Raw genomic sequence first — 56364 nt, 5'->3', positions numbered from 1 at the left:
AGTCATGCAAAAAGCAAATGTAGAAACATCACAAATTGATTTCTTTTTAGCGGGTGATTTATTAAATCAAACAGTAACAGCAAATTACGTTGCGCGTAAGTGGGGAATTCCCTTTTTAGGCATGTTTAGTGCTTGTGCAACCTCGATGGAGACTTTAGCGGTCGGATCAGCCTTTATAGACGGTGGATTCGCAAATCGTGTTTTAGCGACGGTAAGTAGTCATAATGCAACAGCTGAAAGACAGTTTCGTTATCCAACAGAGTATGGGGGACAAAAACCAGGAACAGCAAATTCCACTGTTACAGGTGCGGGATCCATATTAATTAGTAAAGAAAAAAGTGCCATTAAAATTACGTCGGCTACGATTGGAAAAGTGCAAGATTTAGGAATTGCGAACCCTTTAGATATGGGATCGGCGATGGCACCGGCTGCGGCTCATACAATTCAGCAGCATTTTGAAGATTTGAAGAGAAGTGCCAATGATTATGATGTGATTGTTACCGGTGATTTATCAGCTATTGGGACACCAATTGCGAAACAACTGTTACTGGAAGAAGGTTATGATATTGGGCATATATATAATGATTGCGGATTAATGATTTATGATTCGGGTCAAGAAGAAGTATTTGCAGGTGGTAGTGGTTGTGCTTGTTCAGCTGTTGTCACATATGGTCATTTATTAAGCGAGATGCAAAAAGGGAATTTACAACGAATTTTTGTCGTTGCTACTGGCGCGTTATTAAGCCCGATGATGATGCAGCAGAAAGAAACAATTCCAACAATTGCACATGGTGTCGTATTTGAGAGAGTGAAGGGAGAGTGAATTGTGGATTTTATATATGCATTTCTTGTAGGAGGCGCTATTTGTCTAGTTGGACAAGTATTGTTAGATTTTGCAAAGTTAACACCAGCTCATTTAATGGCTACCTTTGTAGTGATAGGAGCAGTTTTAGATGGATTTGGATTGTACGATAAGCTTATAAAGTTTGCTGGTGCTGGGGCAACAGTTCCTATTACAAGTTTTGGACATTCCTTATTACACGGGGCAATGCATGCTGCAGAGAAACACGGATATATAGGGATTGGTATGGGTATGTTTAGTTTAACGTCTGCAGGCATTTCTGCAGCGATATTATTTTCATTTTTTATAGCACTTATATGTAAACCGAAAGGATAAATCAAATGAGACGAAGGGTTGTTTTGGTCACAGATGGAGATGAATATGCAAAGCGAACAATTGAGCTTTTAACGAAGGAATTTGGGGGAAGGTGTATTTCAGCATCACAAAGCAATCCAACCAAATTGACAGGGAAGAAAGTTGTTGAGCTTATTATGCAAACGCCATATGACCCTGTATTTGTCATGTTTGATGACAGTGGATTTATTGGAGAAGGATCTGGTGAAAAAGCTTTAAAATATGTAGCCACGCATAAACAAATTGATGTACTTGGGATTTTGGCGGTAGCGTCTAATACACATCATTGGGAATGGGCACGTGTAGATGTAAGCGTGGATCGAAACGGGAATTTAACGGAATATGGCGTTGATAAGTTTGGACTCCCAGATGGTGAAATTGGCAGAATTAGCGGAGATACAATTTATTGTCTAGATGATCTGAATGTTCCTGTCATTGTTGGAATTGGTGATATTGGTAAGATGTGTGGAAATGATGAATGGGAGAGAGGCTCACCAATTACTAAAAAAGCAATTCAGTTAATTTTGGAAAGGAGTGGGTTTTATGACGAAGCCTAAAAAAATAGATATCCCTATTTCAACTTTCATAAGTGACAATGAAAATTATTTAAAACAAACGGTTGGATTAGGCGTTACATTTGATGTTGGTATTCGTAAATTTCAAATTTTGAATAAAGAAATTGCTGTGTTATTCGTAAATGGACTTTGTGATACGAATTATATTATTCCTATTTTAGAAGAAGCTGTGGATACGAATGAAATAAGGGATGTTGAAGAAGATACAGTAAAGCTTTTAGAGAATCGTTTAATTCATCAGCAAGTGAGTAAAGTGAAAACGATGGATGAAGTAATGGTTCAAGCGTTATCAGGGCTTATTATTATATTTGTGGAAGGCGAAACAGAAGCGTTCGCGATAGATGTTCGAAGCTATCCAGGAAGAACACCGACAGAGCCGGATACCGAAAAAGTAGTACGCGGTGCGAGAGATGGATTTGTTGAAAATATCGTTGTAAATACAGCGTTAATTCGTAGGAGAATTCGAGATCCGCGTCTTCGAAACGAAATTATTCGAGTAGGGGATAGATCGCAAACGGATATTTGTATTACATATGTACAAGATGTTGCAAATCAAGATTTAGTAAAGATTATAAAACAAGAATTAAATAACATTGATGTTGATGGCATTACGATGGCGGATAAAACAGTGGAAGAATTTGTTGTAAAGCAAAGCTATAACCCATTCCCGCTTATTCGATATACAGAAAGACCGGATGTAGCAGCCAATCATTTATTAGAAGGACATGTTCTAGTACTTGTTGATACATCACCGAGTGCTATGATTACGCCAACAACATATTTCCATCATTTACAGCATGCAGAAGAGTTTAGACAAAACCCAGCTGTCGGTACATTTTTACGTTGGGTACGTTTTTTAGGTGTTTTATTCTCCTTGTTTTTACTACCATTTTGGTTAGTGTTTGTATTTGATCCAACTCTTTTACCAGAAAATCTTGCTTTTATTGGACCGACTAAGATGACACATTTACCAATTTTATTACAAGTATTAATGGCAGAGGTCGGGCTTGAGTTTTTAAGGATGGCTGCCATTCATACTCCAACGCCGTTATCGTCTGCAGCAGGATTAATTTCCGCTATATTAATTGGTCAAATAGCAATCGATGTAGGTTTGTTTGTACCAGAAGTTATTTTGTATGTAGCAGTTTCTATGATCGGTGCTTATGCAACACCGAGTTATGAATTAGGGCTAGGGAATAAGGTTGGAAAATTATTTGTTATTATTTTAACAGGTCTCTTCCATGAGATGGGCTTTGTAATTGGTATGACGATATTGATTTTATTTTTAACGTCTATAAAAAGTTTGCAAACACCTTATTTATGGCCGTTTTTACCATTTGATTGGGGCGCATTAACAAAAATTCTACTCCGTCCGACGATGTCTAGTTTAAAAGTACGACCAAGTATTGTAAGACCTCAAAATGTAAAAAGACAAAAATAAACGGGATTATACACCCGTTTATTTTTTTAGCAAAAATTTATTGTTTTTTAACAAAAATCAAACATTTTTTGTGTACACTTAGAGTAGATATTGTGTATGGAAGGGGAAGAGGACATGATTAAATTATTTGTAAGTGATTTAGATGACACGCTCGTTTACAATGTGAATGATATGCAAAAAGAAGATGAACGTGCAATTTGTTGGTTAGCTGAAAAAGGGACAAATATTTGTTTTGCCTCAGGCCGCTTTACTCATCGAATTGATGAAGTTGTAAATAGGTTTGCATTCCCGTATTACACAACGAGTTTAAATGGAGCGACGATGTTACTACCGGATGGGAAAATATTTCATGAATCAAGTTTTGAAGATGGGATTGCCCAGGAAATATATCGATATATCCATAAAAAGGGACTAGCAGATATTGTTTGTGCAAATGAGCAACGGTATACAAAAAGAAAAAATGAACATCATCATAATTTTGAAACGTATATGGGCGTGCATATTGCTGAAATAGAAGCATTAGAAGAGGAGTTTGGTAAAACTGTACATCCTGCGAAATTGTTTGTTTTTGGGGAAGAAGAGACAATTGAAGCATTAGATCAAGAATTACGAGATACCTTTCAGAACGAAGCGGAAGTTTTTATGTCTGGTAAACGCTATGTTGACATTATGCCAAGGGGAGTAAGTAAAGGGAGTGCTTTAAGACGACTAATGGAACATTTGCAAATTGAAGCAAATGAAGTTGCATGCATTGGAGATTCTTTCAATGATATTTCTATGTTTGAAGTAACCCCGCATTCATTCACTCTGCATCATGCTCATCCATATGTGAAGGAGAAGGCAAATCATATAGTTCGTTCGGTTGAAGAAGCTATTATGAAATTGCCGTTACTTGTATAAAAAAAGAAGCTCGCTACTAGCGAGCTTCTTTTTACTTGAATAAAGATTTAACAAAATCAATGATACTTGAGAAGAAATCTTTCACTTTATCTAGGAAACTTTGCCCTTCTTCAGATCCTAAAAAGGCAGAAACATGTTCTTTTGCTTTATTTAACTGACTGCCAACTTGATTCCAATCGATGTTAAGATTTTTCATTTTATCAAATAGCGCAACTAAGTTATCTAACTGTTCATCCGTTAATGTAATACCAAGTTGATCCGCAATTTTTTTAATTAATGAACGTAAATCTTCAGTTGTTTTTGGCTGCTCTTTGGCAATTTCTTCTTTAATTTTCGCAACAAGTTGAACCGCTTTTTCTTCACCAATTTTATCGCCGAGCTGGGATGTTTGCACCATTTCTTCATTGGCTACTTTTTTTACTTCCTCAGGAATTGCTTTGTTTGATGTCGTTTCATAGGCTTTCATTAAGCCAGTTAAAGCAGCAGTTCCAGAAACTTTAAATGGTGCAGTAATTTGAATTTCAGCATCTTTCACACCTGCTGTAATAAGTGCGTTTGTGTACATTGCATCTGTTATTGAATTAATGTTTTTTGAACGTACAATGAGACCAGAACCTGGCTTTGTGTATGTGATCATAGAAGAGGAAATTGCTCTCGTACCAATTTGAGCTTTTGGAACAATCCCTTCTAGAAATTTATGTTCTTCCGCATTAGACACAGTAATAATTGTAGCATCTTTTGGTGCTTTCATTTCTTTTAACAGATCTTGTTTTTGTTGTTCAGACAAGTTTTCTCCTAGTGTAACAATTGATTCTCCTTCGATGATGTCTGCAAACGAAGCTGTTGGCATAATAAATACTGCTACAGCTAATAGCAGAGCTAGTAATTTCGTTTTCACGAAAAATCGCTCCCTTTCTCTTTCTAAAATTTTCGGGCAACACAGTTATTATAGTATATATTTCTTATTTGTCACCTAGCTTTTTCCACATTTCAAAAAAGAAGTATGTAGATTGTCGGATTCTTTTTGTTTCTAGTGATGAATGTGGTAATATAGTGCTGAGATAGTTGAAAGGAGACATATACGTATGAAAACTTTAGGATACATAGTAATGGAAAATGGTGAAAAAATCGATTTGGAATTTTTCCCAGAAGAGGCGCCAAAAACAGTAGAAAACTTTAAAAAACTAGCAGAGCAAGGATTTTATGATGGTGTGACATTCCACCGCGTTATTCCTGGCTTCGTAAGCCAAGGTGGAGATCCAACAGGAACAGGTGCGGGTGGCCCAGGTTACTCTATCCCATGTGAAACTGATGGAAATCCTCATAGACACCTTGTAGGATCACTTTCTATGGCTCATGCTGGCCGTAACACAGGCGGTAGCCAATTCTTTATCGTTCATGAGCCACAGCCACACTTAGATGGTGTACATACTGTATTCGGTAAAGTAACAAGCGGTATTGAAACAGTATTAAACATGCGTCAAGGTGATGTAATGAAAGAAGTTAAAGTTTGGGAAGAATAAGTGAATGAGAAAAGAGAGCTATTGCTCTCTTTTTTTTAATAGGAATGGGTATTTCGTTTACGGTACATGATACAAGTAGTAATGTGATTGTAGTGAGAATATGTCGCTTATGAGAACAAAATTTTAACAAATCACATAGAATACATTATTAGATTACACATTTCAATAAAAGTTGTTTATTACATTCATTTTGCTAGAATTCATCTGCTCTAAGGTGATGAATAGTGAAGTGATAATGAGCGGTGGATGTTTCTTTTCACTTTCATATAACAGCGTTTCTTCTTTTATCTACTTAGAAAAAATAGTAATGAAACGTATATTTGACTTTCTTCTTTTCGCTTTGTATGATTATCAAGTTGTTTTAAGCTCTTCTCACTCTGTTGAAAATATTGTAAAATGAATGTGATATGAAAAGAGTGATTGAGGGGATTTAATAGTTTGTAACTTTTGTAAGAAGGGATAAGGGTTATGTTAATTCGTTTTAAAAAAAGTTATGAAAAGATTGCAATGGGGCTTCTTTCATTTATGCCAACTGAAAAAGATGTGAAAACATTACAATTGACTATGAAAGATTATGAAGCAAAGGATGATTGGCAATTGTATTTGTGGAAACAAAACGAAGATTTTGTTGGGATAATGGGGATTGTAAAAAAAGAGAATCAAGTTTTGGAAATTCAGCATTTGAGTGTGAACCCATCTCACCGTCATATGGGTATTGGGACGAAGATGGTTCAAGAGTTAAAGAGTAAATTTCTTGAATTTACAATTTGCGGAAATGAGCAAACAGCAAGTTTTTGCGAAAAGTGTAAAGGGCTTGAACAAAATATACATTCGTGAAAGCAGAGATAAGTAGTTTATTATCTCTGCTTTCTTTTTTGTAATTGTTCGTTTCGTTCAGCGATGACTTCTGTTCGATCACGTAATGTGTGCTTATGTATTATAAATTCATTAGAAGTAGCATTCACGTCTTTCCAAGGAAGGTTTTGTTTCTGACATAATTCTATGCAGTACTTTTCTAATGTTGTATCCGACAATGGTAAAAATAACGGTGTAAAACTTTCTTCTTTCTGGATAGATTGCAATTTATCTTTGAGTAAGAACAGGAGTTGTGCCTCATTTATTCCTAAACGAAGTAAATGCGCACTGTTTTTTTCTAAAATCGTTATGGCGCTTTTCATCATCTTCTCTGCGCCATTCCAGTTAGAGCGTCTGTGATGGTATAAAGAAACTGCAATTTGAATGAGGCCGACTAAATAATGATCCCGATTTCCTCTCGGTTTTGTTTTCCAATACTCTTCCAGTATTTCGTGGCATTCAAAATAATCATAATCTCCGTGAAAATGAATTAAAAACTGTATGTATTCGGTAGGATACATTTTCTTCGCCCCTATCTAACGGTTATAAGTATAAGTTTATCATAGAAATATGAACAATAAACGACTAGGGAATTTCTCCCTAGTCGTTTATTGTTCATATTAGCAGAAGCAAGCTGCCCCTACAATAATTAGCAAAATAAACAATACAACAAGTAATGCGAACCCACCGCTAAAACCACAATCAACGTGACCCATAGTTTTTTGACCTCCTACATTGTTCTTACTACACTGTTATCATATGAAGTGGTGGGCATGATGCCATAGGCATAGGTCTATTTTTAATTAAATTTCTTAAAAAGGTTGGATAGAACATGAGTATGCTCTATACTTATGTTGTTATAGAAAAAATGTGGTGGGATGCTTTGTGCAGTATAATTTTAAAGTAGAGGCTTTTGAAGGGCCTTTAGATTTATTGTTACATTTAATACATCGTTATGAAATTGATATATATAATATTCCTGTAGCGGAAATTACAGAGCAATATTTATCTTATGTTCATACGATGAAAGAACTACAATTAGATGTTGCAAGTGAGTATTTAGTAATGGCTGCAACGTTATTACAAATTAAAAGTAAAATGTTGTTGCCGAAACATGAAGAAGATGTACTTGATAACGGTGATGACTTTATAGATGATCCTCGTCAAGAATTGATGGAGAGGTTAATTGAATATAAGAAATATAAGCAAGTTGCTACTGAACTAAAAGAAAGAGAACAAGAAAGAGCACAGCTATATACACGTCCGCCAATTGATTTTACATCATTGCAACAAGAGGAGGAGACAAGCTTGCCTCTTGATGTTACGTTATATGATATGCTAGCGGCATTTCAAAAATTAATGCGCCGTAAAAAAGCAAAGAAACCTGTGACAACACGTATTACTCGTCAAGAAATACCAATTGAACAGCGTATGACGGATATTTTAAAGCAGTTAGAAATACAAGGTGGCCGTCAAAGTTTTTATGATTTGTTTGTTGATGATGAACGGGAAATAATGGTTGTAACATTTTTAGCGGTTCTTGAGCTTATGAAAAATCAACAAATCGTAATTGAACAAGAACATAATTTTGATGAAATTTTCGTATCAAGCTATACTAAATCTGCATAGAGTTAGTATGGAAAATGGGATAGAAATAGTATATCTCATGCTAGGTTTGAATGTATCGTTTGGAACAAGAGAAAAAATATTGAACCGAACGCATTGATTGTGATTCGGTTTTTTGATGTGTATTTTTATGGAGAAAATAGGAGGAAGGAGCTCGTAAGATGGATAGAACAGAACAGAAATCAATCATTGAAGGGCTTTTATTTGTTTCTGGTGATGAAGGGATTTCTCCTGAACAAATAGCAAAAGTCCTTGAAATTGAAGGAAACGAAGTAATCGATATTTTAGAAGAAATGCAAAAAGAATGTGAAGGTGCACACCGAGGTTTGCAAATTGTACAGTATGCAAAAGTATATCGTTTTGCTACAAAGAAAGAACATGCGTCGTACTATCAAAAACTAATAGATATCCCAACAGCTGCTTCACTCTCTCAGGCTGCGCTAGAAACGTTAGCAATTGTTGCATATCGTCAACCCATTACAAGAACTGAAATGGAAGAGATTAGAGGGGTAAAAACCGATAAGGCGTTACAAACGTTAGTATCACACTTACTTATAAAAGAAATGGGAAGAGCAGAAGGACCTGGGCGTCCGATTTTATATGGAACGACGAAAGAATTTTTAGACACATTTGGATTAAAAACATTAGATGATTTACCTCCGCTTTCTGAAGAAAACGAACAAATGAATGAAGCGGATTTATTCTTCGGTTCTTTACAAGAGATATCGAAATAAAAGCTTAGCATTTTGCTAAGCTTTTTTGTATATCAATTATATACCGTGCCATACTAATTGAAAAAAGGAGACGAGTTATGAGAGGTATACGAAGTGTTTTATTATTAGTTTCTGTTTTGTTATGCTTTTCTTTAAATAGTGCATCTGCCAAAAGGTATATGATGTCTATTCATACCGCGTCTCCTTTACATATGCAGCGGCAACATTTTGGTAAAATGAAAGTGAGTTTCTTAAAAGTTGGACAAGGTGATGCAACACTTATTATATTGCCAAATGGACAAACGATGTTAATTGATGGAGGACCTTATGAAGCTGGTGAGGTTGTTATCCAAAAACTAATTGAAAAAGGAATTAACCATTTAGATGCTATCGTCAGTACTCATCCAGATATGGATCACATTGGAGGACTCATTCCGATTGTAGAGCAGATGCCGGTATCACTTATATTAGATAGTGGAAAAACATATAGTTCTCTTACTTATCATACGTATCGAAATCATATAAAGAAAAGGGGAATCCCTTTCATTTCAGTAAAAGAGGGACAATACATACCGTTAGATCCGCATGTTTCCATACAAGTATTAAACAACGGGAAGTCCAAAGATGAAAATAATGAATCTTCAATTGTATTAAAGATTCGGTATGGTAAGGCAGATTTTTTACTAATGGGTGATGCTGATGTGCGAACGGAAACTGAAATATTAAAGCAATTTGATGTACATGCAGATGTGTTAAAGGTGGGACATCATGGCTCATATACTTCAACAAGTGAAAGGTTTATAAAGAAGGTAGAACCACAGTTCGCGATTCTTTCTTATGGTAGCAGAAATCCGTATGGACATCCGCATCAAAGTGTAGTGAGACGATTAAAACAGCGTGGTATAATGATGTATGGAACAAATAAGCGTACAGTAGAAATGGAAACAGACGGCGAACATATTACAATTGGGTCTAGCGGATTAATGCCATTACTTAAGTGATTCATACGATAGATGATATTGTTCCTTTTTGGAAAAAATGAATAACATATATTATAATTGCGAGAGACGTACTAAGCTTCCTTTTTGTTAAACAAAGAGGAAATTTCATTAGAATGTATAGACAACTACTCGTGCATATATTAAGATGGAATTAGGCGAATAAGGTAATAATAACAAGTAGGTATTTCATGGGAAAGGATCGATGAAAATGAAAACGCAAGTTGTCATCAATGCCAAAATTTATACAGGTCAAGAAGTAGTGGAAAACGGATTTATTCGTTACACAGAAACAATTAAAGAAATTGGTTTGATGGCTCAATATGTATCACAAGAAAATGAAGCGGTTTTAGATGCGGCAGGGAAAATTGTGATTCCAGGTATGATTGATGTTCATATTCATGGTGGATACGATATTGATGCGATGGATGCAAATAGCGATGGGTTAGTAACTCTAGGTAAAGAAATGTTAAAAGAAGGAGTTACAACTTACTTTCCAACAACAATGACACAAGCTCCAGAAGCAATCGAAGCAGCACTACATGCTGCGAAGGAAGCGAAAGAAAAAGGAGCACATTTCGAATATATTCACTTAGAAGGACCGTATGTTTCAAAGAAACGTGCAGGTGCACAACCACTTGAACATATTGTTCCTGCGAATATTGAACAATTTAAACAATGGCAGGAAGCAAGCGGAAATTTAATTAAATTAGTAACATATGCACCTGAAGAAGAAGGTGCGTTAGAGTTCGAGCAATATCTTGCTGAAACTGGTGTTGTTGGCACAATGGGACATACCGATGCAATTGATGCGCAACTAAAAAATAGAAACATTACACATGCAACGCATTTATACAATCAAATGCGTGGATTACATCACCGTGAACCAGGAGTTGTTGGTCATGTGTTATTAAATCCAGATGTAATGGTTGAAGTAATTACAGATGGTATTCACATTCACCCGGATATGGTGAAATTAGCATATAAATTAAAAGGACCGAAAAAAGTAAGTGTTATTACTGATGCAATGCGTGCAAAAGGTCTTGAAGATGGATTATATGAGCTTGGCGGACAGCCAGTACATGTAAAAGATGGTAGTGCTCGATTAGAAGATGGAACGTTAGCTGGTAGTATTCTAAAAATGGATCAAGCTTTCCGAAATGTAATTGAATTTACAGGTTGTTCAATCGAAGATGCAGTACTAATGACATCAGTGAACCAAGCAGAAGAGTTTGGATTAAATAATAAAGGTGCATTAGCGGTAGGAAAAGATGCAGACTTTGTTGTGATGAATGAAGATTTACATGTATATGATACGGTTCGTTTAGGAATTCATATGAAGGAAGGGAAGTAATGAAATGAATATTCTTGTTGTAAAAACTCCAGAAGAACTAGCAGAAGCAGGTTATAAATTAATTGAAGAAGTTGTAAAAACAAAAGAAAATCCAACATTAGGAATGGCTACAGGAAGCTCTCCATTAGGTATTTATGCAGAAATGCGAAAAAATAAACTTGATACAAGCCGTGTAACCACTGTAAACTTAGATGAGTACGTAAATTTACCACATGAAGATAAAAACAGCTATCACTATTTCATGCAAGAACAGTTGTTTGATCATCTTCCATTTAAACAAACTTATGTACCAAACGGGATGGCAAGTGATTTAGAGGAAGAGTGCAAACGTTACGAGGGCATTCTAGCTGCTAACCCAGTTGACCTACAGATTCTTGGAATCGGTGAAAACGGTCACATCGGATTTAACGAACCAGGAACACCGTTTAATTCTCCAACAAATATTGTTGAATTAACAGAATCTACACGCCAAGCAAACCTTCGCTTCTTCGAAAAAGAAGAAGATGTGCCAACTCATGCAATTACAATGGGAATTGGAAGCATTATGAAAGCGAAACAAATTCTACTTGTTGCTATGGGTTCTAAAAAGGCAGAAGCTGTTAAAGAATTATTGCAAGGTGCATATAGTGAAGCGTGTCCTGCTACAGTTTTACAACGTCATCCGAATGTAACCGTAATCGCTGATCAAGAAGCTCTATCTTTATGCAGTGAGGCGATTGCTGATGAACATCGACAAGTATTCACCATTTCCGATCTATTATCAGATTCAAGAGTGGGTGAAACAGCTAATTGAGGACGGCGAATGGAAGCCGGGAGATAAAATCCCATCTGAGAATGAACTTTGCGATAAGTTCGAAGTGAGTCGTATGACAATCAGACAGGCGATTAATAATTTAGTGGAACAAGGTTATTTATATCGGAAACGTGGAATCGGTACGTTTGTCCAACTTCCGAAAGTGGAACAAAAATTGCAAGGAATGACAGGATTCACAGAAGATATGATTTCTCGTGGGATGAATCCAAGTAGTCAATTATTAAGTTTCCGCCTCGTTCCAGCTACTGCGAAAATAGCAGACCGGCTGAGAATACAGGAGGGAGAGTCGGTTTATGAAGTGAGGCGTATTCGCTTAGCTGACGATGAACCGATTGCTTTTGAGACGACATATTTGTCGCCAGCTCTTGTAAAAGATATTAACGAAGAAATATTGCAACAATCTTTATATGAACATTTAGAGAAAAAACTGGGCTTCAAACTTGTTAGCGCTACTCAATCAATTGAAGCTTCAATTGCAACGGATAATGAAGCGGAACATCTGCATATTCCTAAAAAGGCGCCAGTGCTTGTCATGCGTCAATGGTCATATTCAGAAGGTGAAGTACCGTTAGAGTATGTGAAATGTATTTATCGTGGAGATCGTTATAAGTTTATTACAAACATCGCACGTAACAAATAATATATTTCAGTTTGTGAAGTACAGTAAATGTCAAATTGTTTAACATGTAAAGAAAAAATACGACTCATCCTTACAAGGAGTGAGTCGTATTTTTATTATGAGCAATTACGTGGTTAACAGCATCTTTAACTGTATTTACTACATAGTGAGCGTGTTCTTTTACTGCGTCATCTGCTTGAGCCATAGCAAAACTGTGAGGAGTTAAAGCAAACATTGGAATATCATTATAAGAATCTCCTATGCAAGCAACTTCCTCTGGTTGTAATTGAAACTCCTTTAATAAAACAGAAATAGCAGAACCTTTACTAATATTAGGTGGCATTACATCTAAGCATTGTTCTGCTGAAATGAACGTACTAACTTTTCCATGAAATTTTTCATCAATTTTTTTCTGAAGAAGTTGTAAGCTCTCCTTTGTTCCACCGACAGAAATTTTATTCGGGAAAATTGTATCATCTATTTTCTGTAATAAATTTGGTTCTTCGACAGAAGTCATCGTTACTTGTTGCTCAAGTTCATGAATAAACGGTGTTTTTTCTTCAATGTAGTAATGATGTTCATCACTAACATAACGGAAATAAGGATCTTCATTCGTCATGTGTAACAACTCAGGAAGAATGCTGGAATCAAAAGTGGCAGATAATAGCTGCTTATTTTCATTTGTATATACAAAAACACCATTAACACTAATGCGGTGGAAATTTGTATTTACAGCTTTCATTAAGTCTGCAATTTCATTATCAAGTCGGCCAGAAGCGAAACAAAGAATCACATTTTGTTCAGCAAGACTACGAAGTGCTACAATATCCTGTTCGTCAATTAAACCTCCGTGTTGCATCATTGTACCGTCGATATCACTTACAAACATTTTAATCATGTTGCTATCTCCTTTCTATGTACAGTTGCTCTTACATTATACGCATCATATATAAACATGTCTAAAAAATGAATTTTTATGAAATGGTAGATGTTTTACATTGACGACAAAGAAGAATGTTCTGTAACATAAAAGCAGGCTATTTAAGTACGAGGGTGGTGTTATATGAGTAATTATCTAGAAATTAAAAAAGTTTTAAATAATAATGTCATCATTGCTAGCCATCCTGAACATGAGGAAGTAGTAGTGATTGGTAAAGGAATTGGATTTGGGAAAAAAGCGAAAGATGTATTGGAGCAAGAACAAATTGAAAAAATGTTTGTTCTAAAAAATGAACGTGATCGTGAACAATACAAACTGCTAGTTCCACATGTGAGTGAAAAATTAATTGAATTAATGAATGATATTATGTTCTATATTCAAGAAAAAGCAAAATCGCCATTGAATGAACATATTCATATCGCTTTAACAGATCATATTTCTTTTGCGATTAAGCGTTTAAAACAAGGGTTTACAATTGATAATCCTTTTTTAGTTGAAACGAAAATGCTCTATCCAGAGGAATATAAAATTGCTGAAGGTGTTGTAAACCTTTTAAATTCTCGTTTGCAAATTACATTGCCAGAAGGAGAAATTGGATTTATTGCACTCCATATTTACAGTTCACTTACAAATTCAGATTTATCTTCAGTTAATCAAAACTCCCGTCTCATTGCACAGCTTGTATCTTTAATTGAGACGAACTTACAAATTACATTAGACCAAGAAAGTATTCACTATTTACGCCTTATTCGTCATCTTCAATATGCTATTGAGAGGGTGAAAAAAGGAGAAAAAGTAGAGGAATCGCAAAGTTTTGCTGATTTATTAAAGGCGGAATATCCTGTTTGTTATAATTTAGCTTGGAAGCTAGTTAAGGTTATGCAAAAAGAATTGCAACTTCCTGTTTATGAAGCAGAGAGTATATATTTAACGATGCACCTGCAGCGCTTAGTGAAGGCAGAGCATGTGTAAAAAGACATATATTTTTGTCGAAAATGAAAACGTTAAAAAAAATCATTGAATCGCTTACAATAGTTATGTATAATAACTATTGCAAAGTTATACAAATTTCGACAAACACATTAAGGTATAAAACGAAAACGTTTGCCTTAATTATAGTGAACTTATACGTAAACCTATTTTTGACACGTGTTACTGATTCGATCAGGCATGAGTGGAGAAAAGTAAGGAATGTAAGCTAGAGAAAGGGATATACTACCCTTTGTATAGCTATCGTTCTATCTTTTTTTCCTCATGCCTTTTTGGCGTTTGTCGGAAGGTATCAATATAGATAAGAGAGGAAGGGTTTCCATGTTTAAGAAGATCTTTGGTGTTCTTCAAAAAGTCGGAAAAGCGCTTATGCTTCCAGTAGCGATTTTACCGGCAGCAGGTATTTTACTTGGATTTGGTAATGCATTTCAAAATCCACAGTTAACAAATGTTATTCCTGCTTTAAAAGCAGATTGGTTCGTAATGGTAGCAAAAATTATGGAACAATCTGGTGATATTATTTTCGCTAACCTTGCATTACTATTCGCAGTTGGGGTAGCAATTGGCTTAGCTGGTGGAGACGGAGTAGCTGGTTTAGCAGCATTCGTTGGCTACTTAATTATGAACAAAACGATGAGTGTGTTCTTAGAAGTAGATAAGCTAGTGAAAGTAACAAGTTCTGGAGCAGACCCAGTAAAAATTGGATTTGCAGATCCAGCGTATGCAAACGTATTAGGAATTCCAACGCTACAAACTGGAGTGTTTGGTGGTATTATCGTCGGGATAGTAGCGGCATATTGCTATAATAAATACTTCAACATTGAATTACCATCATACTTAGGTTTCTTTGCAGGTAAGCGTTTCGTACCGATCGCAACTGCAACATTCTCTTTAATAGTAGGTATTATCATGTGCTTCGTTTGGCCATACATTCAAGGTGGCTTAAACACGTTCTCACATCAAATGATTGATGCAAATAGAACGTTAGCAGCATTTATTTTCGGTTTAATTGAACGTTCATTAATTCCATTTGGATTACATCACATTTTCTATTCACCGTTCTGGTTCGAATTCGGTCAGTATACAAATGCGGCTGGCGAATTAATTCGTGGTGACCAAAAAATCTTTATGGCACAGTTAAAAGACGGTGTAGAATTAACAGCAGGTACATTTACAACTGGTAAGTATCCGTTCATGATGTTCGGTCTTCCAGCAGCAGCTTTAGCAATGTACCATGAAGCACGTCCAGAAAACAAAAAATTAGCAGCTGGTATTTTAGGTTCTGCTGCATTAACATCTTTCTTAACAGGTATTACAGAGCCACTTGAATTTTCATTCTTATTCGTAGCACCAGTATTATTTGGAATTCACGCTGTATTCGCTGGTCTATCATTTATGACAATGCAAATTTTAGGTGTTAAAATTGGTATGACATTCTCTGGTGGTTTAATCGACTTCCTATTATTCGGTGTACTACCAGGCCGTACGGCATGGTGGTGGGTAATTATTGTTGGTCTTGTACTAGCGGTTATTTACTACTTCGGATTCCGATTTGCAATCCGTAAATGGGATTTAAAAACACCTGGTCGTGAAGTTGCAAATGCGAATGAAGGTGCAGGAAAAGCAGAAGCTGGTGAACTTCCTCGTGAAGTATTAGTAGCACTTGGTGGTAAAGAAAACATTGCTTCTTTAGATGCTTGTATTACTCGTTTACGTGTTCAAGTTAACGAACAAAAGAATGTAAATAAAGATCGCTTGAAAGAACTTGGAGCAGCTGGTGTACTTGAAGTTGGAAATAACATTCAAGCTATTTTTGGACCGAAATCTGACACATTAAAATCACAAATTCATGATATTATGTCAGGTCGTACACCTCATGTTGAAAAAGAAGAGCCTGTAAAAGTAGAAGAAGCTCCTCAAAAAGTTGATGAAAACGAAACAATCGTTTCACCAATTGAAGGGAAAATCCTACCAATTACAGAAGTGCCGGATCAAGTATTTTCAGGAAAAATGATGGGAGATGGATTTGCAATTGAGCCAACAGAAGGAACAGTAGTTTCTCCAGTTAACGGTGAAATTGTCAACGTATTCCCTACAAAGCATGCAATTGGTATTCAATCTGAAGGTGGAAAAGAAATTTTAATCCACTTCGGTATTGATACTGTAAAATTAAATGGTGAAGGTTTTGAAGCACTTGTAGCACAAGGTGACAAAGTGAAACAAGGACAACCATTATTAAAAGTAGATCTTGCATTTGTAAAAGAAAATGCACCATCTATCATTACACCAATTGTATTTACGAATTTACAACAAGGGCAACAAGTCGAATTGAAAAAAGATGGAAATGTTAAGAAGGGCGAAAACGCTATTATTGACATTCAGTAGGAATTTGACGCAAAATGTTTATAATTATAATAGGCGATGTGGTTGACCGAACATCGCCTATTATATACAATAGATGATGTAGTACTCACGTCTATACAACTAAAAAATACTGTAATTTAAAGGAGATAAATTATCATGGAAAAAATCTTTAAAGTAACTAGCGACTCAGGAATTCATGCTCGTCCAGCAACTCTACTTGTAAACACTGCAAGCAAATTTGGTTCTGACATTAACTTAGAGTATAACGGAAAGAACGTTAACTTAAAATCAATCATGGGCGTTATGTCTTTAGGTATTCAACAAGGCGCGGAAATTAAAATCACTGCAAATGGTGATGATGCAGCTCAAGCACTAGCAGCTATCGAAGAAACTATGAAAAACGAAGGATTAGGAGAATAATGACTCTTAACATTCAAGGGATCGCTGCATCAAGTGGGATTGCTATTGCAAAGGCTTTCAGACTTGAAAATCCTGAATTTAACATCGAAAAGAAATCAATTACAAACGAAGCTGCAGAAATTGCACGCTTAGAAGCTGCGCTTGAGAAAGCAAAAACTGAATTAGAAGCTATTAAGGACCACGCTTTTGCTGAGCTAGGTGCTGACAAAGCTGCGATCTTTGAAGCACATTTATTAGTGTTAAATGATCCAGAACTAGTAAACCCAGTAAAAGATAAAGTAAATAGTGAAAAAGTAAATGCTGAATTTGCAATGGATGAAGTTGCATCAATGTTTATTTCTATGTTTGAAAACATGGATAACGAATATATGAAAGAACGTGCTGCGGACATTCGTGACGTAACAAAACGTGTTCTTGCACATTTACTAGGCATTAACTTCTCAAATCCTGGTACAATTTCTGAAGAAGTAATCATTATTGCTGAAGATTTAACACCATCTGATACGGCTCAGTTAAACCGTAAGTATGCAAAAGGTTTTACAACTGATATCGGTGGACGTACATCTCACTCTGCGATTATGGCTCGCTCTATGGAAATTCCAGCTGTTGTTGGTACGAAAGTTGTTATGGAGAAAATCCAAAATGGCGATATCGTAATCATCGATGGTTTAGATGGAGAAGTAATTGTTAATCCATCAGAAGAAACTCTTCGCTCGTTTGAAGAAAAGAAAGCGAAATTTGAAGAGCAAAAAGCTGAATGGGCAAAATTAAAAGACCAAGCTACTGTAACAAGTGATGGACATCACGTTGAGCTTGTTGCAAATATCGGAACACCAAATGATGTACAAGGTATTATCGATAATGGCGGAGAAGGCGTTGGTTTATACCGTACAGAATTCTTATACATGGGCCGTGACAATCTTCCAACAGAAGAAGAGCAGTTCGAAGCATATAAAGCAGTTCTTGAAGGTGTAAAAGAAGGTCAACCTGTTGTTGTTCGTACACTTGACATCGGTGGAGATAAAGAGCTTCCATACTTACATTTACCAAAAGAAATGAACCCATTCTTAGGATACCGTGCAATTCGCTTATGTCTTGATGAGCAAGATGTGTTCCGTACACAACTTCGTGCATTACTTCGTGCTAGCGTATATGGTAACTTAAAAATTATGTTCCCAATGATTGCAACTCTTGATGAGTTCCGTCAAGCGAAAGCAATCTTATTAGAAGAAAAAGCAAAACTTGTAGAAGCGGGTACAACTGTTTCTGATTCTATTGAAGTTGGTATGATGGTTGAAATTCCAGCTTCAGCAGTATTAGCAGATCAATTCGCAAAAGAAGTTGATTTCTTCTCTATCGGAACAAACGACTTAATTCAATACACAATGGCTGCAGACCGTATGAACGAACAAGTATCTTACTTATACCAACCATATAACCCATCTATTTTACGTCTTGTAAAAATGGTTATCGATGCTGCTCATAAAGAAGGCAAATGGGCTGGTATGTGTGGTGAGATGGCGGGCGATTCACTTGCTATCCCATTATTATTAGGATTAGGTTTAGATGAGTTCAGTATGAGTGCAACATCTATTCTTCCTGCAAGAACACAACTAAGCAAGTTGTCAAAAGCAGAAATGGAAACATTAGCAGAAAAAGCATTAATGATGTCAACTGCTGAAGAAGTTGTTGAACTCGTTAAAAGCATATAATCAATAAAAAAACCTGAGTCGATTTGAAATCGGTCTCAGGTTTTTTCTATGAGAAAAGTAAATCTTATTTTTTTACTATAGAGGATAAGGAACAGAATTAGATAGCGATAGCAACGATATCAGTTGGGCATACACGTAAAATACCAGTAAAAGTATTACGGTTTTGATTGTTCTTATCGTCTTTATTGTTATCTTTGTTGTCTTTGTTATTACGAGCTAAAGCAGAGAAAAGAGCAACACCGTTAGCGAAACCTTCAAAAATTACATTGTTGAAAGTGCCATTACCTCTAATGCTTAAAAGAGAAAGCTCTGTTCCAACTGAAATATTAGCAAGTACGTTACATACAGCTGGTTGTTGTGGTCTAACTACTTCTCTCTCTTTCTCTTTCTCATGATGTCTGCACTCTCTTTCATGATGATGACAGTCTCTAAAGTTATCACAGCATCCAAATGATCCAAACATAATCCTCATCACCCCCTTCACACTTATAATCTATGTAAGTTCGGTAGTGAGTGACTGGACAGAGAGTGGAATTTTTTCTAGGGGAATTTCTCATTTTAAAAGACTAGCTGGGTGTTTATTACGGAATGATGTTTAAAATAGGATAGATATCACAAAAAAGTGCAAAGACCACCGAAATGAATGAAATAGGTAGCCTTTACACTTTTTTGCTTTTATATAAAACGATGATATATACAGGAAGAGCTAACAGTAGCGGTACAATGGATCGTGCAGTATGTTTTTCTGATTCTAAGTGGAATGCTTCTTCTTTTGGGAATTGTAAAACTGAAATGTTTGCAGCATCGCCAATAAAATATAGAAGCAGTACAGTTACTATGTAACATAAAAGTGCAATAAAGCTTCCGTATGAACTCAATGAAAATCCCTCTCTTGTTATCTATTTGTTATCATTGTATCATAATTGTAACAAAAACACACGGTTATATTTCGATACTTTAACAAAATTCGACACAAAACGTCATTTATGTGTATGCGAATAGCATGAAATTTACTGTTTTTATGTGCGGATGTCGAATCATACATTTTAGTATTACGGATGTGTGACAGAATAAAAAAGAAACGAAGGTAATGAAATTACCTTCGTTTCTTTTTTATTCGTATGAAAGGGCAGTAAGACCCTCACATTGATTCAAGTTTCACTTTATTATTTTGCCCATTCACTCACTTGTTCTACGCTCATTCGTGGTGCAGGGTGGCCTTTTAAAGTTGATTCACCAATTGTAATAAGCATAATTGGTACGTAGCGAGATGAAACATTGAATTCTTCTGTAAGTGCTTGTGGGTTGAAACCACCAATCGCACAAGTATCCCAGCCAGTTGCTTTAGCTGCAAGCATAAGTTGCATTGCTGCTAAAGATGCATTTGAAAAGGCTGCATCTCTTGGGAATTGCTCACGTGCATATGCAGACTCAATATTTTTAGCTAAGCGCTCTTTTGCTTCTTCTTTCATAAATCCTTGTTCTACAATTGGACCATAAACTTGTTCAACATTTTTATAAGCTTCTAAATCACCTAAAATAGCGACTACAGCAGAAGCATCAAGAATTTGTTGTTGGTTATAAGCAATTGGATGTAATCGTTTCTGTACATCTTCACCTTGGAATACGAGGAATTTCCAGTGCTGTAAGTTCCAAGCAGAAGGTGCTTGAGCAGCTCCCTTTAAAATCTCGTGTAACTCTGTAGATGAAATTTCTTTCTCTGGGTTGAATGCACGTGTAGATGTGCGTTCATATAGAACATTAAAAAAGTTTTCGTTTGTCATTATATATCCTCCAAATTACATATCAAATTATGAAAAAAACAAATGTAATATATTCTACTTACATTTTGTAAGTTATCGAATTTAAGAATATAATATCTTTATTTTAATTGTCAAGTTTTAAAGCGGAAGCTAGGGCATTCATACAAACGATACAATTCCTATAATCATACACTAAAAAAGGAATTTATAGAGTGAAAAATGAAGAGAACATTCTCAATTAGCTTGTTAACATGTATCCCTCACTCATTAAAGTTTTTAGAGAACAGTTTTTTATAAAATGTTTGTGAGGAATTCTGTAGAACAAGATATATGAAGTGAGTGAAGACTAGTGATGAACATACTACATTTTTTATTAGAAAATACGGTTTTCCAAAATGTATTACAAGATCTTCAGTTAAATGTCCTTTATATAGAAAATGGATGCACGCATCAACAAACGATAGAAAATATCCATCCAAAATGTATGTTTATAGCAAATAGTTTTGAAGAAGGCGAAGTATTATTTCAGAGGACTAAACCACATATTGTAATTATGTATGTAACAGATTTTTCTCAAATAAAATATATAAAGAATATGTATAATCCACAGAGTACATTTATTGTCATTTGGGATCAACAAATAACAAGCGAGTTTGCAGAGGTGCTTACGTTAGGAATACGTAATATTGTGATAGCCCCTGTGACTCCACAAATGGTGTTAGAGGAAGTAAATAAAAGTTTATATCAGCTTTCTTTAGTGCGGCAAGTAAGTTTGCAACAAGAACTACTTCAAACGATGTTTGATTTTCGAAATGATCTATTATTTATAGTAGAAGACGATGAGATTGTTGATTGTAATACAAATTTTTTAGAGTTTTTCGGATATGAAAATTTGTTTGCGTATCGTGAGCAACATTTAGTATTTGCTGAACATCTTATTAGAGAAAATGGATACTATTCAACAACTCATGATATAACATGGTTAGATGATACATTATCATATGATAGAAGAATTAAGATGTCCAACTATGAAGGGGAAGTATCAACTTTTTTATTGCGTGCGACACCATTGCCAGAAGATTTATCAAGATTTATTGTGAAGTGTACAGAGATTACCGAATTAGATGAAATCTATCAAGAACAAGAAAGACTTGCTATGATAGATTCGTTAACAGAGATTTATAATCGTTTGAAATTCCAACAAATACTCGAGGCAGAATGGGATAATGCGATGCGTAATAATGAAAACATAGCACTTATTTTATTTGATATAGATAATTTTAAAGCAGTAAATGACACGTATGGCCATGATTTTGGTGACTTAGCATTAATTGAGCTTGCAGAGCTCATGAAATCTAAAGTGGAGCAGCAACATGTATTTGCTAGGTGGGGAGGAGAAGAATTTATTATTTTAGTAACGAATACGGTAGAAAAAGAAGCATTTCAAGTTGCGGAATCATTACGATTTTTCATTGAAACAAAGCAATTCTCAGGAATTTCGAAATTAACAGCGAGCTTTGGAGTTGCATTATATGAAAAAGGGATTACAAGAGAAGAATTAATGCAACGAGCGGATATTGCATTATATGAAGCGAAAAAAAATGGGAAAAATCAAGTGTGTGTATATAGAAAAGAAAAAAAGTGATTTTTCGCAACAAATTGTTGCGATTTTTTTTTATTACTTGATAATAGAGTGTAGGGGGGATTTTGAACGAAGGAATTATGGAGGAACAATATGATGAAAAAAATAATGATGATAGTTTCAATATGTGCTGTAGTTTGTGGAGGAGTATACTATTTTCTCTATAATCCTAATATAAAGGAAAGTAAAGAATTAACAACTAAGGTGAATCCTGCTGTTGAATCAGAAGTACAAGAGAATATAGAAGAAGAAAAAAAAGAAAAGCAAATTGATTATGCTAGCATATCTCAAAAATTAGATCAATATTTAGTCGGAAAGCAATTCAATGGAACAGTTTTGGTAACAGATAAAGAGCATGTTATATTGAATAAAGGATATGGGTATGCTGATGTTCAAAATAAAATAGAAAATACGCCTCACACAAAATATCGTATCGGTTCTATTACGAAAACAGTTGTGGCTACATCTATTTTACAACTGCAGGATCAAGGGAAGCTAAATATTCAAGATAATGTAAATAAATATATTCCTTCATTTCCGGAGAATAAAAATATTACGTTATATCATTTATTAACGCATACCTCTGGTTTACCTGAACACGCAAAAGGCAATGTTAATGCTGCCTCCCGTTTACAGTTAATGAATTGGATTGGACGTCAAAATTTAGAATTTCCTGCAGGAACAGGTTGGAGATATACAGATTATAATTATATGGTGCTTGCCTATATAATAGAACATATATCGAAAAAACCTTTAGGAGATTACATAAAAGAAAATATATTTATAAAAGCAGATATGCATGAATCTGGTATGGGAAATATGGTACCTGGAGATAAAAATTTCACAAAGGGTTATGTGAAAAAAAATCAAGAGCTTGTACCAGCGCAGAAGGTAGGCATGGATTGGCTATATGGTTGTGGTGAGATGTATACGACAGTTGGAGATATGAAGAAATTAGACGAAGCAATTATAAATGGGAAACTTCTTTCTGAACAAAGTATACAAGCGATGTTTTCACCTTCAACAGAACGAAAATATGCATTTAGTTTTTACATATATCCGGATTATTTTCATAACCATGGTGTACTATCTGGGTGGAATACTTTCAATAATTTTAATAAAGAAAAAGGGACTTTTGTTATTTTATTTTCAAACGTGAAAAATAGTATGGATGATGACTTTAATAAAGATTTCCGAAAGATGGTAAGTGATTTATTAGAACAAAGGGGATGAGAAAATGAAACATAAAAATGTATCAATTGGTTTCATTGGTATTGGTGTAATGGGAAAAAGTATGGTGCGTCATTTAATGCAAGACGGTCATACAGTATATGTATATAATAGAACAAAATCGAAAACAGACTCTTTAGTGCAAGATGGTGCAAATTGGTGTGATACACCGAAAGAGTTAGTAAAGCAAGTTGATGTTGTAATGACTATGGTTGGGTATCCACATGATGTAGAAGAAGTGTACTTTGGGATAGATGGAATTTTGGAGAATGCAAATGAAGGCACAATCGCAATTGATTTCACGACATCTACACCAACATTGGCAAAACGTATTAATGAAACTGGAAAAAGTAAGAATGTATATACGTTAGATGCACCTGTATCTGGAGGAGACGTTGGTGCGAAAGAAGCAAGACTCGCAATTATGGTCGGTGGAGAGAAAGAAATATATGATAGATGTTTACCGTTATTTGAAAAACTAGGAACAAATATTCAGTTGCAAGGGCCTGCTGGAAGTGGACAACATACAAAAATGTGCAATCAAATTGCGATTGCTTCCAACATGATTGGAGTATGTGAAGCTGTTGCTTATGCGAAAAAGGCTGGATTAGATCCTGATAAAGTATTGGAGAGTATTTCAACGGGAGCAGCAGGTAGCTGGTCATTAAGTAATTTAGCTCCTCGAATGTTAAAGGGAGATTTTGAACCAGGTTTTTATGTAAAGCATTTTATGAAAGATATGAAGATCGCGTTAGATGAGGCTGAAAGATTACAATTACAAGTACCAGGTTTAAGTTTGGCGAAGGAATTGTATGAAGAGCTAATAAAAGATGGGGAAGAAAATAGCGGAACACAAGTGTTATACAAAAAATACGTAAGGGGGTAAATGAGATGGATCTTCAAAAATTTGATGAGATGATTGATACTGTACAAAGAGCAACATGTATACAAATTAATGAAAAACAAAAAGAAGCTTTTAAACAAAAATATGATTTTGAACCGAATTTCGAATATGGAAGAGATGAGAAAGGGCATTACGTTATTCGAACTTCAAAAAAGATGCTAGAAGAAATGGAATTTTATTTGGCATTGAAATATGATCGAGATGGAGTTGACCTTTACATGGAAGCGGAGATTGATGGTATATATCATGTATCTGTTAGCTATAGTGAAGACGCTTTGCATCTACAAGAATTGTTTCAATTTCTAGAAGAAAATAAATAAAAGTCCTCATTTGAGGACTTTTATTTTTAATTTTGTAATTATAAGCTAGAAGCCCGGCGGCATCGTTCGATTGGGAATGGAATCACTTGCGCGATGTGATTAGGACCAAATTGTTTTGTACGAGCATGGCGTACTATATAAAATGCACAGAGAATTGAAACAGGAATAGCACCGAATAAACCAAAAAGTAAAGCGCTTACGCAAGATGCAACAAAACCTAAAACACCAACTTCTAACTCTTCCATAATAGCTCCTAGAATAATAGGAAGTGCTCCACACGTAACCCCTAGTATAAGTGCGATAAGTAAACTCATGATTCTCCCCCTCTGTTTGCGATTTTCTTTTCCTTCTTAGTTAATTGTAGTATATCATATATAAAACAGAATTTTCAGAAAAATCTCAAAAAAAGTTCAATAAATGTTCAAAAAGTATTAATAAATATACTTGAAAAATTGAAGGGAGAGATTGTACTGAAAAGAAGGAATAATACGGTTAGAACCATAAAAAATCAGGCTTATTTCAAAATGAAATAAGCCTGTTCCATAGGAGGATGTATATATGTAGAGTGAATAAAAGGTTGGAAAAGGGGGTCCAAGGCCTTTTATTCAACTAACTACCTTAATAGATTGGAACCCAGCCTTCAGTTGTAACAAAAATACGAATAGCTACAACTTGACGATCATCTTGCAAGGTAAAATAATGTCTTGCATTTTCAGGAACAGATATGAGATCGCCTGGCTCAAGTTCAACGTCAAAGAATGTCCCATCTTTTCCTTCAATGGCAAAGATGCCATGACCACTAACAATAAAGCGAACTTCATCATCAGTATGATGGTGTTCTTTTTGGAAATTAATTAATAGTTCGTCAAGGTTAGGTGTGCTATTTGAAAGTGAAATTACATCATGTGCTTTATAACCTCGGCGTGATGAAACATCAGCAATTTCTTTTGAAAACACAGCTAATATTTCAGCTTTGTTTTCATCTGTTAATGAGTAATTTTCTTTTAAATGAGTAGGAAGTTTGGAAATATTCCATTTCTCATATAAAACGCCTTCCTCTTGTAGAAATTTTGATACTTCCACTTCATTTTCAATGCGAGTATTTATTTCATGAATACGAATTTGCGCCATTAGAAACGCCTCCTTGAATTGATAATAGTTTTATATGAAATTGGAATAAAAACTCATAAGCTTCTAATCTTTTCTTTGCATCAAAGCTATCTCGGCCCCATACGGTAATACCATGGTTACGGATTAATACTGCCCCCGAATCTCCTTGTATATGCTTGCGGAAGTTTTCTCCAAGCGTTGGGATATGGGCATGGTTTTCGATAATAGGAATGTTTATTGTTGTACCTTCTTCCCAAATATCGAGAGCTTTAATAATTTCTTGATTTTGAAGTGTGACTGCATCACTATATAAATTTGTGATAACATTGTTATCGGTTGTATGAACATGAAGGACGCATCCAGCATTCGTATTATTATAAATATGTGTATGCAAGATTGTTTCTGCTGAAGGACGTAATTCAGTTTCTAATACGGGAACCCCTAGATGATCTACTAATAGAAAATCATCTGGAGTCGTTTTTGTTTTATCTTTACCACTTGCTGTAATGAGAAAAGTGAGTGGTTCATGACTAACCTTTATAGAAATATTACCACTCGTTGCTGGAAACCAATTTCGTGTTGTTAATTCTTTTTTTATCTCGCTTAAGTCATACCATTGACGAAAAAGTTGTTTCATAATTTCACCTCCAACAAATGTTTTAATTCGTTTTGAATATCGTGAAACGATTCAAATGGTGTATAAGAAATATGATTTTCTTCACATTTTGTAATAAGGAAGTCACGAGCGAACACTTTATCCGCTTGTTTCGCAGCTTGTAAATCAGTAATTGAATCTCCGATTACAATATGGAAGTCATTTGTATTACTTAATTTACGGATGAGTGATGATTTACATAATCCGCAATGATTTTGACAATGATGATCACAAGGATGAGGCCAATTCACCGTAATGTATTCATTTGAAAAATCTGTTTCATTACAGTAAATTTGCTCTTTCGGAATGAGTCCTTGTAAGAGTGGATAGACGAAGAAATCCATTCCACCTGATATAACATAAAAGGAAATATTATTTTTATTTACAAATTGTATAAATTCATGAAAACCATTACGGATTTCAGCAGTCTCTATTAAAAATTGAATAATTTCATCGTGCAGATTAGTAGGTATGAATTGAAATAATTGAGAAACACCTTCTTGAATAGATAGCTCTTGTGATAAAATTCTATTCTTTACTTCTTCAGCTTCTGGTGGTGCAAATTTTTCCATAATGGACATAATGTTATCATTATTTGTAATCGTGCCATCGAAATCACAAAATACTTGAATACTCATAATTTCACCTCATGAGAGGGATTTCCCCATATTTGTAGTGCGCTATGCAAATTTATGTCATCTACTTCATGGAGTGGTTTATTTTGCAAAGTAGCATCAATTGCAGCACGGAAAGCTTTACCGCCGCCCTGCGCCCCATTTGGATGTCCATGTATTCCGCCACCAGCATTAATAACAACATCTTTACCGAAATCTCGTACAATAAAGGGAACGAAACCAGGGTGAATACCAGCAGACGGAACAGAAAAGCTCTTCTTGAAAAATGAATCGCCTTCAGTTAAATATTTTGAGATAGCAAGAGCTTCCTCTTTTTCTAGCGCAACACTTCCGTATGGAGATGGGAATAATGAAAAGTCAGCCCCAGCATAACGGAGTAGCTTTCCGAGTAATAATGGAGATGAAACTCCATATAACTTGGATGCGGAATAAGCACCACTTACAGCAGGGTGTGCCATAATAGGAAGCGGGATTTCATCATCTTCTGCAAGTGATTGTAGTACATCTAGTCCGTAAGAGAATACGTTAAATAATAGAATATCAGCTCCAGCTTGCACTGCACGTTTCGCATTTTCTTTTAAATCAAAAGTTCGTCCTGTTAAATTTACGGCATATAACGTTTTATGTCCGTACGTTTCATATACGGATTGTAAAACTTCTTTTCCAGATACGATGCGTTTTGTAAGTGGTGTTAATGCATTTTCGAATAATATCTCATCATCTTTTACGATATCTACACCACCAATTGCTTGATCGCGTAATTGCGTTTTTAAATACCCAATATTTCGTCCAATCATTCCTTTAAAAATACTCATTAAAAGGGGACGATCATGTACTTGTAAAAGATTTCGAATACCATCTATCCCGAATTTTGGACCAGGAAACTGTTTTTTTAATTCGTCTGAAAAAGTTAAGTCAATTAATTTTACTTCGCCATCAAGTGATAGCTTTCCAAATGTAGTCGTTAAAATTGCTGGTAAATCTGGACTGAAATTTAATAACGGATATTCGATTTTAATAATTCCGCGTTTCACTTTTTTACGTAAATACGAATTGGTATGTTCATGTGCAGCTAATTCCTCAACATGAATGACGTTGCCTTTATGCTGCTTTAATTGTTCTTGCAATAAATGTGGCAAATGAGTCCAAGAGCCAATTGTTAAACCGAGTGCAATTTGCTCAGCTTTTTTTTCTAAGTTATGTGAATCATCATGGATTAAATATGTCGCTATAATTCCGCTCATTGTTATAACCTCCTAGTTAAATAAAAAAACCTCTCAGCTAAGGAGAGGTTTTTTTACAACCAGCTCCTTATCTGTCAGCGTAATGCTGCGAGAATTAGCACCGTGTCTACAATTGTAGATCGGTTGCCGGGTTTCGTCGGGCTCGTCCCTCCACCTGCTCTTGATAAGAAGTATTTAGAAATGTTTAAATTTTTAAGATAACTGAATTTTGTCAGATATTTTTCATGTTGTCAATTACTTTTTGAAAAAATTTAATTTATCAATTCGATGAATGGCTTCTCTTAACCTATCTTCTGTATGTAAGAGACCAACACGGACATACCCTTCGCCATGCTCACCAAATCCAACACCAGGAGCAACTGCGACATGTGCTTTTTCTAGTAAAATATTAGAAAATTGCTCAGAAGTATATCCTTTTGGAACAGGAAGCCATGCAAAGAATGATCCTGTTGGAATGTTTACATTCCAACCAATTGAGTGACAAGCTGAAATAAGAGCGTTTCGTCGAGATTCGTAACTATTTACAAGGTCTATTACGCAAGACTGTGAACTTAATAGTGCTTCGCGGGCGGCATCTTGAACTGCACCGAAGATGCTAACATACATATGATCTTGTAATAGGTTGATTGTTTCAATCACACTTTCATTCCCTACAGCAAAAGCGATGCGCCAGCCAGCCATATTAAAAGTTTTCGATAATGTGTAAATTTCGATTCCTGTATCTTTGGCACCGTCTGCTTGTAAGAAACTAACTGGCTTTTGACCGTCGAATCCTATAGCACCATAAGCAAAATCATGAACAACTAATATATTGTGTTTATTGGCAAAATGAATCGTTTCATCAAAAAAATCTTTTGATGCAGTAGCACCTGTAGGATTATTTGGATAGTTTAAAAACATTAATTTTGCACGCTCGGCAATAGAATCATCAATTTTCGCATAATCTGGTAAAAAGTTATTTTCTGCAATAAGTGGCATTGTTTCAAATTTTGCTTTTGCTAAAGCGACACCTGATAAATAATCTGGATAACCTGGATCGGGAACGAGAATCGTATCACCAGGGTTTGTAAAGCAAACTGGTAATTCTACTAATCCAGCCTTTCCACCAAACAAAATAGCAACTTCAGTTTTCGAATTTAATTCTACGCCGTATTCACGTTGATAGAATGTTGCTACAGCTTCTTTTAAGCTTTCGTGTCCGCGAAATGGCGGATATTTATGATGAATGGTCTTTTCAGCAGCATCTTGCAAAGCTTTTACGATATGCTGCGGTGTTGGTTGATCTGGATTACCTTGACCTAGATTAATAACATCGTGACCAGCTGCAACGACTTTGTTAACTTTTGCAACAAGTGAAGCGAAAAATTGTGTTGGCAATGATGTTACTATCTCAGAAGGTTGAAATGATTTCATACTTTCCACCTCTTTTGAAAGTTGTTACAATTCTAGTGACAAATGATATAATCTTTCCAGTATTTTGTAAAGAAAAAAATGAGAATGGGGCTGAAAAAATGAAAGTCGCATGTATTCAGATGGATATTGTCTTTGGAGATGTAGAAAAAAATATTGAGAATGCTAAAAATAAAATAAGCGAAGCGATGAAGGAAAGACCAGATGTTATCGTCTTACCAGAACTATGGACAACAGGTTATGATTTAACGAGACTCTCTGAAATTGCAGATAGGGATGGATTGGAAACGAAAGAAAAGTTGATAGAATGGTCGAAACAATATGGTGTACATATTGTTGGTGGTTCTATAGCAAAGCAAACGGAGCAAGGTGTTACAAATACAATGTATGTTGTAACGAATAAAGGAGAACTAGTCCATGAATATAGTAAAGTGCATTTATTTCAGCTTATGGATGAACATAAATATTTAATCGCTGGAAATCGTACTGGTGAATTTAAGTTAGATGATGTAGAGTGCGCTGGCACAATTTGCTATGATATTCGTTTTCCGGAGTGGATGCGCGTTCATACTGCTAAAGGTGCAAAAGTTTTATTTGTTGTAGCTGAATGGCCATTAGTTCGTTTAGCACATTGGCGTTTGCTATTACAAGCAAGAGCAGTTGAAAACCAGTGTTATGTTGTAGCATGTAATAGGGCAGGGAAGGATCCAAATAATGAGTTTGCTGGCCATTCTTTAATTGTCGATCCTTGGGGCGAAGTTGTTGTAGAAGCAAATGAAGAAGAAGCAATTCTATTTGGAGAGCTTATATTCGAGAAAATTAAAGAAGTACGCAAAGGAATTCCAGTTTTTGCGGATCGACGTCCAGAATTATACAAATAAAATGTTGACAAGTGATTTTTATTCTTGGTATAGTCTTCAACATAAAGTTAAAAATTCTAAAAAATTATACAACTCTTATCAAGAGCAGGTGGAGGGATTTGGCCCGATGAAGCCCAGCAACCGACCGTAATACCATTGTGAAATGGGGCGTTTATTTACGCCAAAAGGCACGGTGCTAATTCCAGCAGAAAGTAAAACTTTCTGGCAGATAAGAGGGGAGAAGATAAACTTCAAACCTCTTTCTTAGTGGAAAGAGGTTTTTCTACGTCAGAAAAACCTCTGAATATAAAAAAGGGGGAGAAGACGATGGGATATTATGCATTAACTGAAACAACATCTATACAATATGCGAAAGAACACGGTTATTTTGAAAAGAAAGCAAATGTAGTTTGTCATGAAATTGGAGATGGAAATTTAAATTACGTGTTCAAATTAGATGATGGAGAGAAGTCTATTATAATAAAACAGGCACTGCCATATGTGAAAGTAGTTGGTGAAAGCTGGCCGTTATCTATAAAAAGAGCGACAATTGAAAGCAAGGCACTGAAAATTTTTGCGAAGTATGTACCGGATTATGTTCCGGTAGTGTACAGTCATGATGAAGAGTTAGCAGTAACAGTAATAGAAGACTTATCAAGACTAACAATTACAAGAAAAGGATTAATAGATGGAGAAGAATATCCACTTTTATCCCAACATATCGGTCGTTTTCTAGCAAATGTTTTATTTTATACTTCAGATTTCGGTTTACAGTCAGAAGAGAAAAGGGGACTAGAAGGTACATTTGTAAACCCAGATCTCTGCAAGATTACAGAAGATTTAGTGTTTACAGATCCGTTTGGCCATTACGATACGAATGATTATGAGCCGGAATTACAACTAGCGGTTGATGAATTGTGGAGTGATAAAACTTTAAAATTAAAAGTAGCACAATATAAATATAAGTTTTTAACGAGAAAAGAAGCACTTATTCATGGTGATTTACATACTGGTAGTATTTTTTCATCACCTTCTGAAACGAAAGTGATTGATCCGGAGTTTGCAACTTATGGCCCATTTGGATTTGATCTTGGTCAATTTATTGCAAATCTATTATTAAATGCTCTATCTAGAGAGGAAGAACAGAGAAGTGTGCTATTTTTCCATATTGAGAAAACATGGAGCTATTTCGTAGACACTTTTACAAAGTTATGGATTGGAGAAGGTGTAGAAGCATATACGAAAGAGAAACAATGGTTGCCGATTATTTTGCAAAATATTTTTACGGATGTGGTCGGATTTGCTGGATGTGAGCTTATCCGAAGAACAATTGGCTTAGCACATGTAGCTGATTTAGATGAAATAGCAAATAAAGAAAAGAGAATTCAAGCCAAGAAACAAGCTTTATACTTAGGTAAAGAACTAATAAAATATGAATCTAAAAACGCTGATATTCAACTGTTCCGAACATTATTTCAACAGACAGTTTCTGGAGGGGTAAAAGCATGAGTACAATTGTTACGATTCCGAGGTCTGTCAGTTGGAAAGGGGATGCTATTGCAGTATTAAATCAAACAAAGTTGCCGCATAGCACAGAATATAAAACATTAACGACGATTGAAGAGGTATGGAAAAGTATTGTCATGCTAGAAGTACGAGGAGCACCGGCAATTGGAATTGTAGCTGCATTTGGCTTGGCGCTTGCAGCAAAAAAATATACTACTTTACATATTGAAGAATTTCAAAAGAAGTTTAATAGAGATTGTAATTATTTAGGAACGTCACGCCCGACAGCAGTCAATTTATTTTGGGCAATCGATCGTATGAGAGAATCTATTCAAGAAATTACTACAATAAAAGAAGCACAAAAAATATTAGAAGAAGAAGCGCTTCTCATTCAGCAAGAAGATGAAGCAGTATGCAGGAGTATTGGAGAACATGCATTATCATGTTTTCAAGATGGTGATAACATTTTAACGATTTGTAACGCTGGCAGTATTGCAACTGCTAAATATGGTACTGCACTAGCACCGTTTTATATTGGGAAAGAAAAAGGTGTACATTTACATGCATATGCATGTGAAACGAGACCAGTTTTACAAGGCGGGCGTTTAACGACTTGGGAATTAAAACAGGCAGGTATTGATGTAACGCTTATTACAGATAATACGGCAGCTCATGCTATTCAAACGAAAGAAATCAACGCAATTATTGTAGGAGCGGACCGGATTGTCGCAAATGGAGATACAGCAAATAAAATCGGAACAATGAATTTAGCTATACTAGCAAAGTACTTCGGTATCCCATTCTACGTTGCAGCTCCGTTATCGACATTTGATATTACGAAACAAACAGGAGCTGAAATTGTTATTGAAGAAAGAGATGAAACAGAAGTTACGAAAATTTTTGGGAAACAAGTAACGCCAGTTGGAACTACTGTTTATAATCCTGCATTTGACGTAACACCGAGTGAATTAATTACAGGTATTATTACTGAGAAAGGTATTATACGTGGAGATTATAAGCGAGAAATTGCATCATTATTTGAAAAACAAGCTAATACATAATAGCTTGTTTTTTTATGCCTAAATGTGTTATTTTCTCTTATTTATATAATGAAAGGGGGCGAAAAGAATGGAAGAGTGGATCAAGATGATAGGTAATGTAGGGTTTCCCATTGTTGTAACATTATATTTACTCCATCGAATTGAAAGCAAATTAGATGGGGTAATTGTTGCAATCGAGAAACTCCCTAAACAATTACTAAAGTAGGAAGATCCTCGCGATAAAAAATAAAGTTTGCTCTTCGTGAGCAAACTTTATTTTTTATTGAGCAGTATAACCACCATCGATAACGACAGCTTGCCCGGTTATACCTTTCGCTTTTTCGCTCGCTAAAAAGATTGCATAATCAGCGATTTCTTGTACTTGTAATAAGCGTTTTTGCGGTACAAGTGGATAAATGACTTCCTCCAAAACATTTTCAAGTGGTACATTTCGTGTAGTAGCTAAGTCTTGTAGTTGATTACGTACAAGAGGGGTATCGACATAACCAGGACACAGTGCATTTACAGTAATACCATGCGTAGCGCCTTCTAAAGCAGCAACTTTTGTTAATCCAATTACACCATGTTTCGCGCTATTGTAGGCGGATTTCCCTGCAAATCCAACGAGACCATTAATGGAAGCGACATTAATAATTCGGCCATACTTTTGCTTTTTCATAATCGGAAAGGCATGTTTAATGGCGATAAATGGAGCGATTTGCATGATTTTAATGAGGAGCTCGAATTTTTCGGTTGGAAACTCTTCAATTGGTGAAACGTGTTGCATGCCTGCGTTATTAATTAATATGTCTAATGAACCGAAATGATTAACAGTTTGGGAAATGGATGCTTCTATTTCTTCTTCGGATGTAACATCACATTTTAAGCCGATAGCTTGAAAGCCCTCTTTTTGTAGTTGTTCAGCAGCTTCTTTTGCACGTTCTTCAAGACGATCGGTAATAACAACTTTTGCACCTTCTTTTGCAAAAGCGTTTCCCATTTCATAACCAATACCACTTGCAGCACCTGTTAAAAAAACAACTCGATTTGTAACCATGATGAAAAACATCCCTTCGTAATAAAGTTCTCCTATTGCTCTATTTAGAGAGTGGATAATAAAAATCCTGCAAAGATTTGGAAAAATATCGTTAGCTATCTTGTTTTGCAAAATAGTCTCTGCTATACTATTTTGTAAAGCAAGATACTTACGCTTGTCTATCTTGTAAAACAAGATAGTGGGAGGATTTGAATTATGTCGACAAGTCAAATGCTGAAAGGGATTTTAGAAGGATGCTTACTTGCTATTATTTCTGAAGGTGAAATATATGGTTATGAAATGAGTGAGAAGCTAGCAAAGTATGGCTTTACAATGGCAAGTGAAGGCAGTATTTATCCGTTATTAATACGAATGCAAAAGGAAGGACTTATAACAAGTGTAATGAAGGAATCCCCATCTGGTCCAAAACGGAAGTATTACACGTTAACAGAAAATGGCGAAGATGCACTAGATGAATTTATGGATCGCTGGGAAGTGATGCAAAGTAGTGTGGAACGTCTACTTGAAGGGAAGGGGAGAAGAAAATAATGCTATCAAATGAAGCACGAAAGTTTTTATTAGATATGAGATTGTTTTTGACTGCAAAGAGTGTGAAAGAAAGCGATATTGAAAGCTTTATCGAAGACGCAGAACTTCATTTAATAGAAGGTGAGAGTGATGGGAAAAGCGTAGAAGAAATTTTCGGAAGCTCACCGAAAGAATACGCAAATGAACTTGTAAAAGTGATGGAAAGAGATAGACAGGAAACGTGGAAGCAAATTGGTTTTACAGTAATGAATATCGTATCGTTTTGGATTATTGCTTCTATCCTAATAGTGAATAACGGATTATTACAGATGTCACTGATTCAGTGCGTGGGGTATAGTTTGTCATTGATTTTAGTTGTTATAGGTCCTAATTTTCTACTTCGCAAAATGACCTTCGTAACAAGTTTTACAAAAACGTGGTTTTCTATGTGGTTTTTAGTTATGATCGCGCCAATGTTTTTAATGGGGGTTGTCACGGTATTAGATGTGGTCTATCCAACAAAACTGTTTATATTCACTCAAATGCAAAGTTATATATTAGCTGGTGGTATTTTCATCATTACAGTAGCAATCAATATATATTTTGATGGATGGTTTAAAAACTTATATTTAATCATTCCACTTTCGATTATGTTACTGTTTAAAACATTTACATCAGAAGACCTTGTTCCAATGTTATTTCAAATTATATGTTTATACGGAAGTTTGTTTATTTTAATTTTCCTTGAAATTATGATGAAGACGAATAGAAGAGAGACGGTTTAATAAGGGAGGGATTATCATGAAGATTTCTAAAGAAGGAGAAAAGTTTTTAATTGATACGAAAGTATATTTAATAACAAAAGGGATTAAAGAAGAAGATGTGGATGCTTTTCTAGAAGATGCAGAACTTCATTTAATAGAAGGTGAGAAGGAGGGAAAGACAGTAAGTGATATATTTGGTGATTCGCCAAAAGAGTATGCAGAAGAATTAGCGAAAGAGATGGAGAGGGATAAAGGCGGGAGTATAAAGACTATTTTAGGAATGATAATTGGAATAGGGGGATATTGGTTACTTACAAATATTTTATTTGAAAGCCCAAATCATGAATTTACATTAACGAATGTACAATTAATTGGATACCCAATTGTTTTAATGATTACGATTGTAGGAATTATATTTGCTTTTAAAATGTCATCATTTAAGAGTAAAATAAAAGAATTTAGCATTATTTATGTAGCAGCATTGCTACCGATTTTATTACTAATATTATTGATGTTTATGAATAAATGGTATGGGACACCTGTATTACAATTAACGACTATACAAAGTTATATACTAGCTGGAGTTATCTTGTTAGTACTGTTAATTGGGGAAGCATACATACTTGGCTGGATTGGGATATTAACTGTTATTGTCCCGCTATTCATTATGTTTGTATTTAAAGGATTGGGAGAGAAAAATCCATACTGGGGAATCTTAGAGTCGTTACTTCTGTACGGAAGTTTATATGTATTAATGCGATGGTCTTTCAAAAATGAGGAGAGAAAAAGTGTGCACTAGTAATTTGGAAGGAGGGAATATGATGCTTTCTCAAGAGTCACGAGATTTCCTTGCAAATACAGGTACTTATTTAACTGCAAAGGGAATAAGCGAAAAAGATATTGAATCCTTTTTAGAAGATGCAAAATTACATTTAACTGAAGGGGAAAAAAGGGGTAAGAGTGTAAAGGATATATTTGGTGATTCACCAAAGGAATATGCAAATCAACTTGTAAAAGAAATGCAAGTTGATTATAAACGGAATTTAGGATGGCTAGCTACAGCTGTTATGAGTATATTATGTTATTGGACTATTCCAGATCTTTTATTTCGAAACTTAAATGAACCTTATACCATTTCTTTAATAGGATTAATCGGATATCCGGTTATCTTACTGTTAATGATTATGGGAGGGGTTTTATTTTTAAGAGGTGCTAGTTTTCAAAGGAGTATGTTGAAAAAAGGCTTACTGCTATTTGGAGCAGTAATACTCACTTATTTACCAATATTAATAATGTTCTTAAAGGGTTGGTACAGTTTTCCTTTATATGAACTCCCTCAATTAGGAAGATATTTAATTGGAGGAGTTATGCTATTGATAACAACGATTGTGAATGTTCGGTCTCTTGGTTGGATTGGTTTACTTGTTTTAGGAATCCCAATTTTTATGATATTTATGGTTGAACAAATAGTAAGAGTGTATTTCTAAGGAGAAGCTCTAGAAATAAAAAGGATAAGCATATATGTAAATTATATTTATACTGCATATTGTAAATATTATGATATATGTTGTTCTTCGGTTTAATAGGAAAGTGGCTGCTCTGGATATGCAAAAAAATATTTCCAAAGAAATATTATATAGAGATTTTTAGAGTAATTGTATTTATGTTTAGTTGTATATTTGCATCCGTTGCAGCCGGAATTTGGTTTGTTGATTGGAATATATTGTTTTAAACAGTAACAAGAGCGTTACTGTTTTTTTCTTTGCAATAAAGAACTTTGTAAAGAGAGTGCTTTTTGTTCGTTCGTTAATAGGGATTGAATATGGACATTTTCAGGACGAGGTACGATAGGGTACATAAGATTTGTTGGAGAAGGATGGTGCTCCGAGCCAGTTGGGGAATGAGGATCAGCGTGAGTAAGTTTTCCGTGAACACGTCTTGTAAATAAAATATGACCGATTTCGTGAGCGAGCGTATATATATTTTTCATGGGGGCAGCTGAATTTGTTAAAACGATATAACCAGTAAGTTGCTGTTGTTTCGCAAAAGAGTAAGCACAGGCAATGACTGCTGTTTCTTTGAAATAATCACTGCCAATATAACAAATATAAAGGTCGCATTCAGGAGCTTCATTCACACATGTTTGGAAAAAGGATGCTAATTTTTCCTGACTTTGAATAGAATTTTTATAACTAATTTCGCGGTCAGAAAAACGAAAAAGTTCATTTAAAATAATTACTTCTTTAATTTGAAATGTAATCGGGTGCCAAATTGACTCTGCAACTGCTAAATCTTTTGCGATACGATCATTAGAAATATCGGCGCCTGGCGTAATGCAAATACATATATTGACGTATGGATCCATAAGGAACACCTCAACTGAAAAATTCTTCCTATAATATATGTTGGGAAAAGACTCTATGTATGGATAACCGCCTTGTTTATTACAAGTCGAAAAAATTTCATAGTTCTATAACGTAGTGTGAGCATCTTTTTGATATAGTAAAGAAAAGGGGGAGAATATATGTATACATTAAAAATCGTTTCAGACAGAGAGGCTCTTTATCAATTTGCAAGTTATGTAAGAGTTGTGCAAGGGGTAGAAGATGTATATGTAGAGGTGGGAGAACCTTTATATGAACATCCATTAATGAAATTTTATGTACATATTAAGCTGGAAGAAACATATGAGCAACAGAAAGCGTTACAAGAAATAGCAAGATTAGTAGAATTAGGACGTTTTACATATGTCCATTATCGTAATGATGAAATTGAAGAAGCTTTTGAAGCTGTAAAATATGAAAGTTTTAAGAAATAAAGGTGAAAAAAGGGAGGCGAAAGCTTCCTTTTTTTCTTTAAAATTACATCAACAAAAGGAGAAAAATTTTGTTATGATAAGGAAGGGTGAGGAAAGGAGAGTTTACATATTGGGGTATATTGAAGAGTTACGCAAAGTCGTTGGTACAAGGCCGCTTATTCTAGTAGGGTCAGCAATTATTATCTTAAATGATAATCAAGAAGTATTGCTTCAATATCGTTCAGATACATATGATTGGGGTGTACCTGGCGGGGCGATGGAGCTAGGAGAAACGACAGAAGAAACTGCTCGCAGAGAACTGTTTGAAGAGACGGGACTAAATGCGAAAATTATGCAATTTATCGGGGTTCTTTCGGGAAAAGAAGTGTACTTCCAATATCCAAATGGAGATGAAATTTTTAATGTCATACATCTGTATCAGGGGCATCATGTGAGCGGAGAATTAAGGCTTGACCATGAAGGATTACAGCTTCAATATTTTCCGGTAGATAAGTTACCGAATTTGAATAAAACAACAGAGAAGATTTTACAGAAATTTCTATATGCATTAACAGAATAGAAGGTTAATTCCTTCTATTTTTATTATATTAAATATTTTGATTTTTTAGTATGTTTATAGTATGATAGGTGTAGACATACATCTTATGGAATTTCACCTAAAAACTGACTAGGGTACATAAGAGAGGGGCAAGTGCAAAATGCATAATGTTGTTATTACAGCTGCAGTTCGTTCGCCAATTGGAACTTTTGGGGGAGCGCTAAAAAATGTAACGCCAGTAGAATTAGCTGTTCCTGTACTTCAGGAAGCTGTAAAACGAGGCGGGGTAGAACCACACGAAGTTGATGAAGTGATTTTAGGTCATTGTATTCAAAGAACTGATGAAGCAAATACGGCGAGAACGGCTGCATTAGCGGCAGGATTTCCTGACACAGTTACGGGCTATACAATCCAACGCCAATGTTCTTCAGGTATGCAAGCGATTATGTCGGCTGCAATGCAAATTCAATTAGGTGTAAGTGAAGTTGTCGTTGCAGGTGGAGTAGAAGCAATGAGTTCAAGCCCTTATGCATTAAAACAACACCGCTGGGGACAACGCCTACAACACGGAGAAATTCGTGATACGGTGTGGGAAGTGTTAGAAGATCCGATTCATCATATTATGATGGGGGAAACAGCGGAAAATTTAGTTGAACAATATGAAATTACAAGAGAGGAACAAGATGAAGTTGCGCTTCGTAGTCATACATTGGCGCTAAAGGCAATTGAGTCTGGATACTTTGACGATCAAATTGTTCCTATTACGATAAAAGAACGTAGAAAAGAAGTAGTATTTTCAAAAGATGAACATCCACGTGCTGATATTACAGCAGAAAAATTAGCTGGATTAAAACCAGCTTTCCGTAAAGACGGTTCAGTAACTGCAGGGAATGCATCTGGCCTGAATGACGGAAGCGCGGTTTTAGTATTAATGAGCGAAGAAAAAGCGAAAGAAAAAGGCTTACAACCGTTAGCTAGAATTGTTGGGTATTCAGTAGCTGGAGTAGATCCGAAAATTATGGGTATTGGACCAGCACCAGCAATTCGTAAAGGATTAGAAAAAGTAGATTGGTCATTAGAAGATGCAGATTTACTGGAAATTAATGAAGCTTTCGCTGCGCAATACTTAGCTGTAGAGAAAGAATTAGGTTTGGATCGTGAAAAAGTGAATGTAAACGGTAGTGGTGTAGGACTTGGACATCCAATCGGTTGTACAGGAGCTCGTATTACAGTAAGTTTAATTCATGAATTAAAGAGACGCGGATTAGAGAAAGGAATTGCCTCTCTATGCGTCGGCGGCGGTATTGGAGTAGCATTATTTATAGAAGCACTATAAAAAGAAGCAGCAATCGCTGCTTCTTTTTTTAAGAATCAAATAAATGATGAAATAATCGATCACGATTTTCAAAGAAAAGCTTCGTCGTTTGGTAATGCTCGGTGTCTTCTAAGGCGGATTCGTGAATTCCTTCTTGTGTTAAAGAGTATATAGTGGATTCAGGATAAGCCATTAAAATAGGAGAATGCGTCGCAATAACAAATTGTGAACCTTGTTCCGCTAGTTCGTGCATTCGAATGAGCATAGAAAGTTGTCTCATTGGTGATAGGGCGGCCTCGGGCTCATCTAAAATGTAGAAACCTTGTCCTGAAAAACGATTCATAAATAAGGAGAAGAATGATTCACCATGGGATTGTTCATGAAGTGAAACACCGCCATAAGATTTTATAGCATCTATTTCATCAATATAAGAAGCAACGTTATAAAATGATTCAGCACGAAGAAAGAAACCGTCGTTTGGTGTATTGAAACTTTTGGAAATTCGAAGGTATTCATGTAAAGACGAATGTGAATCGTTTGTGCTAAAGCGGAAATTTTTCGTTCCACCTTCTGCATTAAATCCTAAAGCAATTGCAATCGCTTCGAGTAATGTTGACTTACCCGTTCCGTTTTCTCCAATAATGAATGTTACATTTGGATGGAAAGCTAGTGATTGTAATGTTCGGATAGCGGGTAAGCAGTAAGGGTATGCGGAGAAACTAGGGATATTTTCTTTTTTTAATGTGACATTTTTTAAAAAAGGTACGTCAATCAATATATAAACCTCAATTCATAACGGATTTTGATTCTAAAAAGGCAGCAAATACAAGGGTAAGACAACTTGCAAATAGTATTGTATATTGAAGTGCGCCAAAGCCAAGCCCTTCCCAGCCGAAAGTCATCCTCTTCCATATAAAAATGAAAAGAACGCTCATAAAGCCAACGAAAGCGGGCGTGTATTTTATAATTTTTAAATGATTCCATAGAAAAAATCCAATGTATGTACTTAAAAACAAGATAAAGAGAACAAGAAAAAAGACAAGTGTTAATGACACATGAACCCCTCCTTATTTTCTGAATATTTCATGTGGATTATATCATTTAAACTATCATATTCCAATGTGAAAATAAATATTGCATGGAGATTATTCATGTCGTTATGATAGTATGTAATCTATTGTAATTCTGAAAAGGAGCTAAAACATGCCGTTTACATTTGCACATCCAGCAGCAGTTCTTCCTTTTGTGAAAAAGCATTCTAAACATATTTCAGTAACGGCTCTTATATTAGGGAGTATGGCGCCTGATTTTGAATATTTTTTACACTTTAGACCGTATGGTATTATTGGCCATACATGGCTTGGGTTCTTATATTTAAATTTACCACTTGTCTTTTTATTAGCATACATATATCATTACATTTTAAAAAAGCCGTTTATAACGCATTTACCTAAACCATTTGCTGGCTACTATACATATGCAGTAGATGAGAGGTGGGGGCTTTACACAAGGAAAGATTTCTTTGTATTTTGTTATTCAGCATTATTCGGTATGTTAACGCATGTTGTTTGGGATGCATTCACTCATAAGACAGGCTATTTTGTTATGAAAATACCATTATTGCAAAGAGGATGGTACGGTAGTTCTATTTATAAATATATGCAACATGGGAGTACATGTATTGGTTTTCTGTTATTAGTATATGTTTTATGGACGTGTAGAAATGAAATGGGTAAAGACCTTATTTTAGCTTCGGAAAAAATAAAATATTGGATTTCGGTACTTGTTGTGGCAGCTATTATATTTATCGTGCATGCGTTCGTAGATCCCTATTTTCATATTTTCCAAATAGGGGGTATAATAGTATCTGGACTGACAAGTTCGTTTTGTGGACTTCTCATTGTTTCTATAGTTTACAAAGCAAAGGACTAATTAATATTAATGAATGATAGTGTTAGGAGAAATTATATGATGAAAGCATGGAAAAGTATTTTTGTTTTATGTAGTTTTCTTCTTATGTTAAGTGGTTGCTTCCATCAAGAAGAAAAGAAAGCTGAACCGAAGAAGAAAGAATCTATTCCTGAAACAAAAGAATATGGTGGGCGTGAGCTGAAAAAAGTAGGACAAAAAGTGAAAGAAACAGGATGGGGTACTTTTACATTAGAACAAATTCATTCTGTGAATCAAACATTTGAAGTAGCACCAATGAAAATTCACGTACAAGATGTGAAAGTAATCTCTTTATCGCAGATGAGTAAAGATGCAAAAAATACATTAAAAGTATATACGGCATTAACTCCTGAAGAAGTAAAGCGTAGATTAGGAGATAAAGTCAGTCAAGAAGATGCGGAGTTATATGCATCGCTAAGTGGTACAGAGATTAGTGATACGATTCGTTACGTTGAAATTACATATAAGGTGGAAAATAGCGGGAATAAAAATATACAATTTTTCTCTATGAATGATGTTGCGATTAATGATAAACAACATTTTAAAGTAGCAACGCAAAACTTTTTATATGATGAAGATACGCTCGTTGGTACAAAAAATGTATCAAGGGAAGACTATAAGCCTGGTGAAACAAGAGATGGTATTATCGGCCTAATACTTGATGATGGAAAAGAAAAGGTAAAGGATATTAAATTTACAACAGATAATGTAATCGCAGCAGATACAGAAACGCAAGATGTTGTAAAAGAGCCACAAACTTTTAACATCTCACTTTCTGAGTAAGTTGTTTTTAAATATATGCAAGAAAAAACAGTCAGCGCTCAAACTATTATGCTGACTGTTTTTTCTGTTCTTTTATGTATGAATCTACACTTTGAAAAGGCACCTTAATTTTAAACGCATCTTTTTGCTCATTAAATTGCTTTTCATTATAGGGGCCAAAACGTTTATTATGCTTTACGTCAATAATCCAATAATGCTCGCTTTTTTTATTTGCAATTGCTGCGTCAGGATTATTCGGATCTGACTTTTCCTCAGTTTGTTTTGCAATAATGTATTTATCATCCCAGGCTATGTCTGTAATTTTTGCAGGAATGTATTGTGTGGCGTATACAGCATCTTGCGTGGGGAAAAGTTCAAATGCATTTCCAGAAGTACGTATGAGTTCGTATTCATCGTTAATCGTATATGTTATATGATTTGTATTTCCAGCACAACCGGCTAATAGGAATGCGACGAATAGGATTATCCATTTTTTCAATATGGGAACCTCCTTTACAATGCTGTTGTAACACATTGTACAAGAAAAGTAAGAGAAACGCTAGTTTACAATGTTTTTTAGAAGTGGTACGATGAGACGGGTAAAGAAGGATATGAAGGAGTCGACATAAAAATGAAGTTAAAGATGCATCGTCCAGCGCTTGTAATGAATCGCATAGGTGCTTCCCTAATTGACATGTTTTTAATCTCGGTTATGTATGGTGCAGTAGTAGCTGTTATGACTGGAAATTATAGTGCTATTTTTAATCGCTTTAATATTAGTTTTGGCGATTATAGATATGATCTTGCAGTAGTTTTTATATTAATGGCGATATATTTTATTTTGCTACCCTTTATTTGGAACGGTGTAACACTTGGTAAAAAGGTAACGAGAATAAAATTAATTTCATTGAAGAGTGAAAAGTTAACATTACAAACATTAACAATTCGATTTTTTGTATTGTTATTACCGAACATATTACTACTTGGAATTCCGATATTATGTAACGTATATATGATGTTATTCCGCAAAGATAATTGTGGTTTTCAGGATTTAATTACAAAAACGAAAGTGATAAGTCTTGTATAACAAAAAGAGACCTTTTTATATAAAAAGGTCTCTTTTTGTTATACAAATATATTTTAATGGATATATAATAGGGAAAAGTTAATCTATATCATTTTTGAATTTAATAGATTGAAAATTAAGAAAATGATATAATGATTAAAATAATATGTTTATATAATAAGGGGGAAATTGAAATGACTGGAGGTAGCGTAATCTTTTGGGGGATTTTAATTTTCATCGGTTTAGTTTTCGATCAGCGTAATAGTAAGAAAAAAGAAGGAGTAAAAAAGTAACCGCTTACAAATGGATAAGCAACTTTTCTTGCTTGCAGACTAATCTCATAAAGGAGTATACTGAATGACGGTAAGACTTATAGAAGGGGTAATGAAAATGAAGCTTGCAGGAAAAGTTGCTATCGTAACTGGCGGTGGCATCGGTATTGGACGTAATACAGCTCTTTTGTTGGCTAAACAAGGCGCAAAAGTAATTGTGACGGACATCGATCAAGAAAGTGGACAAGCAACAGTGGAGGAAATTACGAATCTAGGCGGAGAAGCACTTTTTGTATCCTATGATATGGAAAAACAAGGAGATTGGCAACGCGTAATCAGCATTATTTTGAATGCATTCAGTCGCATTGATATGCTTTTTCAAAATGCTGGTTTATATAAAATAGATTCTATATTTTCACGCCAACAAGAGAACGATTCCAATGTACTTTGTATTAATGACGTATGGATAGAGATAAAACAATTAACGTCATCTTTTATGAAACAGCAAGAAGAAGTGGTGCTAAGTGACTTACCGATTTTCGGTATTATTAGCACGAAAGGACAATCATTTCATACAGTAGAAGCCCTCGTATAATAGTGAAAACCGCCCTCAATATATGTGGACGGTTTTTTTGTATGAAAATTATTTTTTAACGAATGCGTTGTTCGGTTTGACTATCAAAGAAATGCGCTTTATTCATATCAAATGCTAGTTTAATTTGGTCACCAGGTGAAAATGTATGTCTTGCATCAACACGTGCTGCAAAATCTTGATTTCCAAGTTTCATATATAAAATAGATTCAGCACCTAATAACTCAGCAACTTCAATTTTTGTTGTGAAGGCAGTAGATTGTGAAGCTTCTAAAAATAATAGTTCATCATGAATGTCCTCAGGACGAATACCTAAAACAATGTCTTTATTTACATAGCCTTGTTCACGTAATATCTTCATTTTTCCTTCAGTTACTTTAATTTTTGCAGCATTGTCTATAACGAAATCGGTTTCAGTTAATTTACCACGGAAGAAATTCATCGCTGGAGAGCCGATAAATCCACCAACAAAAATGTTTTCAGGTGTTTCATATACTTCTTTTGGAGTACCGATTTGTTGAATTTTTCCGTCTTTCATAACAACAAGACGAGAAGCCATTGTCATCGCTTCAGTTTGATCATGCGTTACATAAATTGTTGTCGTTCCAAGGCGGTGGTGTAACTTAGAAATTTCTGAGCGCATTGCAACACGTAATTTAGCGTCTAAGTTAGATAATGGCTCATCCATTAAGAACACTTTCGCGTCTCGAACGATTGCTCTCCCTAACGCAACACGTTGACGTTGTCCACCAGATAATGCTTTCGGTTTTCTATCTAAATATTGTTCCAGTCCTAAAATTTTTGCTGCATCTTTCACACGACGATCAATTTCATCTTTTGGTATTTTTCTAAGTTTTAATCCAAATGCCATGTTATCATATACACTCATATGTGGATATAGAGCATAGTTTTGGAAGACCATTGCGATATCGCGATCTTTTGGAGGGACATCATTCATTAGCTTACCATCAATTGAAAACTCTCCTTTTGAAATGTCTTCAAGTCCAGCCACCATTCGCAATGTTGTAGATTTTCCGCATCCAGAAGGACCGACAAATACGATAAATTCTTTATCTTGAATGTGTAAATTGAAGTCTGTTACAGCTGTTACGTTATTATCATATATTTTATAAATGTTTTCTAATTTCAGTTCTGCCATGGTATTTCCCCCTAGAAATAATTATGCAAACGTTTTCTTTGAGTTCATTATAAACGAATAGATTCAAAAAATAAACAAAAAAAAATAAAACGTTTTCATAAATTGGAAGAATATTAGTAAATTTCGTATGTTTTCTTAGAAAAATAAGAATAAAAGTTGTAAGCGCTATTTTAAATTAAGATAGAATCTGTTATCATTCATTAATGAAAACGTTTGCGCCTTAAAAAGAGAAAATCGAATTATGAATGAAATGGGGTAGCATAATGGAAAAACAGTGGTGGAAAGAAAGTGTAGTATATCAAATTTATCCTCGTAGCTTTATGGATAGCAACGGTGATGGTATCGGGGATCTTCGCGGTATTATTTCAAAGTTAGATTACTTAAAAGAATTAGGGATTGATGTAATTTGGTTATCACCAGTCTATGAATCTCCAAATGATGATAATGGTTATGATATAAGTGATTATTGTAAAATTATGAATGAGTTCGGAACAATGGAAGATTGGGATGAGCTATTACATGAAATGCATGAACGTAATATGAAACTTATGATGGACTTAGTTGTGAATCATACTTCTGATGAACATAATTGGTTTATTGAATCACGTAAATCAAAAGATAATAAATATAGAGATTACTATATATGGCGCCCTGGAAAAGAAGGAAAAGAGCCGAATAACTGGGGAGCAGCGTTTAGTGGATCAGCATGGCAGTATGATGAAATGACAGATGAATATTATTTACATCTGTTTTCTAAAAAACAGCCAGATTTAAATTGGGATAATGAAAAGGTAAGGCAAGATGTTTATGAAATGATGAAGTTTTGGTTAGAAAAAGGAATTGATGGCTTCCGTATGGATGTTATTAATTTTATTTCTAAAGAAGAGGGATTACCAGCTGTTGAAACAGAAGAAGAGGGGTATGTTTCAGGTCATAAGCATTTTATGAACGGTCCAAACATTCATAAATATTTACATGAAATGAATGAAGAAGTATTGTCTCATTATGATATTATGACGGTTGGTGAAATGCCTGGTGTAACGACAGAAGAAGCGAAATTGTATACCGGGGAAGAACGAAAAGAACTGCAGATGGTATTCCAATTTGAACATATGGATTTAGACTCAGGAGAAGGCGGAAAATGGGATGTAAAACCATGTTCACTCCTTACTTTAAAAGAGAATTTAACGAAGTGGCAAAAAGCATTAGAACATACAGGCTGGAATAGCCTGTATTGGAATAACCATGATCAGCCTCGCGTTGTATCTCGTTTTGGTAATGATGGAATGTATCGCATTGAATCTGCGAAAATGTTAGCGACGGTGCTTCATATGATGAAAGGAACACCGTATATTTATCAAGGAGAAGAAATTGGAATGACAAACGTCCGATTTGAGTCGATTGATGAATATCGAGATATTGAAACGTTAAATATGTATAAAGAAAAAGTGATAGACCGTGGTGAAGATATAGAAAAAATAATGGAATCTATTTATATAAAGGGTCGTGATAATGCTAGAACTCCGATGCAGTGGGATGACAAAGATCACGCTGGATTTACAACAGGTGAACCTTGGATTACAGTAAACCCTAACTACAAAGAAATTAATGTGAAACAAGCGATCCAAAATAAAGATTCAATTTTTTATTATTATAAAAAATTAATTGAGTTACGTAAAAATAATGAAATAGTTGTGTATGGATCATATGATTTAATATTGGAGAATAATCCATCTATTTTTGCATATGTAAGAACGTATGGGGAAGAAAAACTTCTTGTTATTGCAAACTTTACTGCAGAAGAATGTGTATTTGAATTGCCTGAGGACATTACTTATAGTGAAGCAGAGTTATTTATACACAATTACGACGTAGAGAATGGACCGATAGAAAACATACCATTACGTCCGTATGAAGCAATGGTGTTCAAATTGAAATAAGAAAAATCCTTATACCACTTTGGTATAAGGATTTTTTTGATTACCATTTTAATATGGAGAATCCATATGGAGGAAGTGTAACTTGTAATACACTTGCTTCCGCTGAAAATTCTTCGTTTGTATAAATATTAATGATTTTCTTTCCAGTAACATGGAGAGGCAGTGAAGCTGTAATATCACTATTAGTCGGATTTAAAACGAAAAAGATAGTTTCATCTTTATATGTTTTTGTATAAGAAATATAATTATGTTCATCATTTGCTTCAATGAATTGGAAAGTACCATGTCCTCCAAATGCTTTATATTGCTTTCGTAACGAAATTAATGTTTGTATATGTGTAAATAATAGATGATCTTGTTCTTTCGTATCCCAAACCATACATTTGCGACAATCAGGGTCCATACCGCCATCCATACCAATTTCGTCTCCATAATAAATACAAGGAGAGCCGATGAAAGAAAGGTGGAATACATAAAGTAACTTTAATTTATTTTTATCTCCGTTACATGTTGTCAATATTCTTGGTGTATCATGGCTGTCTAATAAATGAAATGCTGCTTCATTTACATTCATAGAGTAGGAATGTAGAGATTCTATAATTTGTTTCATGAATTCATTTGCCTTAATGGAATCGTTAGCAAAGTAAGACAGTAGAGCGTTTGTAACCGGATAGCTCATTACAGCATCAAATTGATCTCCTTGTAACCAAGGAAGTGCATCGTGCCAAATTTCTCCTAAAATATATACTTCAGAATTTAATGCTTTTATCTCCCTTCGGAATTCTCTCCAAAAGTTATGGTCGACTTCATTTGCTACATCAAGGCGCCACCCGTCTATATTGAATTCTTTTACCCAATAACGCCCTACTTCAAGTAAGTATTCTTTTACATCCGGGTGTGCAGTGTTTAATTTCGGCATATACGGTGTAAACGCGAAAGTATCATAATTCGGAAGTGGCTCAGTTTTAATTGGGAACTCATGAATATGAAACCATTCTTTATATGCTGACTGTTCACCATTTTCTAGTACGTCTTGAAATTTATCGAAAAAGTATCCACTGTGATTGAATACGGCATCGAGCATTACTTTTATACCATGTGTATGACATGCTTGAACGAGGTCTTTGAATGTTTCTTTTGTGCCAAATTGCGGATCGATTTCCATGTAGTCAATTGTGTCATATTTATGATTTGAATGTGCTTTGAAAATAGGTGTGAAATATATTCCCGAAATTCCAAGCTTAACAAGGTAATCGAGGTTTTGAATAATACCAGCAAAATCTCCGCCGAAAAAATTAGTTGGAGTTGGTTCAGCGCTGCCCCAAGGAAGGGTGTTTTCTGGATTCAGCGTACGATCGCCATTAGCGAACCGTTCTGGGAAAATTTGATACCAAACAGTATCTTTAATCCAGGAAGGTGCTTTGAATACATCATTTGCATGAATAAATGGAAAACAGAAAAAGTTACCAACGTCATCATTTGGAATGCTGGAAAAAAATCCACGTTCTGCATAAATAAGCGTTTCTGTCTCCGCTTTTAATTCAAATCCGTAACGTAAGCGCTTAAATTTTGGCTCGATGGAAATGGACCAATAATCAAATAATGCAGTAGAACCGGTTTTTTTCATCGGTGCACTTGAAGAAATCCACTTCCCGTCTGTCCATTCATAAGGATCACCATAAATAAGAGTGGTACTTTGAACATCGTCTCTTTTCGTACGTATTCGGATGTGAATCGTTTTTTCATCGTAAGCGTATGCGTAATTATCTTTTGGCCTATGATAGATGGCGTCTTTAAACATATAAAAAATCCCCCTTTACTATCTCTATGCATAGTGTTCCCTTAAGTATAATAATAAAGCATATGTTGCAAACGATTGCTTTTTGCATAGCTTTAATATTGCTTATAAGAGTAGTATTCATTTCGTATAAAGTCAATGTATAAAGAGTGTAGTAATAATATTTTAAAATTAATATTTGCAAAATGAATAAAAGAATGTATAATGATAGACAAATAGCGCAAACGTTTTCATAGATTGAGATATTGTTTGCGCTTCTATTAAACTATTCAATGCAAACGTTTTCAATTAGTAAGGTACATATACAATTCAGGGAGGTTTTTGGGATGAAGAAAGCATTATCATTATTAACGGTTTCAGCATTATCAATTGGTATGTTATCTGCATGTGGACCGAAAGATTCAGGAAAAAAAGAAGAAAGTAAAGCAAAAAAAGATTACGATCTACTCGTTTGGGAAGATGATAAAAAAGGTGTTGGTTTAGAACCAGCAGTGAAAAGCTTTGAGGAAAAATATAAAGTAAAAGTAAAAGTTGTTGAAATGCAAATGACAGATCAAGTGAAGAAGTTACGCCTTGATGGACCAGCGGGGACGGGACCAGATGTTGTAACATTGCCACATGATCAAATCGGAAATGCAGTAACAGAAGGTTTACTTTCTGAAGTGAAAGCTGATGATTCTATAAAGAGTAAATTTACTGATTCATCAATAGAAGCACAGACATATAACGGAAAATTATATGGTTTACCAAAAGCAATTGAGACACCAGTCTTTATTTACAATAAAAAACTAATGCCAAAAGCACCAGAAACGATGGACGAGCTGTTTAACTTCTCAAAAGAATTTACGAAAGATGGCAAGTACGGATTTTTAGCATTAGGAGATAACTTCTACTTTGCTAATGCATTCATGGCAGGTATGGGTGGTTATGTGTTTGGTGAAAAAGATGGAAAGCCAAATGCAAGTGATGTTGGATTAAATAATAGCGGAGCAGTACAAGGTGCTGAGTATCTTCAAAAATGGTACAAAGAAAAGTTATTCCCGAAAGGTATTATCGGTGAATCTGGTGGACCTGCTGCTGATGGGCTATTTAATGAAGGAAAAGCAGCATCTATCATGAACGGACCTTGGGCGTTCCAAGCAATGGAAAAGAACGGAATTGATTATGGCGTTGCTCCAATGCCGAAATTACCAAATGGTCAACCAATGAAAACGTTTGTTGGGGTTAAAGGATGGCATGTAACAAGTTTCTCTAAACAAAATGATTTAGCTACAAAGTTCACTGAATGGGTAACGAATGAAGAAAACGCAAAAATTCGATTTGAGAAGACGAAAGAAATTCCTCCAGTAAAAGCAGTAATGGAAGATCCAATTATTAAAGATAACGAAGCTGCAAAAGCAGTTGCAACACAATCTGAAAATGGAATTCCAATGCCAAACATTCCAGAAATGCAAGAAGTATGGAAACCAGCTGGAGATGCGCTTCAATTAGTTGTTACGGATAAAGAGGCACCAAAAGCAGCACTTGATAATGCAGTGAAGCAAATTAAAGGTAATATTGAGGCAAATCATAGTAAGAAAAAATAAGGTGAAATTCGTGCCTCTAATATGAGGGGCACGAATTCTCTCCCAAGAAAAAAGGGGGAAGGAACATGCAAACATCTATGGAACCAGCAAACGGCTTAAACGGTTCAAAACATAGGAAAATGGCAACCATGTTATCAATTATTCCAGGCGTGGGCCAAATGTATAATAAACAATTTGTAAAAGGTCTTATTTTTCTAGTATTAACAGGTTCATTTATTGTAGCCTTTGCTGATTTATTAAATATGGGATTATGGGGAATTGTAACGCTTGGTACAGAAGTTCCACGTGACCATTCTGTCTTTCTATTAGTAGAAGGAATCTTGGCACTCATTGTCATCGTGTTTGGACTCGGAATATATGCATTTAATTTATATGATGCATACCAAAATGGAAAGAAACGGGATATAGGAACACCGTTAAACTCTGTAAAAGAGCAATACCGTAATTTACTAGACCAAGGTTTTCCGTATTTAATGGTTTCACCAGGGTTTTTATTACTTATCTTTGTCGTTGTATTTCCAATCATTTTCGTAATTTTAATTGGATTTACGAACTATGATTTATATCATTCTCCTCCAGCTAAATTAGTAGATTGGGTAGGGTTTAAAAACTTTATTGATATCTTTACATTACCGATGTGGAGAGAAACGTTTTTAAGTGTATTTTCTTGGACTGTCATTTGGACATTCGTTGCAACGACATTACAAGTTGCGCTTGGTATTTTCTTAGCGATTATCGTAAATCAGCCTGGTATTAAAGGGAAGGCGATTATTCGAACAATCTTCATTTTACCGTGGGCGGTCCCAGCATTCGTATCTATTCTTGTTTTCTCTGGTATGTTTAATGAAACATTTGGAGCAATTAACAATCAAGCATTAGCTTTATTCGGAATTGAAAAGATTGCTTGGATGACAGATCCATTTTGGGCGAAGATTGCTTTAATTATGATTCAAACGTGGCTTGGATTCCCGTTCGTCTTTGCAATGACAACAGGTATACTGCAATCGATTCCAGGAGAATTATACGAAGCGGCTACAGTAGATGGAGCTACAGCTTGGCAACAGTTTCGTAAAATTACATTGCCACTTGTTCTATATGCAACAGCACCAATATTAATTACGCAATATACGTTTAACTTTAATAACTTTAGTATCATCTATCTATTTAACGGCGGAGGTCCTGCTGTAGCTGGACAAGACGCAGGTGGAACAGATATTTTAATTTCATGGATTTATAAGTTAACGATGACTTCCGCGCAGTACGGAAAAGCAGCAGCTCTTACAATGATCTTATCGTTAATCGTTATTACAGTTGCGTTATGGCAATTTAAGAGAACAAAATCATTCCAAGAAGAGGATATGATGTAAATGAATATTAAAAGACAAAAGATGTTACGTCTCTCATTAAGTTATCTCGTTATTTTCGTAATGTGTGCCATCATTTTCTATCCATTATTATGGATTATTGGCTCATCGTTTAATCCGGGTGATAGTTTATCTGGATCAAGTATTATTCCGCAAAATGCAACGCTAGATCATTATCGTAAGTTATTAGATTTAGAGAATAGTAATTATTTACTATGGTATAAAAACACATTAAAAGTAAGTGTTTTAACGATGATTTTTTCAGTGTTAGCAATTAGTTTTACTGCTTATGCATTTTCGAGATACCGTTTTGTTGGAAGAAAAAATGGTTTGTTAACATTTTTAATTTTGCAAATGATTCCAAACTTTGCAGCGTTAATCGCTTTATACGTATTAGCACAGTTAACAGGATTAATTGATACGCACCTTGCATTAATTTTAATTTATGTAGGCGGGGCAATTCCAATGAATACATGGCTTATGAAAGGGTATTTTGATACGATCCCGAAAGAATTGGATGAGTCAGCTCGTATGGATGGAGCAGGACATTTCCGTATTTTTTGGCAAATCATTATGCCACTTGCAAAGCCAATCGTAGCGGTTGTAGCGTTATTTACTTTCATCGGCCCATTTACAGATTTTATTTTAGCGAGTATTATTTTGCGCACACCAGAAAATTATACGTTAGCAGTTGGATTATATGAAATGGTGGCGAAGAAATTTGGGAATGAATTTACAACGTTCGCAGCGGGTTCCGTATTGATTGCAATCCCAATTTCAATTTTATTCCTATCACTACAAAAATACTTTATCTCTGGTTTAACTGCTGGAGGTACGAAAGGATGAAAAATGGGACATTATGTCCCATTTTTCTTTTCATCTTCCTATAAAACATTTTATTGGGAGATGAAAAGAGATTTGACATCCCATATGAAAAGAAGTGAAATAAATAGTATATTATAGTATAGGAAAAAAGAGCTCTATCCCTTACAATACATGAAGAGGGAGAATATGATAGGTTTTACAAGATAGAATCAATGAAAGTTTATGACTTCCCCTATTACTTGCAACGGGTGCAAGATGAAAATATATAAAATGGCAGAGAAGTGAAAGGAGGGGGATTTTTATGACAGTTACAATTAAAGATGTGGCGAAGAAAGCGAATGTAGCACCATCTACCGTTTCTCGTGTAATTGCTGATAATCCAAGTATAAGTGAAAAAACAAAGCGTCGTGTTCGGAAAGTAATGAGTGAACTAGGGTATCATCCTAATTTAAACGCAAGAAACCTAGCTAACCAAACAACAAAAACACTTGGCCTTGTTATGCCAAGTTCTGCAAGTAAAGCTTTTCAAAATCCGTTTTTCCCAGAAGTTATAAGAGGGATTAGTTCGTTTGCACATGTGGAAGGGTATGCACTTTATATGTCGACAGGTGAAACGGAAGATGAAATTTTTAATGGTGTTGTAAAGATGGTGCAGGGGCGCCAAATTGGTGGCATTATTCTTTTATATTCAAGAGAGAATGATCGGATTATTCAATATTTACATAAACAAAATTTCCCGTTCGTATTAATCGGGAAACCATATGATCGTAAAGAAGAAATTACATATGTAGATAATGACAATTATACAGCTGCAAGAGAAGTAGCAGAATATTTGATTTCATTAGGTCATAAACAAATCGCGTTCATCGGCGGTGGATCAGATTTACTTGTAACGAGAGATCGTTTGGCTGGTATGAGTGATGCTTTAAAATTGGCAGATATTGTATTACCAAAAGAGTATATTTTACATTTTGATTTCTCAAGAGAGAGTGGTCAACAAGCTGTGGAGGAATTAATGGCGCTAAAGCAACCACCGACAGCAATTATGGCAACGGATGACTTGATTGGACTTGGTGTGCTAAGTGCACTTTCTAAAAAAGGATTCGTTGTACCGAAGGATGTTTCAATTGTAAGCTTTAATAATGCTTTATTATCAGAAATTGCGAGTCCGCCACTTTCGACAGTTGATGTGAATATATACCAGCTAGGATATGAGGCAGCAAAAGCTTTAGTTGATAAAGTTGAGAATGCGGAGTCTACTGCAAAGTGTATCATTATTCCGCATAAATTATTGAAGCGTCAAACTTGCGATCATTATGCAAAAAAAAGCTAAGAGTTTAACTCTTAGCTTTTTTTTTGTAGAAAGGCTTCTAAACGGTCACAGCCTTCTTTTAAAGTTTCAATACTATACGCATAGGACAAGCGAAGGTAGCCTTCCCCATATTCAGAGAATGCTGTTCCGGGAACGACGGCAAGTCCAGCTTCTTTCACAAGATCAAGTGCAAAATCAAATGATGAAGATGTTAAATGACCAACATATGGGAATAAGTAAAATGCACCTGTTGGTTTTTCAACTGTTAAGCCCATTTGAGTGAGTCTATTATATACGTAATCACGGCGTTTTTTGTATTGATGACGCATCATTTTTGGTGCATCTTCAGCAGCTGTTAATGCTTCAATTGCAGCATATTGAGCGATTGAAGTAGCGCACGTTACGTTGTATTGATGAACTTTTAATATATGCCCAGCTAAATAGTTTGGTGCGAATAATAGACCGATACGCCAGCCAGTCATAGAATGTGATTTTGATAAACCGTTAATGACGATAGTCTTTTCGCGCATTTCTGGGAAATGAGCGATCGATGTATGTGTTTGTTCATATACAAGTTCGCTATAAATTTCATCAGAAAGGACGAAAATATTTTTATCTTTTAAAACATTTACAATATCCTGTAGTTCTTCTTTTGATAAAGTTACACCAGTTGGATTAGAAGGATACGGCAGTACGACGCATCTTGTTTTTTCTGTAATGGCATTTTTTAGTGCATCGGCTGTTAAACGGAAGCCAGTTTCACGAACATCTATAAATACAGGGGTTGCACCGCATAATCGAATAATCGGCTCGTACCCTGGATAAATAGGGGCAGGTAAGATGACTTCTGTTCCTGGCTCTAAAATCGTTCGAAATGCAACATCAATTGCTTCACTAGCACCGATTGTAACGATGGTTTCGTTTTCAGGTGAATAATGTAAATCGTAGTTATCTTTTACAAAGTTACAAGCTGCCTTGCGTAATTCTAGTAAACCAGCGTTATGTGTATAGCTTGTATAATTTTCTGTAATAGCCCGTTTTGCCGCTTCTTTTACGAGAGAAGGTGTAGGAAAATCAGGTTGTCCAATTGTTAAAGAGATAAGATTATCATAGTTTTGAATCATGTTAGAGAATTGACGGATTCCAGAAATTTGGATGTCCTTTACTCTAGGGTTAATGAATTGTTCCATTGTATCTCCCTTTCTTCCGTTTGAAAATTAAGTTCATTTTAACATATTTTCTATCATTTCGCTTGCGTATATGGTATGTAGAAAGAGAGGGATAATAGAAAAAAAGCCGCTGTATGGTCATCTCCCTGTCAAGTAGACAGTCATAAAAAGAGTATTATGCCACGGCCTTTTCCCGATATTCTATCGGGGAA

64 protein-coding genes, 1 pseudogene and 2 riboswitches (1 of these 67 only partly in view) are annotated in these 56364 nt (G+C 35.2%); of the genes and pseudogenes, 44 read left to right on the top strand and 21 right to left on the bottom strand.

Annotated features, from left to right (window positions below; all coding sequences use genetic code 11):
* The 5 genes from spoVAD to PDQ68_RS12755 all read left to right on the top strand — a co-directional run.
* Window positions 1-823: the 3' portion of a stage V sporulation protein AD gene (gene spoVAD / locus PDQ68_RS12775; RefSeq protein WP_001241152.1), read on the top strand. It extends 194 nt beyond the left edge of the window; only the last 823 of its 1017 coding nucleotides appear in the window; its start codon lies beyond the left edge, outside the window; its stop codon occupies window positions 821-823.
* Window positions 824-826: 3 nt separating this feature from the next.
* The gene (gene spoVAE / locus PDQ68_RS12770; RefSeq protein WP_000345905.1) at window positions 827-1177 is read left to right on the top strand and encodes a stage V sporulation protein AE; all 351 of its coding nucleotides are present in this window, start codon (window positions 827-829) and stop codon (window positions 1175-1177) included.
* Between the two features lie 5 nt (window positions 1178-1182).
* Window positions 1183-1752 (top strand): stage V sporulation protein SpoVABEA, encoded by a 570-nt coding sequence (gene spoVAEA / locus PDQ68_RS12765; protein WP_001254414.1) that lies wholly within the window; start codon window positions 1183-1185, stop codon window positions 1750-1752.
* Window positions 1739-3211, top strand: coding sequence for a spore germination protein SpoVAF (spoVAF, locus tag PDQ68_RS12760; protein ID WP_000165588.1), 1473 nt, complete (start codon window positions 1739-1741; stop codon window positions 3209-3211). The genes spoVAEA and spoVAF overlap by 14 nt, the downstream gene beginning before the upstream one ends.
* Before the next feature lie 96 nt (window positions 3212-3307).
* Window positions 3308-4111, top strand: a complete 804-nt coding sequence (locus PDQ68_RS12755) for a Cof-type HAD-IIB family hydrolase (RefSeq protein ID WP_061183918.1) — start codon at window positions 3308-3310, stop codon at window positions 4109-4111.
* A 31-nt stretch (window positions 4112-4142) separates the two neighbouring features.
* Here PDQ68_RS12755 and PDQ68_RS12750 read toward each other — a convergent pair whose 3' ends face one another.
* The gene (locus tag PDQ68_RS12750) at window positions 4143-5009 is read right to left on the bottom strand and encodes a DUF1002 domain-containing protein (protein WP_000850502.1); all 867 of its coding nucleotides are present in this window, start codon (window positions 5007-5009) and stop codon (window positions 4143-4145) included.
* 187 nt (window positions 5010-5196) lie between these two features.
* On the opposite strand from PDQ68_RS12750, the gene PDQ68_RS12745 reads away from it, so the two are divergent.
* The 3 genes from PDQ68_RS12745 to ribT all read left to right on the top strand — a co-directional run bounded on the left by PDQ68_RS12745 (window position 5197) and on the right by ribT (window position 6471).
* Window positions 5197-5634 carry a peptidylprolyl isomerase gene (locus tag PDQ68_RS12745; protein WP_000853792.1) on the top strand — a complete coding sequence of 146 codons (438 nt, stop codon included), beginning with the start codon at window positions 5197-5199 and terminating at the stop codon, window positions 5632-5634.
* 217 nt (window positions 5635-5851) lie between these two features.
* Entirely contained in the window at window positions 5852-6034 is a 183-nt protein-coding gene (locus PDQ68_RS12740) for a hypothetical protein (protein ID WP_033677996.1), read from the top strand.
* A 68-nt stretch (window positions 6035-6102) separates the two neighbouring features.
* A complete protein-coding gene (gene ribT, locus PDQ68_RS12735; RefSeq protein ID WP_016718416.1) occupies window positions 6103-6471 on the top strand; it encodes a GNAT family N-acetyltransferase RibT in 369 nt (122 codons plus the stop codon).
* A 20-nt stretch (window positions 6472-6491) separates the two neighbouring features.
* On the opposite strand, the gene PDQ68_RS12730 is transcribed toward ribT, so the two are convergent.
* Window positions 6492-7010 (bottom strand): DUF309 domain-containing protein, encoded by a 519-nt coding sequence (locus tag PDQ68_RS12730; protein ID WP_000283585.1) that lies wholly within the window; start codon window positions 7008-7010, stop codon window positions 6492-6494.
* 99 nt (window positions 7011-7109) lie between these two features.
* Window positions 7110-7205: a YjcZ family sporulation protein gene (locus PDQ68_RS12725; RefSeq protein WP_000510194.1), complete on the bottom strand. Its 96-nt coding sequence runs from the start codon at window positions 7203-7205 to the stop codon at window positions 7110-7112.
* 169 nt (window positions 7206-7374) lie between these two features.
* On the opposite strand from PDQ68_RS12725, the gene scpA reads away from it, so the two are divergent.
* The 6 genes from scpA to phnF all read left to right on the top strand — a co-directional run bounded on the left by scpA (window position 7375) and on the right by phnF (window position 12634).
* Window positions 7375-8118 carry a segregation/condensation protein A gene (scpA, locus tag PDQ68_RS12720; protein WP_001199762.1) on the top strand — a complete coding sequence of 248 codons (744 nt, stop codon included), beginning with the start codon at window positions 7375-7377 and terminating at the stop codon, window positions 8116-8118.
* Between the two features lie 158 nt (window positions 8119-8276).
* Window positions 8277-8849: a segregation/condensation protein ScpB gene (scpB, locus tag PDQ68_RS12715; protein ID WP_000376222.1), complete on the top strand. Its 573-nt coding sequence runs from the start codon at window positions 8277-8279 to the stop codon at window positions 8847-8849.
* Window positions 8850-8926: 77 nt separating this feature from the next.
* Entirely contained in the window at window positions 8927-9829 is a 903-nt protein-coding gene (locus PDQ68_RS12710; RefSeq protein ID WP_001214101.1) for a ComEC/Rec2 family competence protein, read from the top strand.
* A 208-nt stretch (window positions 9830-10037) separates the two neighbouring features.
* Window positions 10038-11180 carry an N-acetylglucosamine-6-phosphate deacetylase gene (gene nagA, locus PDQ68_RS12705; RefSeq protein WP_014893528.1) on the top strand — a complete coding sequence of 381 codons (1143 nt, stop codon included), beginning with the start codon at window positions 10038-10040 and terminating at the stop codon, window positions 11178-11180.
* 4 nt (window positions 11181-11184) lie between these two features.
* The gene (gene nagB / locus PDQ68_RS12700; RefSeq protein ID WP_001024206.1) at window positions 11185-11973 is read left to right on the top strand and encodes a glucosamine-6-phosphate deaminase; all 789 of its coding nucleotides are present in this window, start codon (window positions 11185-11187) and stop codon (window positions 11971-11973) included.
* On the top strand, window positions 11903-12634 hold the full coding sequence (gene phnF / locus PDQ68_RS12695; protein ID WP_002194085.1) for a phosphonate metabolism transcriptional regulator PhnF: 732 nt from the start codon (window positions 11903-11905) through the stop codon (window positions 12632-12634). Before nagB ends, phnF begins: the two co-directional genes overlap by 71 nt.
* A gap of 70 nt (window positions 12635-12704) precedes the next feature.
* Here the strand turns inward: phnF and PDQ68_RS12690 are convergent, their stop codons facing one another.
* Window positions 12705-13511, bottom strand: coding sequence for a Cof-type HAD-IIB family hydrolase (locus PDQ68_RS12690; RefSeq protein ID WP_000594234.1), 807 nt, complete (start codon window positions 13509-13511; stop codon window positions 12705-12707).
* A gap of 165 nt (window positions 13512-13676) precedes the next feature.
* Here PDQ68_RS12690 and glcT point away from each other — a divergent pair, with 165 nt between their 5' ends.
* From glcT to ptsP, 4 genes are all read left to right on the top strand, one after another.
* Entirely contained in the window at window positions 13677-14525 is an 849-nt protein-coding gene (gene glcT / locus PDQ68_RS12685; RefSeq protein ID WP_000073863.1) for a glucose PTS transporter transcription antiterminator GlcT, read from the top strand.
* 339 nt (window positions 14526-14864) lie between these two features.
* Window positions 14865-16928 carry a PTS glucose transporter subunit IIABC gene (ptsG, locus tag PDQ68_RS12680; protein WP_000473182.1) on the top strand — a complete coding sequence of 688 codons (2064 nt, stop codon included), beginning with the start codon at window positions 14865-14867 and terminating at the stop codon, window positions 16926-16928.
* A 135-nt stretch (window positions 16929-17063) separates the two neighbouring features.
* Window positions 17064-17327, top strand: a complete 264-nt coding sequence (gene ptsH / locus PDQ68_RS12675; protein ID WP_000411079.1) for a phosphocarrier protein HPr — start codon at window positions 17064-17066, stop codon at window positions 17325-17327.
* Window positions 17327-19039, top strand: a complete 1713-nt coding sequence (gene ptsP, locus PDQ68_RS12670; protein ID WP_000174221.1) for a phosphoenolpyruvate--protein phosphotransferase — start codon at window positions 17327-17329, stop codon at window positions 19037-19039. The genes ptsH and ptsP overlap by 1 nt, the downstream gene beginning before the upstream one ends.
* Window positions 19040-19136: 97 nt before the next feature.
* On the opposite strand, the gene PDQ68_RS12665 is transcribed toward ptsP, so the two are convergent.
* From PDQ68_RS12665 to PDQ68_RS12655, 3 genes are all read right to left on the bottom strand, one after another.
* Complete coding sequence (locus tag PDQ68_RS12665) at window positions 19137-19502, bottom strand: DUF3915 domain-containing protein (RefSeq protein WP_000468015.1); 366 nt, start codon at window positions 19500-19502, stop codon at window positions 19137-19139.
* A 196-nt stretch (window positions 19503-19698) separates the two neighbouring features.
* Window positions 19699-19917 (bottom strand): hypothetical protein, encoded by a 219-nt coding sequence (locus PDQ68_RS12660; protein ID WP_000100486.1) that lies wholly within the window; start codon window positions 19915-19917, stop codon window positions 19699-19701.
* Between the two features lie 288 nt (window positions 19918-20205).
* The gene (locus tag PDQ68_RS12655; protein ID WP_000180605.1) at window positions 20206-20823 is read right to left on the bottom strand and encodes a nitroreductase family protein; all 618 of its coding nucleotides are present in this window, start codon (window positions 20821-20823) and stop codon (window positions 20206-20208) included.
* Window positions 20824-21154: 331 nt separating this feature from the next.
* Here PDQ68_RS12655 and PDQ68_RS12650 point away from each other — a divergent pair, with 331 nt between their 5' ends.
* The 4 genes from PDQ68_RS12650 (at window position 21155) to PDQ68_RS12635 (ending at window position 24898) form a co-directional block, all read left to right on the top strand.
* A complete protein-coding gene (locus PDQ68_RS12650) occupies window positions 21155-22447 on the top strand; it encodes a GGDEF domain-containing protein (protein ID WP_001023204.1) in 1293 nt (430 codons plus the stop codon).
* Window positions 22448-22537: 90 nt separating this feature from the next.
* The gene (locus PDQ68_RS12645; protein ID WP_000976136.1) at window positions 22538-23677 is read left to right on the top strand and encodes a serine hydrolase domain-containing protein; all 1140 of its coding nucleotides are present in this window, start codon (window positions 22538-22540) and stop codon (window positions 23675-23677) included.
* A 4-nt stretch (window positions 23678-23681) separates the two neighbouring features.
* Entirely contained in the window at window positions 23682-24560 is an 879-nt protein-coding gene (locus PDQ68_RS12640; protein WP_000681096.1) for an NAD(P)-dependent oxidoreductase, read from the top strand.
* 5 nt (window positions 24561-24565) lie between these two features.
* Window positions 24566-24898: a DUF3909 family protein gene (locus PDQ68_RS12635; protein ID WP_000365614.1), complete on the top strand. Its 333-nt coding sequence runs from the start codon at window positions 24566-24568 to the stop codon at window positions 24896-24898.
* Between the two features lie 38 nt (window positions 24899-24936).
* On the opposite strand, the gene PDQ68_RS12630 is transcribed toward PDQ68_RS12635, so the two are convergent.
* From PDQ68_RS12630 to PDQ68_RS12605, 6 genes are all read right to left on the bottom strand, one after another.
* Window positions 24937-25212 (bottom strand): hypothetical protein, encoded by a 276-nt coding sequence (locus tag PDQ68_RS12630; RefSeq protein WP_000054670.1) that lies wholly within the window; start codon window positions 25210-25212, stop codon window positions 24937-24939.
* 304 nt (window positions 25213-25516) lie between these two features.
* Window positions 25517-26029: a 1,2-dihydroxy-3-keto-5-methylthiopentene dioxygenase gene (locus PDQ68_RS12625; protein ID WP_000057307.1), complete on the bottom strand. Its 513-nt coding sequence runs from the start codon at window positions 26027-26029 to the stop codon at window positions 25517-25519.
* On the bottom strand, window positions 26007-26645 hold the full coding sequence (locus tag PDQ68_RS12620; RefSeq protein ID WP_270786779.1) for a methylthioribulose 1-phosphate dehydratase: 639 nt from the start codon (window positions 26643-26645) through the stop codon (window positions 26007-26009). Before PDQ68_RS12620 ends, PDQ68_RS12625 begins: the two co-directional genes overlap by 23 nt.
* On the bottom strand, window positions 26642-27301 hold the full coding sequence (mtnX, locus tag PDQ68_RS12615; RefSeq protein WP_000027469.1) for a 2-hydroxy-3-keto-5-methylthiopentenyl-1-phosphate phosphatase: 660 nt from the start codon (window positions 27299-27301) through the stop codon (window positions 26642-26644). The genes PDQ68_RS12620 and mtnX overlap by 4 nt, the downstream gene beginning before the upstream one ends.
* Complete coding sequence (gene mtnW, locus PDQ68_RS12610) at window positions 27298-28542, bottom strand: 2,3-diketo-5-methylthiopentyl-1-phosphate enolase (RefSeq protein WP_000014177.1); 1245 nt, start codon at window positions 28540-28542, stop codon at window positions 27298-27300. The genes mtnX and mtnW overlap by 4 nt, the downstream gene beginning before the upstream one ends.
* Window positions 28543-28606: 64 nt before the next feature.
* Window positions 28607-28712, bottom strand: a riboswitch (SAM riboswitch).
* Window positions 28713-28776: 64 nt separating this feature from the next.
* A complete protein-coding gene (locus tag PDQ68_RS12605) occupies window positions 28777-29955 on the bottom strand; it encodes a pyridoxal phosphate-dependent aminotransferase (protein WP_016718413.1) in 1179 nt (392 codons plus the stop codon).
* Window positions 29956-29969: 14 nt separating this feature from the next.
* Between PDQ68_RS12605 and PDQ68_RS12600 the strand changes: the two genes are divergently transcribed.
* From PDQ68_RS12600 to PDQ68_RS12585, 4 genes are all read left to right on the top strand, one after another.
* The gene (locus PDQ68_RS12600; protein ID WP_061183941.1) at window positions 29970-30833 is read left to right on the top strand and encodes a carbon-nitrogen family hydrolase; all 864 of its coding nucleotides are present in this window, start codon (window positions 29970-29972) and stop codon (window positions 30831-30833) included.
* Window positions 30834-30905: 72 nt separating this feature from the next.
* Window positions 30906-31048: riboswitch (SAM riboswitch) on the top strand.
* A gap of 91 nt (window positions 31049-31139) precedes the next feature.
* Entirely contained in the window at window positions 31140-32321 is a 1182-nt protein-coding gene (mtnK, locus tag PDQ68_RS12595) for an S-methyl-5-thioribose kinase (RefSeq protein WP_061183916.1), read from the top strand.
* Window positions 32318-33379 (top strand): S-methyl-5-thioribose-1-phosphate isomerase, encoded by a 1062-nt coding sequence (gene mtnA, locus PDQ68_RS12590; RefSeq protein WP_061183915.1) that lies wholly within the window; start codon window positions 32318-32320, stop codon window positions 33377-33379. The genes mtnK and mtnA overlap by 4 nt, the downstream gene beginning before the upstream one ends.
* A gap of 67 nt (window positions 33380-33446) precedes the next feature.
* Complete coding sequence (locus PDQ68_RS12585) at window positions 33447-33584, top strand: YvrJ family protein (RefSeq protein ID WP_000393326.1); 138 nt, start codon at window positions 33447-33449, stop codon at window positions 33582-33584.
* Between the two features lie 54 nt (window positions 33585-33638).
* On the opposite strand, the gene PDQ68_RS12580 is transcribed toward PDQ68_RS12585, so the two are convergent.
* Window positions 33639-34415, bottom strand: a complete 777-nt coding sequence (locus tag PDQ68_RS12580) for a 3-hydroxybutyrate dehydrogenase (protein WP_061183914.1) — start codon at window positions 34413-34415, stop codon at window positions 33639-33641.
* 195 nt (window positions 34416-34610) lie between these two features.
* Between PDQ68_RS12580 and PDQ68_RS12575 the strand changes: the two genes are divergently transcribed.
* The 5 genes and pseudogenes from PDQ68_RS12575 to PDQ68_RS28875 form a co-directional block, all read left to right on the top strand.
* Window positions 34611-34943 (top strand): PadR family transcriptional regulator, encoded by a 333-nt coding sequence (locus tag PDQ68_RS12575; RefSeq protein WP_061183913.1) that lies wholly within the window; start codon window positions 34611-34613, stop codon window positions 34941-34943.
* A complete protein-coding gene (locus PDQ68_RS12570) occupies window positions 34943-35707 on the top strand; it encodes a DUF1129 domain-containing protein (RefSeq protein WP_016718409.1) in 765 nt (254 codons plus the stop codon). The genes PDQ68_RS12575 and PDQ68_RS12570 overlap by 1 nt, the downstream gene beginning before the upstream one ends.
* A gap of 16 nt (window positions 35708-35723) precedes the next feature.
* The gene (locus PDQ68_RS12565) at window positions 35724-36485 is read left to right on the top strand and encodes a DUF1129 domain-containing protein (protein WP_016718408.1); all 762 of its coding nucleotides are present in this window, start codon (window positions 35724-35726) and stop codon (window positions 36483-36485) included.
* Window positions 36486-36507: 22 nt separating this feature from the next.
* The gene (locus PDQ68_RS12560; RefSeq protein WP_016718407.1) at window positions 36508-37173 is read left to right on the top strand and encodes a DUF1129 domain-containing protein; all 666 of its coding nucleotides are present in this window, start codon (window positions 36508-36510) and stop codon (window positions 37171-37173) included.
* 74 nt (window positions 37174-37247) lie between these two features.
* Window positions 37248-37418: pseudogene (locus PDQ68_RS28875) on the top strand (DNA-binding protein); the annotation flags it as partial.
* A 15-nt stretch (window positions 37419-37433) separates the two neighbouring features.
* Here PDQ68_RS28875 and PDQ68_RS12555 read toward each other — a convergent pair.
* Window positions 37434-38051, bottom strand: coding sequence for an ImmA/IrrE family metallo-endopeptidase (locus PDQ68_RS12555; protein WP_061183912.1), 618 nt, complete (start codon window positions 38049-38051; stop codon window positions 37434-37436).
* 159 nt (window positions 38052-38210) lie between these two features.
* On the opposite strand from PDQ68_RS12555, the gene PDQ68_RS12550 reads away from it, so the two are divergent.
* The 3 genes from PDQ68_RS12550 (at window position 38211) to PDQ68_RS12540 (ending at window position 40378) form a co-directional block, all read left to right on the top strand.
* On the top strand, window positions 38211-38504 hold the full coding sequence (locus PDQ68_RS12550; RefSeq protein ID WP_000288328.1) for a DUF3928 family protein: 294 nt from the start codon (window positions 38211-38213) through the stop codon (window positions 38502-38504).
* Window positions 38505-38613: 109 nt separating this feature from the next.
* A complete protein-coding gene (locus tag PDQ68_RS12545; RefSeq protein WP_000540524.1) occupies window positions 38614-39063 on the top strand; it encodes an NUDIX hydrolase in 450 nt (149 codons plus the stop codon).
* 139 nt (window positions 39064-39202) lie between these two features.
* On the top strand, window positions 39203-40378 hold the full coding sequence (locus tag PDQ68_RS12540; protein WP_000552083.1) for an acetyl-CoA C-acetyltransferase: 1176 nt from the start codon (window positions 39203-39205) through the stop codon (window positions 40376-40378).
* A 28-nt stretch (window positions 40379-40406) separates the two neighbouring features.
* On the opposite strand, the gene PDQ68_RS12535 is transcribed toward PDQ68_RS12540, so the two are convergent.
* Window positions 40407-41132, bottom strand: coding sequence for an AAA family ATPase (locus tag PDQ68_RS12535; RefSeq protein WP_061183911.1), 726 nt, complete (start codon window positions 41130-41132; stop codon window positions 40407-40409).
* Window positions 41133-41142: 10 nt separating this feature from the next.
* Window positions 41143-41412, bottom strand: a complete 270-nt coding sequence (locus PDQ68_RS12530) for a hypothetical protein (protein WP_061183910.1) — start codon at window positions 41410-41412, stop codon at window positions 41143-41145.
* Between the two features lie 148 nt (window positions 41413-41560).
* On the opposite strand from PDQ68_RS12530, the gene PDQ68_RS12525 reads away from it, so the two are divergent.
* Window positions 41561-42289 carry a DUF4184 family protein gene (locus PDQ68_RS12525; RefSeq protein WP_016718403.1) on the top strand — a complete coding sequence of 243 codons (729 nt, stop codon included), beginning with the start codon at window positions 41561-41563 and terminating at the stop codon, window positions 42287-42289.
* 36 nt (window positions 42290-42325) lie between these two features.
* Window positions 42326-43090: a hypothetical protein gene (locus PDQ68_RS12520; protein ID WP_061183909.1), complete on the top strand. Its 765-nt coding sequence runs from the start codon at window positions 42326-42328 to the stop codon at window positions 43088-43090.
* Between the two features lie 46 nt (window positions 43091-43136).
* On the opposite strand, the gene PDQ68_RS12515 is transcribed toward PDQ68_RS12520, so the two are convergent.
* Entirely contained in the window at window positions 43137-43568 is a 432-nt protein-coding gene (locus tag PDQ68_RS12515; RefSeq protein WP_000758784.1) for a DUF3997 domain-containing protein, read from the bottom strand.
* A gap of 132 nt (window positions 43569-43700) precedes the next feature.
* Between PDQ68_RS12515 and PDQ68_RS12510 the strand changes: the two genes are divergently transcribed.
* From PDQ68_RS12510 to PDQ68_RS12500, 3 genes are all read left to right on the top strand, one after another.
* Window positions 43701-44156 (top strand): RDD family protein, encoded by a 456-nt coding sequence (locus PDQ68_RS12510; RefSeq protein ID WP_000769088.1) that lies wholly within the window; start codon window positions 43701-43703, stop codon window positions 44154-44156.
* A 173-nt stretch (window positions 44157-44329) separates the two neighbouring features.
* Window positions 44330-44428: a hypothetical protein gene (locus PDQ68_RS12505; RefSeq protein WP_000145657.1), complete on the top strand. Its 99-nt coding sequence runs from the start codon at window positions 44330-44332 to the stop codon at window positions 44426-44428.
* A 64-nt stretch (window positions 44429-44492) separates the two neighbouring features.
* A complete protein-coding gene (locus tag PDQ68_RS12500) occupies window positions 44493-45002 on the top strand; it encodes an SDR family NAD(P)-dependent oxidoreductase (protein WP_061183908.1) in 510 nt (169 codons plus the stop codon).
* A gap of 55 nt (window positions 45003-45057) precedes the next feature.
* Here PDQ68_RS12500 and PDQ68_RS12495 read toward each other — a convergent pair whose 3' ends face one another.
* A complete protein-coding gene (locus PDQ68_RS12495; protein WP_000818924.1) occupies window positions 45058-46158 on the bottom strand; it encodes an ABC transporter ATP-binding protein in 1101 nt (366 codons plus the stop codon).
* Window positions 46159-46421: 263 nt separating this feature from the next.
* On the opposite strand from PDQ68_RS12495, the gene malL reads away from it, so the two are divergent.
* Window positions 46422-48098: an oligo-1,6-glucosidase gene (malL, locus tag PDQ68_RS12490; protein WP_000415190.1), complete on the top strand. Its 1677-nt coding sequence runs from the start codon at window positions 46422-46424 to the stop codon at window positions 48096-48098.
* A gap of 40 nt (window positions 48099-48138) precedes the next feature.
* Here the strand turns inward: malL and PDQ68_RS12485 are convergent, their stop codons facing one another.
* Entirely contained in the window at window positions 48139-49899 is a 1761-nt protein-coding gene (locus tag PDQ68_RS12485) for an alpha-glycosidase (protein ID WP_061183907.1), read from the bottom strand.
* 323 nt (window positions 49900-50222) lie between these two features.
* On the opposite strand from PDQ68_RS12485, the gene PDQ68_RS12480 reads away from it, so the two are divergent.
* The 4 genes from PDQ68_RS12480 to malR all read left to right on the top strand — a co-directional run bounded on the left by PDQ68_RS12480 (window position 50223) and on the right by malR (window position 55004).
* The gene (locus tag PDQ68_RS12480) at window positions 50223-51482 is read left to right on the top strand and encodes an extracellular solute-binding protein (RefSeq protein ID WP_000709927.1); all 1260 of its coding nucleotides are present in this window, start codon (window positions 50223-50225) and stop codon (window positions 51480-51482) included.
* A gap of 65 nt (window positions 51483-51547) precedes the next feature.
* Entirely contained in the window at window positions 51548-52849 is a 1302-nt protein-coding gene (gene malC / locus PDQ68_RS12475; RefSeq protein ID WP_061183906.1) for a maltosaccharide ABC transporter permease MalC, read from the top strand.
* Complete coding sequence (gene malD, locus PDQ68_RS12470) at window positions 52850-53692, top strand: maltosaccharide ABC transporter permease MalD (protein WP_001022608.1); 843 nt, start codon at window positions 52850-52852, stop codon at window positions 53690-53692.
* Between the two features lie 280 nt (window positions 53693-53972).
* Window positions 53973-55004: a maltose operon transcriptional repressor MalR gene (malR, locus tag PDQ68_RS12465; protein WP_000219039.1), complete on the top strand. Its 1032-nt coding sequence runs from the start codon at window positions 53973-53975 to the stop codon at window positions 55002-55004.
* An 11-nt stretch (window positions 55005-55015) separates the two neighbouring features.
* Here the strand turns inward: malR and PDQ68_RS12460 are convergent, their stop codons facing one another.
* A complete protein-coding gene (locus tag PDQ68_RS12460; RefSeq protein ID WP_061183905.1) occupies window positions 55016-56173 on the bottom strand; it encodes an aminotransferase A in 1158 nt (385 codons plus the stop codon).
* Between the last annotated feature and the right edge of the window lie 191 nt (window positions 56174-56364).

The sequence above is a fragment of the Bacillus cereus group sp. Bc010 genome, assembly GCF_027716745.1.
In the GTDB taxonomy this organism is placed as follows: domain Bacteria; phylum Bacillota; class Bacilli; order Bacillales; family Bacillaceae_G; genus Bacillus_A; species Bacillus_A pacificus.
The sequence above is the reverse complement of the archived record's forward strand: the minus strand, read 5'-3'. Positions and strand labels throughout refer to the sequence as shown.

Bases quoted from the DNA above. Each gene is read 5' to 3' on its own strand.
- spoVAF (WP_000165588.1), top strand. From the start codon at position 1,739: ATGACGAAGCCTAAAAAAATAGATATCCCTATTTCAACTTTCATAAGT.
- PDQ68_RS12550 (WP_000288328.1), top strand. From the start codon at position 38,211: ATGTATACATTAAAAATCGTTTCAGACAGAGAGGCTCTTTATCAATTT.
- nagA (WP_014893528.1), top strand. From the start codon at position 10,038: ATGAAAACGCAAGTTGTCATCAATGCCAAAATTTATACAGGTCAAGAA.
- nagB (WP_001024206.1), top strand. From the start codon at position 11,185: ATGAATATTCTTGTTGTAAAAACTCCAGAAGAACTAGCAGAAGCAGGT.
- mtnK (WP_061183916.1), top strand. From the start codon at position 31,140: ATGGGATATTATGCATTAACTGAAACAACATCTATACAATATGCGAAA.
- ptsP (WP_000174221.1), top strand. From the start codon at position 17,327: ATGACTCTTAACATTCAAGGGATCGCTGCATCAAGTGGGATTGCTATT.
- mtnA (WP_061183915.1), top strand. From the start codon at position 32,318: ATGAGTACAATTGTTACGATTCCGAGGTCTGTCAGTTGGAAAGGGGAT.
- phnF (WP_002194085.1), top strand. From the start codon at position 11,903: ATGAACATCGACAAGTATTCACCATTTCCGATCTATTATCAGATTCAA.
- glcT (WP_000073863.1), top strand. From the start codon at position 13,677: ATGAGTAATTATCTAGAAATTAAAAAAGTTTTAAATAATAATGTCATC.
- ptsG (WP_000473182.1), top strand. From the start codon at position 14,865: ATGTTTAAGAAGATCTTTGGTGTTCTTCAAAAAGTCGGAAAAGCGCTT.
- PDQ68_RS12485 (WP_061183907.1), bottom strand. From the start codon at position 49,899: ATGTTTAAAGACGCCATCTATCATAGGCCAAAAGATAATTACGCATAC.
- malR (WP_000219039.1), top strand. From the start codon at position 53,973: ATGACAGTTACAATTAAAGATGTGGCGAAGAAAGCGAATGTAGCACCA.
- PDQ68_RS12655 (WP_000180605.1), bottom strand. From the start codon at position 20,823: ATGACAAACGAAAACTTTTTTAATGTTCTATATGAACGCACATCTACA.
- PDQ68_RS12725 (WP_000510194.1), bottom strand. From the start codon at position 7,205: ATGGGTCACGTTGATTGTGGTTTTAGCGGTGGGTTCGCATTACTTGTT.
- mtnX (WP_000027469.1), bottom strand. From the start codon at position 27,301: ATGAGTATTCAAGTATTTTGTGATTTCGATGGCACGATTACAAATAAT.
- malD (WP_001022608.1), top strand. From the start codon at position 52,850: ATGAATATTAAAAGACAAAAGATGTTACGTCTCTCATTAAGTTATCTC.
- PDQ68_RS12755 (WP_061183918.1), top strand. From the start codon at position 3,308: ATGGAAGGGGAAGAGGACATGATTAAATTATTTGTAAGTGATTTAGAT.
- PDQ68_RS12565 (WP_016718408.1), top strand. From the start codon at position 35,724: ATGAAGATTTCTAAAGAAGGAGAAAAGTTTTTAATTGATACGAAAGTA.
- PDQ68_RS12460 (WP_061183905.1), bottom strand. From the start codon at position 56,173: ATGGAACAATTCATTAACCCTAGAGTAAAGGACATCCAAATTTCTGGA.
- PDQ68_RS12630 (WP_000054670.1), bottom strand. From the start codon at position 25,212: ATGAGTTTACTTATCGCACTTATACTAGGGGTTACGTGTGGAGCACTT.
- PDQ68_RS12620 (WP_270786779.1), bottom strand. From the start codon at position 26,645: ATGAAACAACTTTTTCGTCAATGGTATGACTTAAGCGAGATAAAAAAA.
- PDQ68_RS12525 (WP_016718403.1), top strand. From the start codon at position 41,561: ATGCCGTTTACATTTGCACATCCAGCAGCAGTTCTTCCTTTTGTGAAA.
- malC (WP_061183906.1), top strand. From the start codon at position 51,548: ATGCAAACATCTATGGAACCAGCAAACGGCTTAAACGGTTCAAAACAT.
- PDQ68_RS12625 (WP_000057307.1), bottom strand. From the start codon at position 26,029: ATGGCGCAAATTCGTATTCATGAAATAAATACTCGCATTGAAAATGAA.
- PDQ68_RS12575 (WP_061183913.1), top strand. From the start codon at position 34,611: ATGTCGACAAGTCAAATGCTGAAAGGGATTTTAGAAGGATGCTTACTT.
- PDQ68_RS12520 (WP_061183909.1), top strand. From the start codon at position 42,326: ATGATGAAAGCATGGAAAAGTATTTTTGTTTTATGTAGTTTTCTTCTT.
- PDQ68_RS12560 (WP_016718407.1), top strand. From the start codon at position 36,508: ATGCTTTCTCAAGAGTCACGAGATTTCCTTGCAAATACAGGTACTTAT.
- PDQ68_RS12540 (WP_000552083.1), top strand. From the start codon at position 39,203: ATGCATAATGTTGTTATTACAGCTGCAGTTCGTTCGCCAATTGGAACT.
- PDQ68_RS12555 (WP_061183912.1), bottom strand. From the start codon at position 38,051: ATGGATCCATACGTCAATATATGTATTTGCATTACGCCAGGCGCCGAT.
- PDQ68_RS12745 (WP_000853792.1), top strand. From the start codon at position 5,197: ATGAAAACTTTAGGATACATAGTAATGGAAAATGGTGAAAAAATCGAT.
- PDQ68_RS12730 (WP_000283585.1), bottom strand. From the start codon at position 7,010: ATGTATCCTACCGAATACATACAGTTTTTAATTCATTTTCACGGAGAT.
- PDQ68_RS12585 (WP_000393326.1), top strand. From the start codon at position 33,447: ATGGAAGAGTGGATCAAGATGATAGGTAATGTAGGGTTTCCCATTGTT.
- PDQ68_RS12635 (WP_000365614.1), top strand. From the start codon at position 24,566: ATGGATCTTCAAAAATTTGATGAGATGATTGATACTGTACAAAGAGCA.
- PDQ68_RS12605 (WP_016718413.1), bottom strand. From the start codon at position 29,955: ATGAAATCATTTCAACCTTCTGAGATAGTAACATCATTGCCAACACAA.
- PDQ68_RS12570 (WP_016718409.1), top strand. From the start codon at position 34,943: ATGCTATCAAATGAAGCACGAAAGTTTTTATTAGATATGAGATTGTTT.
- PDQ68_RS12665 (WP_000468015.1), bottom strand. From the start codon at position 19,502: ATGTTTGGATCATTTGGATGCTGTGATAACTTTAGAGACTGTCATCAT.
- PDQ68_RS12505 (WP_000145657.1), top strand. From the start codon at position 44,330: ATGACTGGAGGTAGCGTAATCTTTTGGGGGATTTTAATTTTCATCGGT.
- ptsH (WP_000411079.1), top strand. From the start codon at position 17,064: ATGGAAAAAATCTTTAAAGTAACTAGCGACTCAGGAATTCATGCTCGT.
- PDQ68_RS12510 (WP_000769088.1), top strand. From the start codon at position 43,701: ATGAAGTTAAAGATGCATCGTCCAGCGCTTGTAATGAATCGCATAGGT.
- scpB (WP_000376222.1), top strand. From the start codon at position 8,277: ATGGATAGAACAGAACAGAAATCAATCATTGAAGGGCTTTTATTTGTT.
- PDQ68_RS12650 (WP_001023204.1), top strand. From the start codon at position 21,155: ATGAACATACTACATTTTTTATTAGAAAATACGGTTTTCCAAAATGTA.
- PDQ68_RS12740 (WP_033677996.1), top strand. From the start codon at position 5,852: ATGAATAGTGAAGTGATAATGAGCGGTGGATGTTTCTTTTCACTTTCA.
- PDQ68_RS12580 (WP_061183914.1), bottom strand. From the start codon at position 34,415: ATGGTTACAAATCGAGTTGTTTTTTTAACAGGTGCTGCAAGTGGTATT.
- spoVAEA (WP_001254414.1), top strand. From the start codon at position 1,183: ATGAGACGAAGGGTTGTTTTGGTCACAGATGGAGATGAATATGCAAAG.
- mtnW (WP_000014177.1), bottom strand. From the start codon at position 28,542: ATGAGCGGAATTATAGCGACATATTTAATCCATGATGATTCACATAAC.
- ribT (WP_016718416.1), top strand. From the start codon at position 6,103: ATGTTAATTCGTTTTAAAAAAAGTTATGAAAAGATTGCAATGGGGCTT.
- PDQ68_RS12640 (WP_000681096.1), top strand. From the start codon at position 23,682: ATGAAACATAAAAATGTATCAATTGGTTTCATTGGTATTGGTGTAATG.
- PDQ68_RS12495 (WP_000818924.1), bottom strand. From the start codon at position 46,158: ATGGCAGAACTGAAATTAGAAAACATTTATAAAATATATGATAATAAC.
- PDQ68_RS12480 (WP_000709927.1), top strand. From the start codon at position 50,223: ATGAAGAAAGCATTATCATTATTAACGGTTTCAGCATTATCAATTGGT.
- PDQ68_RS12710 (WP_001214101.1), top strand. From the start codon at position 8,927: ATGAGAGGTATACGAAGTGTTTTATTATTAGTTTCTGTTTTGTTATGC.
- PDQ68_RS12690 (WP_000594234.1), bottom strand. From the start codon at position 13,511: ATGATTAAAATGTTTGTAAGTGATATCGACGGTACAATGATGCAACAC.
- PDQ68_RS12645 (WP_000976136.1), top strand. From the start codon at position 22,538: ATGATGAAAAAAATAATGATGATAGTTTCAATATGTGCTGTAGTTTGT.
- malL (WP_000415190.1), top strand. From the start codon at position 46,422: ATGGAAAAACAGTGGTGGAAAGAAAGTGTAGTATATCAAATTTATCCT.
- PDQ68_RS12500 (WP_061183908.1), top strand. From the start codon at position 44,493: ATGACGGTAAGACTTATAGAAGGGGTAATGAAAATGAAGCTTGCAGGA.